The following is a 56,167-nucleotide window of genomic DNA, read 5'->3' as shown; positions in this document are numbered from 1 at the left end:
CCGCGTTCCTGAGCCGACCAGGAAGTCGATCAGCAACCGGTAGAGCCTCCTCATCACATACCTCCTCGGGTGGTTGGCGGGAGCCGATCCCAGTGGGGAGAGCTGAGATCGGCTCCCGATGCGAGTTCCACCCGGGCGTCCGACGGTCACCGAGCGGTCCTGCTGCTGCCACTCTCGGTGCCCCCACAACAGCCATGCAACGGTCTAAGCTGATGCATCCCTCGCTAGTCGTTCCTTTTCCACAATCCACCGGAAACAGTCCCAGAATCGATCGACTGATTGCTTCAAACTGAGACAGGAGGTCCGGCGATGACGGACGCGGGGTCGTCCATACCGCGCAGGCAACTCGGCCGAATTCTGAGGCAGGCTCGCGAACAGGCCGGGCTCTCCCTGGAGGCCGCCGGCACCGACCTCGAGTGGTCGCGCTCCACCATGTACCGGATCGAGGGCGGCCAGGCCGCCGTCAAGGCGCGGGACGTCGAGGCGATGTGCCGGCTCTACGGCACCTCGGGTGAGATGACCGAGGCGCTGAAGAAGCTCGCCACCGAGACCAAGGCGAAGGGGTGGTGGCACGCCTACGGTGACACCCTGCCGGCCTGGTTCGAGCTGTACGTCGGTCTGGAGGCGGCCGCCTCCCGCCTCCGCCACTGGCAGCCCGCCGCACTGCCCGGCCTGCTCCAGACCAGGGAGTACGCCGAGAACCTACTGCGGTCGCATCCCGACCTGCCGCCCCGCGAGGTCGGCCGGCTGGTCGAGGTCCGGATGGAGCGCCAGAAGATTCTGACGCGCAAGAAGCCGGAACCGCCACGTCTGGAGGTCATCGTGGACGAGGGGGTGCTGCGCCGGGAGGCCCCGGGCATGGCGCGCCAACTCCGTCACCTCCACGACCAGGCGACCACCGGGGTGGCGAGCGTCCGGGTCGTCCCGAGATCCGCCGCGCCGAGCTTCGCGCTGACCGGCGGGCAGTTCATCATCCTGGAGTTCCCCTCGCTCGGGATCAGGACTCCCGAGCCGACCACCGTCTACAGCGAGCTACTGACCGGCGCCCTCTACCTCGACAAGCCGGCGGAGGTTGCGACGTACGCTAAGGCATGGAGGGCGATCGAAGGAGTGGCGCTCGATCCGTCCCGGTCGGCCGACCTGATAGCGATGATCGGCAAGGAGATGAGCGATGACTGACCAGCCCGGCGCGAAGTGGCGCAAGTCCAGCCGGAGCAACGGCTCGGGCGGCGAGTGCGTCGAGGTCGCCGACAACCTCTCCGGCGTCGTACTCGTCCGGGACACCAAGGACCGCGAGGGCGGCACCTTGACGTTCACCCCCGCCCCCTGGCGAGCCTTCGTCGACTTCGCGAAGCAGACCCCGACCGGCTGATCCTGCCGGCCCACTCACCCGGGCCACTTCCCGGCCCGCCTCGCGGCACACCGGGCACGGCCTCGAAGGGATGACCGGCGTCCGACCGGGTACCAGACCGGGATGAAGGGTTCGACTCTCGCCAAGACCGGACTGGCCACCGCGCTGGCCGCCGCCGTCGGCTCGCTCGCCACCGACCCCGACTCCGCCTGGTACCGGTCGCTGGACAAGCCGGCCTGGCAGCCGCCCCCGGCGGCCTTCCCCGCCGTCTGGACCCCGCTCTACGCCTCGATCGCGTTCGCCGCCGCCCGCGCCCTCGACGCCAGCACCAGCGTCGCAGAGCGCAGCAGTTTCCGGCGGGCGTACGCGATCGATCTTGCCCTGAACGCCGGCTGGAACGCGCTCTTCTTCCGGGCCCGCCGGCCCCGGCTCGCCCTCGCCGAGTTGGTCCTGCTGAACGCGGCCAACGCCGTCCTGCTGCACCGGGCCTGGCGGGCGGACCGGGTGGCCGGGGCGGCACTCCTGCCCTACCTGGCCTGGACCGGCTTCGCCACCGCGCTGAACGCCACGATCGCCGCCCGCAACCCGGGCCGCTGACCCGGGCGGCTGCCCCGAGCCGACCAGCCCGCCCGGGGGCCGACCCAAGCCGCCGACCCAAGCCAACCAGCCCGAGCCGCCGACCCGAGCCGACCGGCCGGGGCGCCGCTGCGGGCGTACCAGCAAATGGGCGGCGGGGTCCGGTCGGGCCCGGCATCGGGTATGGTTCCCTGCGTGACGCGTTCGTATCGATGGTTTAGTCAGCCGGCTCCGGAGCCGGTGACTCAGCCATGACCTGACGTCACCAAGATCCAGCAGAGCCGGCTGAAGCAGGGACATCGTCCCTGCTTTTTCCATGTGATCAGCCGGCTCGGCTCCCGGGCGCCGGCCCCGGGGTGGCGGTCGGCAGAGAGGGAGCCTCGACGATGACCACCACCGGAATGGGTCGGGTCAGCGACCAGCGCATCGACCGGATCGTGCCGCTGACCACCCCGGCGCTGCTGCACCACGAACTGCCCCTGGACCAGGCGTTGGCCGACGCGGTGCTGGACGGCCGACGATCGGTCGCCCAGGTGCTCGACCGGGAGGACGACCGGCTGTTGGTCGTGGTCGGTCCTTGCTCGGTGCACGATCCGGCGGCGGCCCTGGACTACGCCCGACGGCTGCGGGTGGCGGCGGCCGAGCACGCCGAGGACCTGCTGGTGGTGATGCGGGTCTACTTCGAGAAGCCCCGCTCCACCGTCGGCTGGAAGGGCCTGATCAACGACCCGGGGCTGGACGGTTCCGGCGACGTGAACGCCGGGCTGCGGGCCGCCCGTGCGCTGCTGCTGGACGTACTCCGGCTGGGGCTGCCGGTCGGCTGCGAGTTCCTGGACCCGATCACCCCGCAGTACATCGCCGACACGGTCGCCTGGGGTGCCATCGGCGCCCGCACCGTCGAGAGCCAGGTGCACCGGCAGCTCTCCTCCGGCCTCTCCATGCCGATCGGGATGAAGAACCGCCCGGACGGCAGCGTCGGCACGGCGGTCGACGCGATCCGGGCCGCCGGGGTGCCGCACGTCTTCCCCGGCATCGACGTCTCCGGGGCTCCGGCGATCATGCACACCCGGGGTAACGCGGACTGCCACCTGGTGCTGCGCGGCGGCCGGGGCGAGCCCAACTACGACGCCGAGTCGGTGGCCGAGTCGCTGGCCCTGCTCCGGGCGGCCGGGCTCCCCGAGCGACTGGTGATCGACGCGAGCCACGACAACAGTGGCAAGGACCACCGTCGGCAGCCGGTGGTCGCCGCCGACGTGGCCCGGCAGATGGCCGACGGCCAGCGCGGCATCGTCGGGCTGATGCTGGAGTCGTTCCTGGTACCCGGCCGGCAGGACCTGGACCCGACCCGGCCGCTGGAGTACGGGCAGTCGATCACCGACGCCTGCCTCGGCTGGCCGGAGACCGAGGAGGTGCTGGCGGACCTGGCGGCGGCGGTCCGGGCCCGGCGGGTGGCGGCACCGACAGGTACCGCCGTGAACTGATCTGTCCGGGTCGGCGGCGGCCGGTCGGGCCGCCGCCGGGCTCGCGGGTGTGACGTAGCAGTCAGTTGGGAGATCCATCGGCACGCAACCGTGCGGTTCGGTGCGGCGTCTGGATCAATAGGGCGAAAGGCGCGCGTACGGTTGTGCTCGCGCCGGCCGCCCCGCCCGCGACCTGCCCGCCAGCACCCAGAGGTACACGCGAACATGCCGAAATTTCGCCGACGTAGCCTGATCAAGGCCGCCACGCTCTTCACCTGTGCCCTACTCGCCGGGGTGGTGGTCGCCGGGGCGGCGTTCCCGGCCGTGGCCATGTCCGGGCTGGCGGCGAAGGCCGGCGCCGACTCGTTCCAGGAGCTGCCCACCGAGCTGACCGTGCCGCAGGTGCCGGAGGCGACCCAGGTCTTCGCCGCCGACAACAAGACGCTGATGGCGACGTTCTACGACGAGAACCGCCAGGACGCCCCGCTGCCCCAGATCTCCCCGGCGATGCGGAACGCGATGGTCGCCGCCGAGGACCACTCGTTCTACCGGCACAACGGGATCGACGTGAAGGGCTTCATGCGGGCCCTGGTCTCGAACTTCACCGGCAACTCCCGGCAGGGCGCCTCGACGCTGACCATGCAGCTCGTCCGGATGTCGATCACCTACGGTGCGACCGACCCGAACGACGTGGTGGCGGCCAGCGAGGACACCAACGCCCGGAAGCTGCGCGAGATGCGCCTGGCGGTGGCGCTGGAGAACAAGCTGACCAAGGACCAGATCCTGGAGCGCTACCTCAACATGGCGCCGTTCGGCCACGGGACGTACGGGGTGGCCGCGGCGAGCCGGTTCTACTTCGGCAAGGAGCCGAAGAACCTGACCGTGCCGGAGGCCGCGATGATCGCCGGCCTGGTCAAGTCGCCGAGCTACTACGACGCGCTGGACAGCAAGGGGCCGGGCTACGGCCGCACGGTGGACCGCCGCAACTGGGTGATCGAACAGATGCGGGAGACCGGCGCGATCACCGAGCAGGAGAAGGCGGCAGCGCTCGCCACCCCGCTGAAGGTCAAGGGGCAGCGGCCGGCGAACGGCTGCACCAGCTCGGTACACAACGACTGGGGCTTCTTCTGCGACTTCTTCTACCGCTGGTGGATGGATCAGGAGGCGTTCGGCAGCACCACCTACGACCGGGAGCGGCGGCTCAAGGGCGGCGGGTACCGGATCGTCACCACGCTGGACCCGGCGGTGCAGAAGGCGGCGTACAAGAACGTGCAGCAGTACCTGCCCACCGGCCGGAAGGACGCCCTGATGGTGGCGGCCGTCGAGCCGGGCACCGGCCGGGTACGCGCGCTGGCCACCAACCGGACGTTCGGGCTGGACGACCCGACGAAGCCGAAGAACCCCGTCTCCAGCAACCCGAAGCAGGCGGACGCGGGGATGCGGGCGACCTATCCGCGTACCACGAACCCGCTGCTCACCGGTGGCGGTGGCACGAACGGCTACCAGGCCGGATCGACGTTCAAGATGTTCACCATGGTCGCCGCGCTGGAGCAGGGCTACCCGCTCAGCCACACCTACAACGCCCCGCAGCGCTATCCGTCGAAGTACTCGGCGGAGCGCGGCACCGACTCCGCCTGCACCGGCACCGAGCGGTGGTGCCCGGGTAACGACAACGCGAGCATGGCCGGGGTGCACGACATGTGGAGCGCGTTCGGCCGCTCCGTCAACACCTACTTCGTACCCCTGGAGGAACGGGTCGGGGCGGCGAAGGTCGTCGACGTGGCGCAGCGGCTCGGCATCCGCTTCCGGCAGCCGGGCGAGGCGGCGATCGCCAAGGACCCGGTCCAGGCCGACGGTTGGGGTTCGTTCACCCTCGGTGTCTCGGCGACCACCCCGCTGGACCTGGCCAACTCGTACGCCACGCTGGCCGCCGACGGGAAGCACTGCGCGCCGATCCCGGTGCAGGAGGTCAAGGACCACACCGGCAAGGTGCTCGACATCGCCACGCCGCACTGCCAAAAGGCGGTGGACCCCGAGGTGGCCCGGGCGGCGATCGACGCGGCCCGGTGCCCGGTCGGCGACCAGTCCGCCTACGGCAGGTGCCGCGGCGCGACCGAGGCCGACGCGCACCGGGTGGTGGGCCACCCGATCGCCGGGAAGACCGGTACCACGGACAGCGAGCGGACCGCGTCGCTGGTGACCATGACCACCACGCTCTCGGTCGCCGGCATCATGGCCAATCCGGACTGGCCGGAGACCACCACCGACATGGACCACGACATCGTCAACCCGGCCGTCTACGAGACGCTGGCCGACGCGATGAAGGGGAAGCCGAAGAAGGACTTTCCCAAGCCGGGCGAGAAGCTGGTCTACGGGGACCAGCGGTCGGTGCCCTCGGTCACCTGCCGTTCGGTCGACGACGCCAGCGCCGTGCTGCGCGACGCCGGGTTCAAGGTCGAGGTCGACCCGAGCCGGGTCGCCTCGAACTGCCCGGCCGGGGCGGTCGCCGGCACCGACCCGGACGGCCGGACCGTCTCCGGCGGCGTGGTGATGCTGCGGGTCAGCAACGGCCAAGCCTCGTCGAACGGTCCCGGCGGCGGGCGGCCCTCGACCGAGGGTGGCACCGGGGGTACGGTCGCCGACCGACCGGGACGACGCGGCTGACGCCGGCCCGCTCGCGCGGAGATGAGTACGCCGCCCATGGCTCTCGCCATGGGCGGCGCGGTGTCGGTGTGCAGGTCGCCTCTCGGCGAGTGGCACGACGCGGCTCCAGCCGGACGGTATTCCGCGAAGGCAATAGGGTGAGGCCCGGGGACACTGGACACACCGACAGTCCTAGTCAACCTCGGATCCGGGCCCGGTGTTCCGATCTTCGCCGTGACGCACGTCACCGGCTGCCGAAACCGGACGGCGGGCCAGCATCGGTACGGGTTTGGCCGATCCGGCACCGGGTAGCTGATCTCCGTGACCGACCAACCGGCCCCGGACCAGTCGACCAGTCCGGAACTCGACGCCCTGCTCGACGACCTCTATTCGGGTCAGGAGCGGCTCACCCAGGCGGAGATCCAGCGACGGGCGGTCGCCGCGGAGGTCTCCGCCGAGCTGCTGACCAGGATCACCGCGCTCCCCGAGGGTGAGTACGCGGTCGACGAGGTCGCCGACCTGCTCGGCGGTACGGCCGGCTGACCCCGGAGGGCGAGGAGAGAGAACCGATGACCGAAGACGACCGGCCGCAGCAGGCTCGTCTGGCTCCGCTCGGCCAGCCGCCCGGAGAGACGGATCCGCAGGGCGATCCGGACTTCACCGCCGAGCACGACAAGACGGCGGTGGACGAGGAGATCATCACCGACAGCGACACCGAAAGGGAGCCGGAGTCGCCCCGGGGCTGGTCCGGCATGCAGCGCTGAGTCTTCCGCCCGGGACCCGATCCCGCCCCGACCAAACCGGGCCGCCTCCCCTGTCGGGGAGGCGGCCCGGCGCACTTCTTGGGCAGCCCGCCGCTTCCTACCGGGAGGCGGCCCGCTGTGCGACGGCGTAGCCCATCTGGAGGAAGTCGGAGGCGGCCACCGCGGTGAAGGCGGTCGCCACCAGCCGGGTCAGCCGGGGGGCGAGCACCAGGCCGCCGGTCAGCCCGGTGGAGATCCAGACGGCCAGGCAGAACGGGCAGCTGAGCAGTTCGCCGACGGCGTGCCGGGCCGAACTCCCCTCGTCGCGTACCTGCTCCATCACCTCGCCGCTGCCGATCGGCCGGTCGTAGCGGGTGAACGGCGCCCGCAGCGGGCTGGTCACGGCGTCCTTGGAGAGCAGCCGGCTGAGCTTGTGGGTGGCCACCGAGAGCAGCACGACGTCGGAGACGCTCGGGCGCTCCGGGACCCGCCGCCCGGTCGTCTTCGCCGCGATGCCCAGCGCCAGCGCCACCCCGGCGTAGGTGCCCATCGTCGCCAGGTAGCCGCCGAGCGGCCGGTGCTCGTCGGGCGCGTACGCCTGCCGCAGTCGCGCCACCCTGTCTCGTACGTTCATCCCGCCTCGTTCCGCGTTCCGCCTGGTGCTCTGCTGCCGCCCGCCGTCCGCTCCGGGGCACGGCCCGTCCGTCAACCCCCGCGTGGGTGCGCTCACCCGGGGGTGAGGTTGTCGTCGACCTCCCGGGCGAGGCCGGCCAGCGACTCGTCGGCGATCTCGTGCAACCGCTGCTCGGAGGGCTCGCCCTCCAGTTCGAGTCGTACCGTCGCTCCCCCGGCGTCGACCGGTGAGACCTGCAACCGGGCCGACCAGTCCGGGGAGCCGGCACTGCGCCACCGGGCCCGCAGGTCGGCGGTGGAGAGTTCCGGCCCCGGCACGCCGTCGCCACGCAGCGGCGCGGGCAGCCAGGCCGAGACCCGGTCCGGGTCGGTGGCGGTACTGAACACCACCTCCGGCGGGGCGGACATGCCCCGCTCGGCGCGGCCCGTCACCACCCGCCGTCCCGCAGGCGGCTCGGGTCGACCTCCCGGCCCGGGTGCCGGGTCAGGTACTCGGTCTCCAGCTCGGCGGTACGCCGCAGGTGGTTGCCGAGCGCGGTGTCGGCCGCGTGCCGGAGCGTGTCGAGCCTGGTCCGGTGCAGGCTGTGCATCTCGCGGAACAGGTCCTCGTCGCTCAGCTCGACCGGGTCGACGCCGAGGGTCTCCTCCTCGGCGCTCACGAAGTCGCTGGCGGTGCCGCCGCGCCGGACCGGGTCGCCGTCCCACTGGCCGACCCGCTGTTCCGGGCTGGCGTCGATCGGCGCCCCGATGTCGGCCGGGGAGAACTCCTCGTGGCGTACTGATTCGGACATCGTCGCCCCCGATAACTCGTTTGGGTGGACGACTAGACGGTTGCCCAAACCGGGTACCGCCAAACCCCGGCCGGCGGGGCGACACTACGACGCCGTGTCGGAGACGGCACCGACCCGCCCGGTACGCTCGGGGGCATGAAACGGCTGTGCACACCGGCGTGGATCCTGCGTCACGTGTTCACCGTCGCGGTGGTCGTCGGCTTCCTGGCCCTCGGCTGGTGGCAGATCAGCCGGGCGCTGGCCGGCAACACCCTGAGTTGGGCGTACGCCTTCGAGTGGCCGATCTTCGCCGGGTTCGTCGTCTTCCTCTGGGTGCGGGAGGCCCGCTACACGCTGCGCGGTGGCCGGCCGCCGGAAGCCGAGTCGGCGGCTCCGCCGGCCCGGCCGAGCACCCCGGGGACACGCCGACCGGTGCGTACGGCCCGACCACGGCTGGCGGCAGCGGGCCCGGAGGACCCGGCGCTGACCGAATACAACCACTACCTCGCGTGGCTGAACGCCAATCCCGGCGCCCGGCCCGCCGACTATCCCGGCCTGGGCCGGCAGCAGGAAGGATGAACCGTGGGCGCAGCCCTGACCCGCTACCGTGTGGTCGCTTACGTCGTCGGCGTCGTGTTGATCGCGCTCGTCGTGGTGGGCATGCCGCTCAAGTATCTCGGTAACGATCCGGTGGTCGTCGAGACGGTCGGCCCGGCACACGGGTTCCTCTACATGGTGTATCTGGTGGCCACCTTCGACCTGGGTCGCCGGGCGCGCTGGCCGCTGGGCCGGATGGTGCTGGTCATGCTCGCCGGGACGATCCCGTTCGTCTCGTTCTTCGCCGAGCGGGCGGTCACCCGGCAGGTACGCGAGCCGGAGCCGGTTGCCGGCTGAACCGCCGCCCAGGGGCGGCCGCCGATCGCGAGCCGCCCCGCTCGTCCGTCGGGCCGTCTATTCATTTGAATGTCTCGCGATAGGCGAGGTCAAACCGCGTGGTCGGCGGCGCCGGTCAGACCGGAACGTGAATGAATCACGCCGCCGGGTCGGTTTTCACGCGTTGCGGAGCCCGTCGACGAATGCCCGCCAGGCCGCCGCGCCGAACAGCAGCGACGACTCCGGATCGACCGAGTCGCGGACGGCGGCACCGCCGGCGACCTGAGCCACCTCGACACAATGCTGCGATTCGCATCGAGTGCTCTTCCGCCAGACGAGCTCGGCGGAACCAGTCTGTGACATGCGCCCTCCCCGGCAACTAATACTGTTGCGGCAGATGCCGCGACAACGGACAGAGGCTACCCGCCGTCCCCCATTCCGCACAGCCCGGAATATCCGCGATTATGATGTCAGTGTCGATAATGGACACAAACGGTGATGGCGTGGTCGCGGCAAGCAGGGACGCTGGTGGAACGGGGCGGGCCCGTGTAGCCTGCACAAAAGTCTGGCAATCTGGCAGGTAGCCGGTAGCCAGGTGGCAGGTTGCCGGGATCAGAATGAGCCGGATCGACCCTTGCTCGGCCGCCGGTGCGCCGTTTGAAGGGAGCGTTCCCGATGACTACGGCGTACGGCCCGACCGTGGGGCGCCGCAAGCTCCGCTCGGCGATCCGGCGCGCCAGGGAAGCCGCCGGGTTCACCCAGGAGCAGGCGGCGCTCGCCATGGACTGGTCGCTGTCCAAGCTGATCCGGATAGAGGCGGGATACGTCTCGATATCCACCAACGACGTCAAGGCGTTGCTCAATTACTATCAGGTGCGCGATCCCGAACAGGTCGCCGAACTGGTGCAACTGGCCCGGGTTTCCCGACAACGCACCTGGTGGTCGCAATATCGTGACGCGCTGCCACCCGCCTATTATTCGTACATCGGCCTGGAGGCGGAGTCCTCCGAACTCTATTTCTACCAGTCCGTCGGCATGCCGGGACTGCTTCAAACCCAGGCGTACGCGCAGGCGGTCCTCAAGACGGCAATTCCCAAACTGGACGATCCCGACGAGGCACAGACCTCCGTCGCATTGCGGCTGCGCCGCCAGCAGGAAATGCTCGGCCGCGCAGATCCGCCGAACATCGTCGTGGTCTTCGACGAGGCGGCACTGCACCGGCAGACCGGCGGTCCGGCGGTGATCCGGGAACAGCTCCTGCATCTGGTCGGTCTCGCCGAATCCGGCCGGATCACCGTCCAGGTGCTGCCGTTCACCTCCACCGTCTACACCCCGCTCGGCCAGTTCGTGATCCTGCGCTTCCCCGGCGGGGAGGACGCGGACGTGGTCTATCTGGAGAGCACCGGGCTGGAGGACGTACTCGACGATCCCGACGCGGTGACCGCGCACCTGCGGACCTTCACCGGGCTCCGCGAGGCGGCACTGAGCCCGGCCGAGTCCCTGCGCCGGATCTCCGAGATCGCCGCCGACTTCGCCGACTGACCAGCACCGACCAGCGGCGCCGCCGCCGGACCCGTCGAGGGTCCGGCGGACCGCGCCTCCGGAGGTACCCGGCTAGGGCATCGGCTCGTACGGGGTGTCCGAGGCCGGCGGAAACGCCAGCCCACCCAGCCGGGCGGCTTCCCGGGCACGGATCAGTGCCCGGGTCACCTGACCGAACTGCCGCTCGTGGTCGGAGCTGAACAGCAGCACCGTCTCGCCCCGGTACTTTCCCCACAGCTCGTAGGCCGGCGGCCGCCACCGGTGGCCCACCAGGGCGAGGCCGACCGGTACGAAGGCGGCGAGCCCGAGCCCGGCGTACGTGGTGGCGGGGAGCCGGTAGAGGTCACCGGTGTAGCCCAGCGCGACGCCGATGCCGACCAGTACCGCGGCGGTGACCAGCACCGCGCGCAGCGTCAGTCGGTCGTGCGGCCCTCGGGCGGTCTGTAGGTGGGTGAGTTCGGAGATCGTGAACTTGCGGCCGGCGACGATGAACGCCTCGTTGGTGATCCGTACGCCGGGTTCCCGGTAGAGGTCGACGGGGCGGGGGCGGGCCAGTCCAGATACCTCGAATGACGCGTCTGGCAGGTGGACCTGGGGGCGAGTAGGCTCCATTCTTGCCTCCAACGGCTCCTGAGGCGGGCTGCGTGGATGGTTCGTAGAGATCGGCATCTGGTGGCAGCCGGGTGCCGATCGTCTTGCGGGCGGGCTGGGCGCACGTCGGCTGCCCCGGACTACGGCTGATTCATCGCACGCGACCTCGCCCCCTGCTGGCGACTACGCCGTGTACTGCTACGCCGGACCCCCGGGAAAGCCTGTCGACTCCCGCATTCATTGTGCGAAGGGCACACCAGCAAGTGGAAGGGACGCAGACAGCCACCTGGCAGATTTCCAGGCGGCAGCCGGGCTTCCCGCCGCCCTGTGCCCGGTTCCGTGGCGGTTTGCCCATACTCAGCCCGGGCCGCCATCCGCCAAGACCGACCTATCGGGCGAAGAGCCGGAGAGCGGCCGGAGAAGAGCCCCGCCGCCGCCGGACATCACGCGTCGGACGGGGTGTGGCACGGTCAGTGATCACGACATTCGGGTTATCGCTCGCCACTGCCGCATCTCACCCGCCCACCACTGTCGGTAATGCCGACCCCGGGCTACGTTGAACCGGCCGGCCCGGTCGTCAGTCATCCCCCCGGGTGGCGCCGGCCCGGTGTCGCCGCAGGCAGCAGCCGCGGTGACGCAAGGCCGCCATCCGCTCCGATCGCGGTGGCGCAAGGAAGAAGGGTTCTGCACACGTTGTCTTCGGTGCGGATCCTGCTGCGTACCCTCGTCGCGGCCGGCCTCTCGGCGGCACTACTCGCCCCGATGTCGGCGGCCCGGGCCGAGCCCTCGGTCGGCGAACTCACGCAGCGGATCAACAAGGCCTCAGCCGAACTGGAGAAGGTCGTCGAGTCCTACAACAAGCTCAACGAGGAAATCAAGGAGAGCAAGGCCGCGGCGGCGACGCTCAGCGCCCGGATCGGACCGCTGCAACAGCAGGCGGACCAGAGCCGGGCCGAGGTGGCCGAGCTCGCGAGCCGGGCGTACAAGCTCGGTGGCTTGAGCACGGCGAGCGCGCTGCTGAACCGGGGCGACGGCAACACCCTGGTGAACAGGCTCGGTGCACTGGAGCAGTTGGCCCGGGACCGGGACCGGCAGATCGCCGGGTTCGAGGCGACGCAGCGGCAGTACACCGACGAGAAGGCCCGGCTCGACGCCACGTTGGCCCGGCAGACCGCCCAGGCGAAGCAGTTGGCCGCCGGCAAGAAGCGGATCGAGGGCGAGCTGGCCAAGCTCTACGAGATGCGCCGCGAGGCGTACGGGTCGGCGACCTCCTCCGGCAGCAGGTACACCGGCAGCGTCCCGGCCGTCTCCGGCAAGGCCGGCGTCGCGGTCCGGTACGCCTACGGCGCGATCGGCAAGCCGTACGTCTGGGCGGCCGAGGGGCCGAACGGCTACGACTGCTCCGGTCTGACCCTGGCCGCCTGGCGGGCCGCCGGCAAGTCGCTGCCGCACAACGCCGCGATGCAGTGGGACAAGGTGGCACACATCGGCCGTGGCGAGCTGAAACCCGGTGATCTCGTTTTCTACAGTGGACTCGGCCACGTGGCGCTCTTCGTGGGCAGCGGCAAGGTGATCCACGCGCCCCGGGCCGGCGAGAGCGTCAAGCTGGCCGACGTGGACATGATGAGCCCGTACGGCTACGGACGCGTCCGCTCGCGCCGCGCAGGGTCGTACTCCGCGCTGGGGCGCGCGCGCGCCGGCGGGGGCACCTCCGGCGCGCGAGCGCGTTGTCGACCAGTACGTCGAGCAGCTCCGGATAGTCCATCCCGGCGACCTGCCAGATCCGCGGGTACTGCGACACCGGAGTGAAGCCGGGGAAGGTGTTGACCTCGTTCAGCACCGGGGTCACACCGTCGCGGAGGAAGAAGTCGATCCGGGCCAGTCCGGCGCAGCCGAGCGCCCGGAACGCCCGCACCGCGAGGTCGGAGAGTTCGGCCGCCACCGCACCGTCCAGCCGGGCCGGGACCTCGAAGACCGTGCCCGGATCGTCGTACTTGGCGTCGTAGTCGAAGAAGGACCGGTCCCCGGTGACCCGGATCTCCAGCGGCGGACCGACCTCCAGCCGGCCGTCGGGACGTTCGAGCACCGCCAGGTCGATCTCGCGGCCGGGCACCGCCGTCTCGACGAGCACCTTCGGGTCGCTCGACCGGGCCCACTCCAGCGCGGCCGGCAGTTCGGTCCAGTCGGTCACCCGGGTCACCCCGAGGCTGGAGCCGGCCCGGGCGGGCTTGACGAAGACCGGCAGGCCGAGCCGGCGCAGCTCCGCCCGCGGCGGCACACCCTCCGGACCGGTCGGCCGGGACACCACCGCGTCGGCGACCGGGATCCCCTCGGCGGCGAGCAGCTTCTTGGTGAACTCCTTGTCCATCGCGGCGGCGCTGGCCAGCACGCCGTTGCCGACGTACGGCACGCCGGTCAGTTCCAGCACCGCCTGGAGGGTGCCGTCCTCGCCGTACGGGCCGTGCAGGGTCGGAAAGATCACGTCGGCCGTACGCAGCCGCTCGACCGCCTCGAAGACGGTGACCGGCGTCCCGGTGCCGAAGACCCACTGCCCGGTACGCGTGATCAGAACCGGTTCCGGCCGGTAGCGCGCCCGGTCCAGGTTCGCCAGAACGCTCGCCGCCGACCGCCGGGAGACCCGGTGCTCGCCGCTGCGCCCGCCGGAGAGCACCGCGACCCTGATCGGTGACTCAGACACTGACCCGCTCCCGTCCGCTGCCCAGCCCGGCCCGTACCGGCAGGTAGCGCCGGCCGACCCGGGACCCGATGCCGGTGAAGATCTCGTGGGGGTTGGTACCGGCCCAGCCGGCCCAGTCGACGACCGTCGGCTCGCCCCGGTCACCGGGACCGAGGAGCAGCACCTCGTCGCCGGTACGCACCGGCAGGTCACCGACGTCGACGACGATCTGGTCCATGGTCACCCGGCCGGCGACCCGGCACCGGCGGCCCTGGATCCAGACCTCGGCCGCCCCGGCGGCGGTCCGGGGGATCCCGTCCGCGTAGCCGACCGGCACCAGCGCCAGGGTGGTCGGCACGGCCGTGACGTGGTCGTGCCCGTAGGAGATGCCGGTGCCCGCCGCGACCCGCTTGGTGAGGATGACCCGGGAGCGCAGGGTCAGTGCCGGGCGCAGTCCGGCGGGCAGTCCCGGCAGCGGCTCCACGCCGTAGACGGCGATGCCGGCCCGGACCAGGTCGAAGTGCGTCTCCGGCCGGCCGACCAGGGCGGCCGAGTTGGCCAGGTGCACCAGGTCGGGCGCGAGCCCGGCGGCCCGGGCCAGCGCCAGTGCCCGGCCGAACCGCCGAAGCTGCGCCGTGTCCCGGTCGTCGACCCGCGACTCCCCGTCGGACAGGTGGGACCAGACCCCGCGTACCCGGATCCGCCCGATGGCCTCGAAGCCGCGCGCCAGGCGTACCAGCTCGGGCCATTCGCCCTCGGTCGCACCGTTGCGGGAGAGCCCGGTGTCGACCTTGAGGTGTACCTCGGCCCGTACCCCGGCCCGGGCCGCACCGGCGGCGATCCCCCGCAGGTGCGCCACGGAGGGGACCGACAGGTCGATCCGGGCCGCGACGACCGGGGCGAAGTCCTCGTCCTCGGCGTGCAGCCAGCAGAGCACCGGCGCGTCGACGCGGCCGGCCCGCAGGGTCAGCGCCTCGGCCCGGGAGGTCACGCCCAGCCACCGCGCGCCGGCCGCCAGCACGGTCCGGGCCACCGGCAGCGCGCCGTGCCCGAACCCGTCCGCCTTGACCACGGCGAGCAGCTCCGCGCCGGTCCGGCCGGCCAGGGTACGGGTGTTGTGCGCGATCGCGTCGAGGTCGACCACCGCCTCCGCGAGTGGTGTCAGGCCACCTGCTCCGCCGAGTTTGATCACGTTGCGTGAGACTAGGAGGCGTCTGTGCGGTTTTCGTGAAGGCGAAGTGCGAGAACCGTTCGACGATGTGCCGGCCGGATTCGTCCGGCTCGACGCGGTGCCCGACCCGGCGCCGGGCACGGCCGGGCGCTAACCTGCCGGGATGACTCCGTCGGAGGCCGGCAAGCTCGCCGCTGTGGTGCTCGACCGCCTCGCCCCGCACCTGCCGGAGGCCGCCTCGGCCGGTGACGCCGGGCCGGCCGGGCGGCTCTACGAGCTGGTGGCGGAGCGCCTGCGCGCCCTCGACGAGGCCGAGGCGCTGGCCGACCTGGTCCGGGAACCCCGAAACAACTCGCTGGTCAAGCGCCTGTTGCGCACCGCCGTGACCGAGGATCCCGGGTACGCGGCCGAGCTGGCCGCCGCCGTCGGGGCCCTGCCGGCGGCGACCGGCACACCGGTCGCGGCGGAGCGGACGACCAGCTCGGCGGTGCCCCGGGAGCCGGTCGGGGCCGTACCCGGATCGGGCGGCGGTCGACGGCCGCGCCGCTACGGTCCCTGGGTCGCGCTCGGCGCGGTCGTGCTGCTGCTGGCGGTGGGCGGCCTGGTGGTCCGCGCGGTGCTCGGCGGGCTCAGCGAGGCCGGCGGGCTGACCGCCGACTCCAGCTGCGAGGAATACCAGCAGGCCCCGCCGGAGGAGCGGGTCGCGGCGATCCGGCAGATCGGGCTCGCCAAGGGCATCTCCGGGGTGGACAGTCCGCTGGTGATGACGGCCGTCGACCAGCTCTGCGACGCCCAGCCGACGGCACGGATCGGCGACCTCATCGCCCGCTTCGACGGCTGAGCCCGCCGACCCTCGCTGAGCCCGCCGACCCGCGCTGGCCGCCGAGCCCGCGCGACGGCCTCCGGCACCGCTCAGGTGACGTCCCGCCGCATGGGTACGGCGACCGCGAGCACCGCCGCCACCGCCGCGTAGCCCAGCAGCAGCAGCCCGCCGCCGAGCGGTGGGACGAGCTGGACCGGTGTGGTACCGAGCCCCTCGGCGGCCGCGTCGACGACGTAGCTGAACCCGGTGAGCGAGGCGGTCGCCCCGGCCGGCAGGTACGGATAGAGCCGGCTCACGCCGGGGATGATCGCGAGCAGGGGTTCGAGCAGGTAGAAGTAGCCGACCACCACGCCGAGGGCCGCCACCTGGTTGCCGACCAGCGCACCGATCCCGACGCCCAACAGGGTGTAGACCGCCATCGAGACGGCCAGTCGGGCGAACAGCTCCAGGATCGACCCGGTGCCCAGCCCCGGGGTGACGCCCCGGGCCGCCGCCCCGGCGAAGAAGACCGCCGCACCGGAGCCGGTGAGCACCAGGCCGTACGCCAGCCCGGCGACGCCGTACGCGACCAGCTTCGACACCAGCACCTGCCAGCGCCGGGGTGCGAAGAGGAAGGTGAAGTCGACGGTCCGGTGCCGGTACTCCGCGCTGACCGCGAGTGCCCCCAGCACCGCCGGGACGAACATGGTGTAGCCGACCATGCCGAGGACGGCGCGTACTCCCGTTTCGGTGTCGAGTCCCGGCATCGGCGGGTCGAAGTTCTCCGGCCCGAGCAGGGTCAGCAGACCGATCAGCCCGGCGCCGCAGAGTACGGCGATCGCGAGCGCCACCAGCCAGAGCCGGCTGGCCAGCAGCCGCCGGAACTCGGCCCGGATCAGGCGGTTCATCGGATTCCCCCGATCTGCCCGGCCCGGTCACCGGTACCCGCACCGGTGACGTCCGGCGTGGTCGCGGTGAGCCGGAGGAAGAGGTGTTCGAGGCTCCCCGACGCGCCGACGAGGTCGACGAGCCGGCCGGCCACCACCTGCCGGCCGGCCCGGATCACCACGACGTCGTCCACCATCTGCTGCACCTCGCTCAGTACGTGACTGGAGATCAGTACGGTCCGGCCCTGGCGGGCCAGCCCGCGCAGGAAGTCCCGCAGCCAGGCGATTCCCTCCGGGTCGAGCCCGTTGCCGGGCTCGTCCAGCAGCAGCACCGGCGGGTCGCCGAGCAGTGCGGTGGCGAGGTTCAGCCGTTGCCGCATGCCGGTCGAGAAGGTCCTCGTCCGGCGGTGTGCCGCGTCGGCCAGCCCGAGCAGCCGGAGCAGTTCCTCGACCCGGCTGTCCGGGTAGCCGCCCATCGCGGCGTACGTCCGGAGGTGGTCCCGGGCCGTGTGCCCGGGGTGGAAGGCCGAGGCGTCGAAGACGGCGCCCACCGTGCCGGAGGGCCGGTTCAGGTCCCGGTAGCGCCGCCCGCCGATCGTCGCGGTACCCGAACTCGGCCTGACCAGGTCGAGGATCATCCGCATCGTCGTGGTCTTGCCCGCGCCGTTGGGGCCGAGGAAGCCGGTGACCGCCCCGGGCCGGACGGTGAAACTGAGATCCTGTACTGCGGTGACGGCGCCGAACCGCTTGCTCAGCCCGGAGACCTCGACCGGGACGGCTGGCCGGCTCACGCCCGGTCCCCGGTGCCGGCGATGCCTCGCTGGACGGCGACGGCGAGTCGGGCCGCGTCCGGGGTGGCGAAGACCACCTCGTCGAAGGCTCCGGCCACCATGCTCCGGTCGAGCCGCAGGTGCAGGCCCGGCATGCCATGGCGGGCGTAGACCAACTGGCGGGGGCCGCCGAAGAGGCCCCACACCCCGATCTTCGCGATGCCGGTGACCACCAGGCCCCGGCGGGCGCCGGAGGCGAGCCGCAGCGGCCGCTCGACGTAGCCGACCTGCCGTACGGACCGCAGTGGCACGGTCAGGTTCCGCCGGCCGATCCAGAGTCGTTCCAGGCCCTCGAACTCGAAGGCCAGCGCGTCGCCGGAGATCCTCATGTTCGCCATCAGCTTCCACCCCGCGTTTCTCGTCGACCGTCTCCCGGCCCCGATGCCATCTGTTCTATTAGTTGTATAGCAGGTGTCAAAGCTAAAGGCGAGCGGCAGCCGGGCGCCCGGGGTGAGGGGACTCACCACGGCCGGGGCGCAGCGGGCTTGTCAGTCATGCCGAACTGTTCTATAACTTGTGGAACAGGAAGGGTGGCCGGCGTGATAATCGAGGTGGACCCGAACAGCGAGGTCCCGATCTACCAGCAGCTCCGCGACCGGGTGGTCGAGGCGATCGCCAGCGGTGCCCTCCGGGAGGGCAGCCCGCTCCCCTCCACCCGCGCCCTGGCCACCGACTTCGGCATCAACTTCCACACCGTCAACAAGGGCTACGACCTGCTGCGCCAGCAGCGCCTGCTGCGGATCAACCGGAAGTCGGGTGCGGTGGTGCTCCGGGACGCCCACTCCGGCCCACCGGCACCGGAATTCGTCGCCGACTGGACCGGCCGGGCCACCACGCTGCTGGCCGAGGCGACCGCGCACGGCCTGACCCGGGAAGAGGTGTTGGAGATCTGCCGCACGGTGCTGACCACCTTCGACGAGGGACAGGAGGAGTCGCGATGACGGTCGCCTGGATCAGCGTGGCGCTGTTCACGATCGCCGGTTCCGCCTGGATCATGCCCGCGGTCCAGCGACCGACCCTGCCGTTCGGCGTACGGGTGCCCGCCCAGCGGGCCGGTGACGCCGCCATCGCCGGTCAGATCCGCACCTTCCGGAGCAGGGTCGCCGTGGGTGGACTCCTCGGGCTGTCCGCCGGGATCGCGCTGATGCTGGCCGTGGACGGCGACGAGGAGACCGTGGCGCTGGTCGGCCTGGTGCCGATGGTGGCCCTGATGCTGCTGGTCGGACTCTTCTACCTGCGGGCCCGCCAGGCGATCCAGCGGGTGAAGGCCGAAGACGGCTGGTACAGCGGCGTCACCCAGCGGGTCGCGGTGGACACCTCGCTGCGTACCGGGCCCGAGCGGCTGCCCTGGCCGTGGGTGCTACCCGCGCTGCTCGTCCCGCTGGTCACGCTCGCGGTCGGGATCGCCAGCTATCCGGAGATGCCGGAGCGGGTGCCGATGCGCACCAACGGCTCCACGGTGGTCGCCTGGCAGGCGAAGTCGCCCTGGGTGGTCGGAGTACCGGTGGCGCTCGAACTGGCCACCACGGTCCTGCTGGTGGCCCTGCTCGCCTGGTCCTACCGGAGCCGGGCCGATCTGGACCCCTCCGCGCCGAAGCGCTCGGCCGCCCAGCACCGGCTCTTCCTCCGGCGCATCTCCCGGGCCCTGCTGGTGCTCGCCGCCTGCGGAAACCTCACCATTCTCTGCGCCTTCCTGCCGATGTGGCAGGGGCGGGCACCGGGTCCGCTGGCCACCGCCGCGATGGTGCTCTCCACGCTGCTCGGCACGGCCTACCTGCTGGTGGTGGCGCTGCGCGCCGGTCAGGGCGGCAGCCGCATCGCCACGGTCGAGGCCCCGGCGGCCGAACGCCCCGACACCGCACACGCCGACGACGACAGGTACTGGCGGCTCGCCGGCCTCTGCTACGTCAACCGCGACGACCCGGCGATCCTGGTGCAGAAGCGGATCGGCATCGGCTGGACCCTCAACTTCGGCAACCCCCGGAGCCTGCTGCTGCTGACCGCCGTCCTGGCGGCACTGCTGGCCGGCATCCTGGTGCCCGCGCTGGTCTGAGTCGGCCGCGGCGGGCGGTCCGGGGAGCGGGGCGGTTCGGGGGCGGGGCGGCTCGGTCGGGGAGCGGTCACCGGGTCAGCCGGGGACCCGGCCGTCCGGACCGAGAGCCGTGACAAACGCCACCCAGGCGGTCGGCACGAACCGGAGCACGGGGCCGTCCGTGTCTTTCGAGTCACGTACGGCGACGCCGACGGCGAGTTGGGCCACCTCGACGCAGTTGCCGCCCTCGCCACCAGATCGGCTGCTCTTTTGCCAGGTCAGCGTGCTTTCGTTCGGCCGCATCCCGTCCAGCCCTCCCTCACGTCCAGAAGGCCGCCGTCTCCCTGAGCAGCCGCGCCGATTCTTTCCGCGACAACGCTGCCGCAACCAGGTGGTCGAAGGCAAGCGCGAAGGAGGCGATCTGGGCCGGCTCGTCGATATAGAGCGCGCCGGTCCGGTGTTCGGTGTAGACGAGGCCCGGATCGGTGGGCTCGGGGAAGCCGAGAATCGCGAACGGCCGGCCGAACGCCGTGTACGCCGGGCTGTTGAACCGGACCACCCGCAACTCGACGTGGGACCGCTCGGCGAGCACCGCCAGGTGACCGAGCTGGTCGCGCATCACCGCCTCGTCGCCGACCCGGCACCGCAGTACCGCCTCGCCGAGTACCACCCGCAGCCGCATCGGGTCGTGTTCGTGCAGCCGCCGCTGTCGGGCCAGCCGGAGTTCGACCTGCCGGGTCAGTTCCTCGGCCGGTGCCAACGGTTGGGTGGCCCGGATCAGCGCGGTGGCGTACGCCTCGGTCTGCAACAGGCCGGGCACCAGGTGCGTCTCCACGGTACGGATCTCGGTCGCCTCGGACTCCAGCCCGACGTACACCTCGAACCAGTCCGGGATCGCGCCGCCGTAGGTGACCCACCAGCCGCGCTGGGTCGACTGCTTGGCCAGGGTCGCCAGCACCTCGCGGGTACGTTCGTCGGCCACCCGGTAGATGTCGAGCAGCGCGAGGACGTCGCGGGTCCGGGTGGAGTGCTTCCCCGCCTCGATCCGGGAGATCTTGGCATCGGAGCACTTCATCCGCTGCGCCACCTGGAGCAGGGTGAGCTGCTCCCGTTCACGCAGGCGGCGCAGCTCGATGCCGAGCCGGCGACGCCGGGCGGTCGGACTGATCGGCACGGAGTCCTCCCCGATTGCTCCGTCGGTGGTGGCGCGCCGACCGTCGGGCGACGGCACCCCTTCCGACGCGAGCGGAACTCACTGTCGTGGTGCCGGTCACCCTAATGGTTGATGTTGGTGTCGCGCTCCGCAGGCACCCGGCGTCGGCCCCCGCAGGTACGACGACGAGCGGCCGGCGTCCCACTGGACGCCGGCCGCTCACCGCTTTGTCGAAGTGACGCTGATCCTCCGGCGCTGCGCCGGGATCGCCAGCCCTGGTCGTTCAGGCCGCCTGTAGCCCCTCGGCCCGGGCCAGTTCGCGCAGCCGGCCCAATGCCTGGATCTCCAGTTGCCGGATCCGCTCCCGGGAGAGCGAGAACCGGGACGCGACCTCGGTCAGCGAGTGCTCGCGGCCGTCCTCCAGGCCGTACCGGGCCCGCATGATCCCGGCCGACCGGTCGTCGAGGTGGTTCAACAGACCCTCGATGCGCTGCCGCTCCAGGCCGGTGAGCACGATCTCCTCCGGCGACGGGGCGTCGCTGTCCGCGACGAGGTCACCGAGGTTGGTGTCGCCGTCGTCGCCGACCGGGGTGTCCAGCGAGACGGTGTCCTGCGACCAGCGGACCAGCTCGTGCACCCGCTCCACCGGTACGCCCAGGGCCGCCGCGATCTGCTCCGGCTCCGGGTCGCTGCCCAGTTCACGGGTGAGCTGGCGGGCCACGTTGCGCATCCGGTTGACGTCCTCGACCAGGTGCACGGGCAGCCGTACGGTGCGCTCCTGCTGGGCGATGGCCCGGCTGATCGCCTGCCGAATCCACCAGGTCGCGTACGTCGAGAACTTGTATCCCCGCTCGTAGTCGAACTTCTCGACCGCCCGGACCAGACCGGTGTTGCCCTCCTGGATCAAATCCAGCATCGGCATCCCGGAGCGGACGTACCGGCGGGCGATGGAGACGACCAGCCGGAGGTTGGCCCGGATGAAGAGGTCCTTCGCCCGCTCTCCCTCGACCACCAGCCGCTCCAGCTCCGCCTGGCTGACGCCGACCGGAAGCTTCTCGGAGTCGATCAGGTGCTCAGCGTAGAGCCCAGCCTCGATGGCCTTGGAGAGGTCGACCTCGGCGGCGGCGTCGAGCAGCGGTGTGCGGGAGATCTCGTGCAGGTACACGCCGACCAGGTCGCGCTCCTCGGCGACCTCGTCGGTCCGCATCACGATCTTCTTCTCCACGTTCCCCACGGTCCCCTCGTCGTTCCTCCCGGTGGCCCGGGTTCCTGCCCCTGCCATCCCCACGTTCATCAGCCCTCCCCGTAACTTCCGCTGTGCCCCGCGGTGCTGACACCTACACAACAGTTGAGACGCGTTGGGGATTCCATCTGGTGAGTCGAAAGTGTCACGAATGCCTGAGTAGTTGCTGAAAGCACGATCGACGTTTGCTGTCAGTCGTCCCGATCGGGGCATGTCGGAGCCGGTGATAGCGCAGCTGAGGGGCCGTGCGACGGCTCTGCACCCGATATCGCATCATCGCCACGCAACGACACACAGCGATCAACGTCACCCGATTGCTGCGATGCTCGTCACGCTTCGATACACGCGCGGCGCGGCCGGTCGGTTCATCCGCCGCCCCAGGGTTACCCCTCCGCCTGCGCAACAATCCGGGGCCCGGGGATAGTCCCGCCGTCCGTGGCCCCGGTCCCCCGGGCGTTCCGGCCCGCGCTCCGGGACCCCGCGCAGGAGCGCCCGGAGGTCAGCCGGCGAGCAGGGCGATCGCGCCGCGTACCTGGTTCGCCGAGCGGTCCAGCGCGGCGCGGGCGTCGGCGACGGCCGCACCGGACAACAGCGACACCAGGGCCGCCTTCAGGTCGCCGTCGGCCTCGGTCAGCGCGTGCTGCGCGACCTCCTCGGGGCAATCCGTCGCCTCCACGAGGATCGAGATCATCCGTCCCCGCAGTTTCGCGTTGGTGGCGACCATGTCGATCATCAGGTTTGAGTAGACCCGCCCCAGCCGCACCATCACGGCGGTGGAAAAGCCGTTCAGCACCAGTTTCTGGGCGGTCGCGGCCTTCATCCGCGTCGAACCGGTAACCACCTCGGGACCGGTCTCGACCCCGATGAACACCGTCACCGAGCGGGCCGCCACGGCGTCCGGGTCGGCACAGATCAGCACGGTGTCCGCACCGAGCCCGGTCGCCGCGCCCAGTGCTCCGAGCACGTACGGGGTACGGCCACTGGCGGCCAGGCCGACCACGAGGTCACCGGGGTGTACGCAGCCACGCGCCTCCTCGGCACCGCCGGGCTCGTCGTCCTCGGCGTCCTCGACGGCCCGCCACATCGCGTCCGGCCCGCCCGCGAGGTGTGCGCAGAACCAGCGGTCCGGGGCGTTGAAGGTGGGCGCCAGCTCGGCGGCGTCGAGCACACCGAGCCGGCCGGAGGTCCCCGCGCCGAAGTAGTGCACCCGGCGGCCGGCCCGCAGCGCCGTCACGGCCAGCTCGACGGCGACGGCGATCTCGTCCAGCACCTTCGTCACCGCGGCCGGCACCCGCCGGTCGTCCTCGTTGATCACCTTGAGGACGTCCCGGACGGACATCAGGTCGAGGTCGATGCTGCGTGGGTTGCGCAGTTCGGTCGGGGAACTCACCCGGACCACCGCGCGCGGTTCCCGCGCTCGCCCCTCGGCCGCACCCGCCGCCGCGCCGCCGTCGGGCGCGCCCGTGCCGTCTGCCGGGTAGCCCGGCTCGGCCGGCGGGTAAGAGGACCCCGCGTCGGAATCCGGACGCGGGGTGGTGGCGGGTAGCGCACCGGGCTCGACCCGTCCGGCCGTCATGTCCGCCCCCCAGCATCCCGGCCACCGCCGAGCCCGTCGCTCATATCGCCGCCGCCTCGCCGTACGCGGCGACGCCCCGCGGCACCGTCACGCCGGCCCGTCCACCGCTCATGCCCGCCTCCCCTTGACCCGGTGCGGCTGCACCGCTTCGGCGGTGACCTCCAGGGCCTTCTTGGCTCTGGCCCGGTTGCGCGCGGCGACCCCGACGAAGAGGCAGTCGACCACCGTCAACTGGGCGAGCCGGCTGGCCATCGCACCGGACCGGTACGTCGTCTCCCGCGCCGCCGTGGTGAGCACGTGGTCCGCGACGTCGGTGATCGGCGACCGGGGGAAGTTGGTCAGCGCGACCGTGGTCGCCCCGCGGGCCCGCGCCTGCTCCAGCACCTCGACCGCGTCCAGGGTGGTGCCGGTGTGCGAGATGCCGATCGCCACGTCGCCCTTGCCGAGCAGGGCCGCCGAGGTGAGCGCGGTGTGCACGTCCGGGAAGTAGAAGGCGGTCCGGCCGATCCGGTGCAGTTTCTGCTGGAAGTCGGAGGCGACGAAGCCGCTCGCCCCGGCACCGTAGATGTCGATCCGGCCGGCACCGTTGATCGCCTCGACCACCTGCTCGCAGACCGCCGCGTCGAGCTGCTCGGCGGTCTCCTCGACCGCCCGGGCGTCGCTGAAGGCGATGGTCGCGATGATCTGCGCCAGGTCGGCGCCGGGTGGGATGTCGCCGCCGACGACCCGGGCGTCCGGTGGCTCCACCCGGCGGGCCGCCTCGGCCGCGAGCCGGATCCGCAGTTGCGGGTAGCCGTCCATGCCGACCGACCGGCAGAACCGGATGACGGTGGCCTCGGAGGTCTCGGCGGCGGTCGCGAGGTCTGTGATGGTCCGGCGAGCGGCGTCCGCGGGATCCGCCACGACGAGTCTGGCGACCCGTTGTTCGGCGGGCGACAGCGACGGGAGCAGGCCGCTGATATGGACGATCAGCCCGCCTGTCTCGTGACTCGCAGAAACCTTCGCAGTCTTCACCACGGATGAAACTTACTTTCAGGGAGGCGTGAGCGTCAACCATGACGCGCTACACCTGCGAAAGTACGCCCAACGGGTGGGAAATTACGCCCGGTCAGCCCAGCCGAGCGTGCCATTCCCACCACACCTTCGGCTCGGTGGGGTAACCGAGCCCGCAACGCCGGACGGCATCCGGGTGAATAGTCATCGATCGATAGGCTACCGGAGCGACCCACCGGCGGGCCGGAGAACACCGCCCTCGACCGTCCAGATCGGACCAGTCCGGCCGCCGGACGGTGCCGGGGGCGGCTGGGGCGGTGTGCCGACGGCAGGACCGGCGCTGCCGATAGCGTGGCAGGCATGGCAGATCGCACTGTACTGGTCAGCGGCGGAGCGGGCGGGCTCGGCGGGGCGGTCACCGCCGCCTTCGTCGCGTCCGGCTGGCGGGTGGTGGTACCCGTACGCCCGGACGGCGGGGCGGCCCCGGCCGGCGTACCAGGCGAGCCGGGTGGCGAGGTACTACGGGTCGCGGCGGACCTCACCGACCCGGAACAGGTCGCCCGGGCGGTCGAGGTGGCCGGCGGGGACGCCGGGGCACCGTTGCGGGCGGTGGTGAACCTGGCCGGCGGGTACGCGGCCGGCGGCCTGGTGCACGAGACCCCGGTCGCCGACTTCGAAGAGATGATCGCCCGCAACCTGCGCCCGACCTACCTGGTCACCCGGAGCGCGCTGCCGTACCTGCTGGAGGCCGGCGGCGGGTCGCTGGAGGCCGGCGGCGGGTCGGTGGTCTGCGTCTCCTCCCGAGCCGCACTCGCACCCTTCCCCGGTGCCGCCGGCTACGTCACCGGGAAGGCGGCGGTACTCGCCTTCGCCTCGGCGGTCGCCGTCGAATACCGGCAGGCGGGGGTGCGCTGCAACACGGTGGTGCCGAGCGTCATCGACACGCCGGCCAACCGGGCGGCGCAGCCCAGCGCGGACCACTCCCGCTGGGTGGCCCCGGCGGAGATCGCCGGGGTGATCCACTTCCTGGCCAGTGACGAGTCGGCGCCGACGAGCGGCGCGACGATACCGGTGTACGGCCGGGCCTGACCGACCCGGCCGTGGCCGGCTCTGCCTCGTCCGGCTCGTCCATCTCGTCCGGCCCGGACGACCGGCTGGCCAGGTCCGGCGTACCCGGTGGGTCCGCCGCACCGCGCGGGTCGAGCGGGCCGGCCGGGGCGGCGTCGAACCCGGGCAGCGGGCGGTCGGCCGGCAGCCACGCCCGCACACCGGCCTGGATCGCCCGGGTCACCTCGGCCGGGGAGCGGTTGGCGTCCACCACCACGAACGTGGCGGACTCCGGCAACGAGCGGTACGCCGCGGCCCCGGCGGCCAGGTAGGTGATGTTCTCGTGGTCGGTGCCCCGGGCCTCGATCCGCCGGTACGCCTCACCCGGGTCCACCGCGAGCAGGAAGGTGATGTCGGGCGGCGGGAAGATCCGGTACAGCAACCGGGCGAGGCTCTCCCAGCGTCGTCCGCCACCGTGCGCCCGGATGCTGGCGTACTGGCAGACCGAGTAGCGGTCCATCACGGCGACCCGGGAGCGGAGTCGGGACCGGAGCAGTGCCCGGCCGATCGCCAGCCAGCGCAGCACCGACTCGGCCAGCAGCATCCCGTTGCGGCCCAGGAGACGCTGGGCGTCCCGCCGGCCAAGTTTGCGGGCCAGCCGGCCGAACCACCGCCGACCGCCCGCGTTCTGCCAGTACGTCGCCGGAACGCCGCTCACGGTCAGCGCGTCCGCCAGCCGGTGTGCCTGGGTGGTCTTGCCCGAGCCGTCGATTCCGACCAGGGCCACGGCCCGCAGCCGTCCCCCGTGCCGCCGCTGGAGCAGAGTTCGGGCCACGTTCAGCAACGGTACCCGGCGCGCGCAGCCCCCCGGCCCGACAAAGCCGCCGGGGTCCCTCCTGCCGCCCGACGAGCCGTACCGGCCGGCCCGTCCCGGCGGGACCGGCACGCCGGTCCGTGCCGTTACGTCCGGTTCCGGCTCGGGCAGCGCCGCCGGATCCCGGCCCAGGTGTGTCCCGGCCCAGGTGTGAAGGAACGAAGTGCCGGGTACCGGTAAATCTCCACCCCATTGACCAGATGCCCATGGCCATTGACCCGGGAGACCCGATGGATCACAACGGCGACGAGACCCTCCTTGCCACCCTCAAGCGGGTCGCCGCCGTCCTGAAGCAGTCCGAGATCCCCTTCGCGCTGGGCGGCAGCTTCGCGGTGTACGCGCACGGCGGCCACTCCAGCGACCACGACGTCGACTTTCTCATCCGCGAGCAGGACGTCGAGCGCGCCCTGGAGGCGCTCGTCGAGGTCGGCTTCACCGCAGAGCGCCCCCCGGAGGACTGGCTGGTGAAGGTCTGGGACAACGACCGGATGGTGGACCTGATCCACCGCCCGATCGAGACCCCGGTCACCGACGAGACCTTCCGGGACACCGTGGTGCGCCCGGTCGACGCCATCCACATGCCGGTGCTGTCGGCCACCCACCTGATGGTGCACAAGCTGCTGAGCTTTTCTCAGCACTACTGCGACTTCGCCCGCGGCCTGCCGCTCGCCCGCTCGCTGCGGGAGCAGATCGACTGGGACCGGGTACGCAAGGAGACGGCGCACTCCCCGTACGCCGAGGCGTTCCTGGTGCTGCTGGACCGGTTGGACGTCGTGCCCTACTCGCCGACCGGCGGGGAGAAGCGTTATTCGCAGGCCGGCGTGGAGAAGGGGTTGACCGGCATGGACGAGCGGAGCGAGGTGGCGACATGAACCAGCGCGGCACGGCGGGTACCGAGCCGCCGGACGACTATCTGGAGGCGGCGATCCAGCGCCTGCTCACCGAACGCACCGAGATCGCCGAGCAGGGCATCACGGTGAGCCGCCGGGACCACTCCGTGGTGCTCTGCGGCGAGGTGGAGAGCGCGCAGCGCCGCGAGGAGATCCTCCGCATGGTGCTGGAGCACTTTCCCGAGGTGCCGGTGACCGTCGACATCGGACTGATCCGCACCCAGGCCCCGACCGAGGTGGAGGAGCTGCGGTGAGGGAGGCGACGACATGGTGATCCGGATCGCGGCGGTCGGCGACGTGCACATGGACCAGGACGTGGTCGGGCGGTTCCGGCCGGCCCTGGAACGGTTGCCGGACAGCGCCGACGTCCTGCTGCTCGCCGGGGACCTGACCAGGCACGGCACCGAGTCCGAGGCCCGCTGCGTGGCGACCGAGTTCGGCAACCTCGGCGTACCGGTGGTCGCGGTGCTCGGCAACCACGACCACCACTGCAACGAGGTGCCGGCGGTGATCCGGGTACTGGAGGACGCCGGCATCCTGGTGCTGGAGGGCACCAACGTGGTGCTGGAGTGTTCCGGGACGCGGCTCGGCATCGCGGGTGCGAAGGGCTTCGGCGGTGGCTTCGCCGGCCGCTGCGCCAGCGAGTTCGGCGAACCGGAGATGAAGGCGTTCGTCCGGACCACCAGCGACATCGCCGAGCAGCTCGGCGAGGCGCTGCGCGAGATGGACTGCGACGTACGGGTGGCGCTGACCCACTACGCCCCGGTGCCCGACACCCTGGCCGGGGAGCCGCTGGAGATCTATCCGTTCCTCGGCTCGTACCTGCTCGGTCAGGCCATCGACTCCGCGCCGACCGAGCTGGCGCTGCACGGGCACGCGCACGCCGGCAGCGAGCGGGGCACCACCCCCGGCGGGGTACGGGTCCGCAACGTCGCGCACCCGGTGATCAAGCAGGCGTACAGCGTGTTCCACCTGCACCCGCCCTTCGCGGGGGCCACCGCGGGCAAGGTTTCCGCGATCAGCGCCGGGGGTATTTCCTGAGCCATGGAATTCTTGCTCTGGATCCTCGCGGTTGTACTGGTGGTCGCTGGCGTGCTCGCACTGTTCCGGCGGCAGATCCTCTGGGGTGTCGTGCTCATCGTCGTCGGGCTGCTCGTCGGTCCGTTCGGCGTCAGCATCTTCAGCAGTTGATCCCAGGCCGTCGTAGGCGCAGCGCCGGCCTCGGATCTCGAAGACTCCCCGTAACAGAAGAAGAAAGGCCCCTACGAGCACGCCGGGGTCGCCGCGACCGGGTCTCCCTCTCCCCCTGGACGACCCGGTCCCGGCGGCCCCGGCGATCCGTGTCTCCGCCCCGTCCGGGGGGTGGTCGGGCACTGCTTCGGGTTCGTACGTCGACCGAGGACGCCCTGCTCGACCAGGGGACCGTCGGCAGGCTGTCGCGGGCCGCCAGGTCCGGAGCCCAGTTCCGTTTCCCCCGTGTCCTCATCGCGCGATCATGGCCTCGCCCGAATCGACGAGCGCGTAGGCCCGCACCGGGAAGGTGCCCATTCCCGCCACCGCCACCGGCGCGGCGTGGAACCGGAAGCCCCGCTCCGGCAGGTCGCCCAGCTTCGTCATGTGCTCGACGATCGGGATGCCGGCGTCGAGCAGGGTGGTGTGCGCCGGGCGGCTGCCGTCGGCCATGTCGTCGATGTTGACCGAGTCGATGCCGACGACGGCAGGTTGCTGGTCGGCGAGCCATCGTGCGCCGGCACCGGTGAGGAACGGATGTCCCGGCTCGCCGTAGCCGTCCGTACCCCACCGCACGTCCCATCCGGTGTGGATGAGCACCGCCCGGCCCGTCACCGGCACCGCCGCGAACTGCTCCGGGCCGATACCGGGGCCGTTCGCCGTCGCGTCGACACGTACGCCCGGCACGTCGACCAGCCGGGTCAGGTCCAGCCCGGCGATGTCGGTGCCACCGGCGAACCGGTGGAACGGTGCGTCCAGATAGGTTCCGGTGTTGGCCACCAGCGTGATGCGTCCGATCTGGAACTCGGTGCCGGGCGCGTACCGGTCCCGCGACGCTTCCCGGGTGAGGTGGTCGCTGATTTCGGGTCCGGGCAGGCCCGGATACGTCACCGTGCCGTGCCGTACGACATGGCTCAGCTCGACCAGGGTCCGTCCGCTGGAGTCACCGGGCTTCATCCGCGCGCTCCCGATCCCTCGCTATGTGGTGACGATTCCGTAATCCCAGCGTCGCGAGGCTCAGCCAGGGGCCGTACGAGTACTCACGCATCCAGTCGTGGTACGCCTGCCCCATCCGGGCGTAGTGGAGGCCGTACTCGGTATGGGTCTCCAGTACGGTCACCGAGCCCCGGTACAGGCGCAGCCGCACCGTACCGGTGACCGGGGCATCCAGGTCAGCGAGGCACCGCGCCAGACACTGGCCCAGGTGACCGAACCACCCGCCCCCGACCACCACGTTGGTCCACTCCGTCGCCAGGCCGGACCGGACCGCGTGCTCCCTTGAGTCGAGCACCGCGTTCAGCAGGCAGCGGTGGGCCGTGCTGATCACCGTGGCCGCCGGTGACTCACGGACCTCGTGGTTCTTGACGCCGAACGGGGTGTCCTCCAGACCGGAGAACCGACCGACGCCGTGCCTCCCGGCCAGGGCGTTGAGCCGACCGACGATGCCCGCCAGGTCCGACTCGGTGCCGTCCACCGCGGTGGGTAGACCGGCACGGAAGGTCAGATCCAGTTCGGCGGGCTGCGCCGGGGTGTCCGCGATGTCCCGGGTCAAGGTGAATACCGACTCGTCGAGGCGGTTCTCCGGGCGCTCCAACGAGCCGCATTCGATCACCCGGGACCACGGATTCGCATCGACGCTGTGGATCCCGGTGGGGAAGTAGATCCCCGACTCGGCCAACCGGGCCAGCTTCTGCTCGCGCGGCAGGTCCGAGCCGAGGAACGGGGCGACGACCGTCAGGTCCGGCGCCAGCGCCACGACCGACGCCGTGATCCGCATGGCGCTGTTCTGCATGTACGTCGCCGTGTGGCCGATCGCGTCACAGCCCAGTTCCCGGGCCACGGCCACCGCGGCTCGCGCCATCAGAGGACGGGTCAGGGTCGACCCGACAGGAAACGATCCCTGGAAGAACGCGTCGGCGTGGATAGCCGGCGGGAGGAACTCGGTGAAGAATTCGTCCGTGGCGTCCACCCGCCGGCACTCCACCCCCAGCCGCGAGGCGATACCGGCGGGCTCTCCGGCGGTGCCGGCCTCGTCGGGGCCCAGGTCGCCGGCGCCGATCAGGACCTGGAGCGCGGTGACCCGAATGTCCCGGTCGCTGAGCACCTTGAGCAGGAACGAACCGTCCACCCCGCCGGAGTACAGCAACAGCAGATGACGCGGCGGCCGGTCCGCCAACTCCGGCAGCGAGGTGACGAACTGGCTCATAAGGCGCCCGCTCCGGCAGCGGGTCGACCCTCGCGTGCCATGTCGGCGGTGATGGTTGTCAACGGTGCACACACCCGTGAACCCGCCGTCCGGTACGCCCGCGAGCGACGCAGGTCCACCACCGCGAAACAGCGGCGCAGCCACCTGTCGTGCCCGTCGTGGCGGGCCCGGAACCCACTGCGACCGTGCACCGAGATCCGGTTGTCCACGACGAGCATCTCGCCCGCCGCGAGCACCGCGCCGATCACCACCTGGGGTACCACCGCCGCGAACTCGTCCAGGGCCCGGCGGGCCGGCTCCGTCAACGGCTCCATGGCATGGAAGTCCGCCACCAGGTCGGGATCGGTGCTGGGCCCGGACAACACCGCCAGCGGCTGCGAATGCCCGACGGTGCCCCCGGCGGCGAACGAACTGGCGATCCGGATACGGAACTGCGGCTGACGCAGCACCTCAAGGCTGTCGGCGGACAGCTTCGACACTATGCGCCGGGCCGACCCAGTCACCGTACGGGCGTCGCCGTCGTGATCCGAGCGCAGGCACAGGAGGGTCACGAAATCAGGCTTGAACGGGTGGAAACCATCCTCCGTGTGCAGCTCCATGAAGCTCGTTCCGGTGTTCTCCTGACGATCCGCGGCACCGCGTACCGGAATGACGTCCTGCACCAGCCGGCCCTCCTTCTCGTCCGCGAAGGAGATCACGTCGCCCAGGCGGGACGCGACGATGAGCTGGGCCATCGTGGCGACCGGCACGTCCGTCCAGGCCCGCGCGTTGCCGCTCGGTGGCGTGGGGCCGAGGTTCTCGTCGACCGGCATCCCCCGGATCAGCAGCGAACCGTGGGAATTGCCCTGCTGACGAAATGCCGCCAGCGCGCGGATCAGCCGGGGCGGAATCTCGCACCCGGCGACCTCCGCCTCGACCAGTACCTGTGGGTCGTCCAAGGAGTGTCGGGCGAGCCGCGCCGCGATATCAGCGCATCGCGCGTACATCTGCCGGCGCTCCTGCGAGTTGAGGACAACCGTCACATCTGTCATCGGACCGATGTCTGACCGCGCAATCATCATCGTCCTTCTCCGTTATGGCTGCGGCGCCTCGCTGGCCCGGGCGCAAAACGCCCGCACCAGCCTCCCCCACAAGGGCCACGGGCCCCATCCCCACCGGATCGCCGTACTGACCTAGCCAGTTGTCTATGCCCAGGAATAGGCGGTGATTTCCCCGCCGGGCGGTCCAGGATGAACTCATCAGAATCCGACGGAGGTACCGACGTGACCAGATCGAGCGCGAGGCTGATCAAGCCCCTCAGCCAGGGCCAGACCGACGAGTATCGCCGGGAGGGCTTCCTGATGCTGTCGCCGGATCACCTGTCCGACACCCTGCTGGCCGACGTCCAGGCCGCTGTGCCGGAGATCCTCGGACAGGACGGTCCGCATCGGATCCTCGAACGCGACGGGATCACCATCCGTTCTGTGTACGGGCCGCACCGGTCGTCGGCCGCGGTCGCTGCGCTGGCCCGCTGGCCCGGGATCATCGGAGCGGCGGCCCAGATCCTCGACGACGACGTCTACGTGCATCAGTCCAAGTTGAACGTCAAGGCCGCGTTCGCGGGAGATCGCTGGGAATGGCACCAGGACTACATCAACTGGCTGGAAAGGGACGGCATCCAGTCCGACAATCTGATCAACGTGGCCCTCTTCCTGGACGATGTCTCCGAGTTCAACGGGCCCTTGACGTTCATTCCAGGCTCCCACAGCAACGGTCTGCTCGACGGCAGCGACATCGACGGTATGCCGGCCGGGTACGAGGAGGCGGCGGGCTGGGTGAGCACGCTGACCGCCACGGAGAGATTCCAGATCGACCGCGAGATCATAGCCAGGCTGGCACGGGAGCGGGGGATGGTCGCCCCGAAGGGGCCGGCCGGGTCAGTGCTGCTGTTCCACTCGAATGTCCTGCACGCCTCCATGCCGAATCTCTCCCCGTTCAGCCGGAAGGTCCTCCTGCTCGTCTACAACGCGGTGAGCAACCCGCCGACGAACACGACCGATCCCCGGCCGGACTTCCTCGCCGCGCACGACCCGGTCGCGCTCGAGCCGGCTTCCTGATCATTTCGCCGTCGGTGGCGCGGCCATCCTCGGCGTTCCCTTCGCTGACCCAATCCCCGGAAACTTGGAAGCGACCTTGGTCATACTTCACAAAGCGCATGAGAAATGGAGTACCGCCGACGCGAGTGCGATAGCGCGCATGCCCCCTCGCCCGCAGCCACGTGTCGTGGACCGCGTACTCCATGCGTCCTACAGCAGTAGCCACCATCGTCAGTGAAATTGAGATACGGTGCCGCACGTCGATCGTCGAGATTGGCACGGGCGCGTCCACGATCTTCTTCGCGGCGGTGGCCACGAATGGCGGTCAGCTCGTCGCCATCGAACGAAAGCGTTGAGGTGTCGCCGGGTCTCGACGACGGTCAACGCAATGCTCAGGACGGCCAGAGCGGGCATGGCCAGGGTGAGAACCGGTGCCAGCCGGTCCAGCCACGGACCTGGTAGTGGTCCAGGCCGACCGCGACGGACCGCGTCGGACGACGCCGCGCGTCACCGTCATCACCTGACGCCGACTCGGCTCGATGGCCTCGCCACTTGACGTGATATTGACAGAGATGATTACCGCAAGTAAGGTAGGCGATAGATCGCCTCGATGCGCGGGGCGAAGCACGAGTGTTCGACGGGGGCAGGATCAAGCATGTTCCGATCTTGGCTGTACTCAATTACCCACGCTGCGGTTCCGCGAGATCAATGACCTGTCGCACTGCCACCATCGCGGATGGCGCCGTCTTCGTTACCGGGCCGTACGCGCGATCGGATATCTCAGGCCGTCGATCGGCGAAATTCCCCGACGCCGCAGGCGACACCGACCGAGACCCCGTAATCGCTCGATTCGCCGGGGCGAAGACGGAGTCTGTCGTCGGCCGGGCCGGCCGCCAGACACCTACCTCTGCCCTGTCGGATGACTGGAAGGGTTCCCGGACGTCCAATGAGCGAGATTGCAGCAAAGGGTCGATCCCACGATCTCAACATTGCGCTGATTGTCGGAAACAATGTGGTCTCCGCAGGTATGGAGAGCGTACTGCAGCGAGTCGACAGGGTCCGCTCCGTCAGTTTCTGGGATGCGCGGTCACCGCAGACGTGGCCCCGGTCCGGTAAGTACGACGTACTGATCGTCGCCTTGGAGGAATGGCATCTCCTCCGGGACAGCCCGGCGTTGGAGATAGAAACCCCGCCACTGGTGCTCGTGCTCGGCGACCACATCCACGAAAACCACACCGAAGACCTGGCCAGCCTGCCGACCGACGGCTTCCTCTCCCTGACGGACATGTCCGTCGACACCCTCGACGACGCGCTCTGCCGCGTGTCCATGGGTGCCGTACCCCTACCTACCCCGCTGGCCCGTCGGCTGCTGGCCGGCAGGCACGGACCTGCCTACCTCCAACCTCGCCGGCCGGTGCGGTTGACCTCCCGGGAACGGGAGACACTCGCCCTGCTCGTCGTCGGCATGAGCAACAAGCAGATCGCCCGGCAGCTCAGGATCTCGACCCACGGGGCGAAGCGGCTGGTGGGATCCATCCTCCTGAAGACCGGATCGCCGAACCGCACGGCGGCGGTGGTCACCGCGATGCGAACGGGTCTCGTGTAACGCTATGGCGAAACCGTGACTCCCGGGAGTCTGGTGGATCTGGTCCGCCGTCAGGCCGTGATGGTCTGGCTCGCGGTCCCCCGCCGGACGCCGGCGCCGATCCGTCGCGTGTCCAGCGCGGTCGGCACCGGCGCCACCGGCGGCGCCCGGCGCTCAGCAGCGCGGTACGCCGGGGATGAACCCGTCGTAACCGGTCAGGACGTACGCGTCGGAGATGAACCGGCCGGTCCCGATCCGGTCCCAGATGTTGCTGGTGCCGTAGGTGCCGGTCACCGTCGTACCGGTGGTCTGGCAGCCGATGGTGACCCTGGCCCCGTCGGCGACCGTGCCGACCGAGGAGTAGCCCGTGCCGGGGCCGGACCGCACGGTCAGCGGGCTGCCCGCGGTGTTGACCGTGCCGGATCCGGTGCCGCCGCCGGAGCAGGCGTTGTCGCTGGTGTAGGTGCGGGTGCCCCAGTAGAGCGCCAGCGTGCCGTTGAACCGCACCTGGATGGCGGAGCCGTTCAGGCGCTGCTCGTAGTGCAGGTGCGGGCCGGTGGATCCGCCGGTGGTGCCGACGTACCCGATCACGGTGCCGTAGCCGACGCTCCGTCCGACGGCGGTGTTGAAGCTGTTCAGGTGGGCGTAGTAGGTGGTGTATCCGCCGCCGTGGTTGATCCGGACGTACTTGCCGTAGCTGGTGTTGCCGAGGTCGGTGACGACGTCGACGGTGCCGGCGGCGCTGGCCACCACCGGGTCGCCCTGGTCGTCGGTGCGGTTGAAGTCGATGGCGTTGGCCGGGCTGTGGTTGGTCCGGGTCTGCCCGGACCAGGACTGGCCGCAGGGGAACGGCACCTTGAAGGTGGGCGCGGCGGCGGCCGGCGAGGCCGGGACCAGCACCGCGGCGGCCAGCAGCAGGCCGGCACCGACGGAAGCGAACAGGCGGAAGCGCACGACGACCTCCTATGGCGAAAGTTTTCTATGTACGAATGGATCGTGGCAGATAACTTCACTCAGCGGAAGACCGGAGTCGGGCGCGGGGGCGGCCCGGCGGTGGGGGCGATCCGGTATACCTGGACGACATGGCCTCGCCGACGTACCTGAGGAGCATGCCGCTGCACGCCGTGACCGAGGTCTACGGCGAGGCCGGCCTGCGGGACCGGTTCGCACTGGAGACGGAGCGCTTCGCCCCGGCCGACCGGGCCCGGCTGGCGGCGGCGCTGGACCTCGCCGGCACGCTGCACCGCGACGACCACCGGGTACGCGAGCCCTACCTCAACCACCTGCTCCGGGTGGCTATCCGGATCATCTGCTACTACTCGGTGACCGACGTCGACGTGATCGCGGCGGCGCTGCTGCACGACGCGGTGGAGGACCACCCGGCGGAACTCGCCGGCCTGCCCGCCGGGACGACCGGCCCGGCGGCCACCGAGGCGGCGCTGGCCGAGGTGGCCCGGCGGTTCAACCCCCGGGTCGCCCGGCTGATCGCGGCGGTAACCAACCCGGAGTACGACCCCGAGCGGGACCGGGACGAGCAGTACCGCGCGCACCTGGCGGAGAGCCTGGACCGGGAGCCCTGGGCCCGGGTGATCAAGGTTTCCGACTTCACCGACAACGGCGTGGGGGTCATCCACACCACCGGAGACCGGGTGCACCGCTCGGCCCGCAAGTACCGCCCCCTGGTGCCGCTCTTCCGTGACCTGGTCACCCGGCCGGACACCCCGCTGGACACCGAGGCGCGGACGCACATCCTCGGCCAGCTCGACCTCGCCGAGCAGCGCTTCGCCGCGATCCTCGACGAGCCCGAGGCCGCCCCGGCGCTCCCGGCCGCCGAGTAGCCGCGACGCCGCCGGCCGGCCCGGCGGCGACCGCCGGGTTTCCGAATCGTTACGGCCTCGTGGCTCACCGGGTCTGGACGCCCCTGGCTGCAAGCGCTTACATGTGGTGACGCCCACAGGCCGGCTCGGAAGCCACAGGCAACCGGCACGCCGGCACGAAAGGAGGACGGCATGGCGGTCCAGTCCAGACCACGCCAGGCCTTCGCGATCGCCGGTGTGTTGGCTTTGGCACTCGGCGCCACCGCCTGTTCCGGCGACAGTGAGAGCGGGCTCGACCCCGACTCCGCGGAGTGCGCACCGTACTCCGCCTACCAGGGTCACGACGGCGAGAACGTTTCCATCTACGCGTCGATCCGGGACGCCGAGGCCGACCTGCTCCGGCAGTCGTGGAAGCAGTTCGAGGACTGCACCGGCATCGAGATCGACTACGACGGCAGCGGCGAGTTCGAGGCCCAGCTCCAGGTCCAGGTGGACGGCGGCAACCCGCCCGACCTGGCCTTCATCCCGCAGCCCGGGCTGCTCGCCCGGTTCGCCCAGGCCAACAAGCTCAAGCCGATGACGGCGGAGCAGAAGAGCCTGGCCGAGGCGAACTACCCGGCCGACTGGCTCAAGTACGCCACCGCCGGTGGGCAGCTCTACGGCACGCCGCTCGGCGCGAACGTGAAGTCCTTCGTCTGGTATTCGCCGAAGGCGTTCGCCGACAAGGGCTACCAGGTGCCGACCACCTGGCAGCAGTTGATGGAGCTGAGCGACAAGATCGCGGCGACGAACCAGAAGCCGTGGTGCGTCGGGCTGGAGTCGGGCGAGGCCACCGGGTGGCCGGCGACCGACTGGATCGAGGACCTGATGCTGCGTACGCAGACTCCTGAGGTCTACGACCAGTGGACGACCCACGCCATCCCGTTCAACGACCCCCGGGTGCTCCAGGCGGTCGACCAGGCCGGTCAGGTCCTGAAGAACCCCAAGTACGTCAACGGCGGCTACGGTGACGTCAAGAGCCTGACCACCACCCCGTTCCAGGAGGGCGGCCTGCCGATCCTCCAGGGCCAGTGCTCGATGCACCGGCAGGCGAACTTCTACGCCAACTACCTGCCCGAGGGCACCAAGATCGGCCCGGACGGCGACATCTACGCCTTCTACTTCCCCGCGGTCGACCCGGCCAAGGGCAAGCCGGTGCTCGGCGGCGGCGAGTTCACCGTCGCCTTCACCGACGGCCCGGCGGTGCAGGCGGTCCGGCAGTACCTGATGACCGGCGAGTACGCCAACTCGCGGGCGGCGCTGGGCAACTGGATCACGCCGAACAACAAGCTCGACGTCAGCAAGGTCGAGCAGGCGGTCGACAAGCTCTCCATGGAGGTGCTGCTCGACAAGAGCGCCGTCTTCCGGTTCGACGGCTCCGACCTGATGCCGGCCGCCGTCGGCTCCGGCACCCTCTGGAAGGGCATGGTCGACTGGGTCAACGGCAAGGACACCAAGAGCACCCTCGACTTCGTCGAAGGCTCCTGGCCGAAGTGACACCCCTGACGGTCCGGCCCGCTCCGCTGCGGGCCGGACCGTCGGCTTCCCGAACGTTGTGGCGTTGGAGGCGCTGATGGACTTCGCCGACGAGGCACCGAAGCTGCTCATGCTGCTCTACGGCCTGGCCGCCTTCGCGGTCGTGGTCGGCGGACTGCTCGTGCTGCTCGACGTCGTACCCAACTGGTTCGCCCGGCGCCGCGAGGCGGCGCTGGTGGCGGCCTCGGCCGAGGGACCGGCGGCCGTCGCCGGTCCCCGGCCCCGCCGCCGCTCGGTGGCGAACCGCCCGGAGGGCGCGCTCGCGCTCTTCTTCCTGCTGCCCACCCTGGCGCTGCTCGCGATCGGCCTGGTCGTGCCCGCCGTCCGGACCACCGTGCTGTCCTTCATGGACGGTGGCAGCGAGAACTGGGTCGGGCTGGTCAACTACCGGTGGATGTTCGCCCAGGACGAGATCTTCGGCATCCTCACCAACACCCTGATCTGGGTGGTCCTGGTGCCGGTGGTGGCCACCACGATCGGACTGGTCTACGCCGTGCTGGTCGACCGGGCCCGGTTCGAGTCGGCGGCGAAGGCACTGATCTTCATGCCGATGGCGATCTCGTTCGTCGGCGCCAGCATCATCTGGAAGTTCGTCTACGCCTACCGCTCCGGCGAGTACGACCAGATCGGCCTGCTCAACCAGGTCTGGGTGATGGTCGGCGGCGAGCCCCGGCAGTGGCTCAACGACCCGCCGCTGAACACCCTGCTGCTGATCGTGATCATGATCTGGATCCAGGCCGGCTTCGCGATGGTGGTCCTCTCGGCCGCGATCAAGGCGATCCCGGGCGACGTCGTCGAGGCGGCCCGGCTGGACGGGGTGAACCCCTGGCAGATGTTCTGGCAGATCACCCTGCCGAGCATCCGGCCGGCCCTGATCGTCGTGGTGGTCACGGTCTCGATCGCCACGCTCAAGGTCTTCGACATCGTCCGGACCACCACCAACGGCAACTTCGACACCGGTGTGATCGCCAACGAGATGTACAACCAGGCGTTCCGGTTCGGCCAGACCGGCCAGGGGTCGGCACTGGCCGTCTTCCTCTTCGTCCTGGTGATCCCGATCGTGATCTACCAGGTCCGCAACCTGCGCAAGCAGCGGGAGGTATGAGATGACCACCACGACGCCTCCCGCGCTGACCGGTACCCAGTCCGTGGCCACCCCGCCGGTCACCCGGGCCGGCCGGGTGCGCCGCCGGCTCAACAACCCGTACGCCACCGCCGCGTCGATCCTGATCGCGGTGCTCTGGACGGTCCCCACCTTCGGCCTCTTCGTCTCCTCGTTCCGCCCCGAGGACGAGATCAAGACGACCGGCTGGTGGACCGCGTTCACCAACCCGCAGTTCACCCTGGACAACTACCAGGAGGTGCTCTTCGGCCGCTCGGCCTCCTCCGGTCAGCTCGCCGGCTACTTCGTCAACTCCCTGGTGATCACGATCCCGTCGGTGCTCTTCCCGCTGGCCTTCGCCGCGCTGGCCGCGTACGCCCTGGCGTGGATCAACTTCCGGGGACGGGACTGGATCTACATCGGCATCTTCGCGTTGCAGATCGTGCCGTTGCAGATGGCGCTGGTACCACTGCTCAGCTTCTTCTCCGAGGGGGTCAACCTGGGCGGCATCGAGCTGATGCCGGCCTGGAACCTCGACGACGAGGAAAAGTTCGTCCAGGTCTGGTTCGCACACACCTGCTTCGCGCTGCCGGTCGCCGTCTTCCTGCTGCACAACTTCATCTCGCAGCTGCCGAAGGACCTGATGGAGGCGGCCCGGGTGGACGGCGCCACCCACCCGAAGATCTTCCGCTCGATCGTGCTGCCGCTGATCGTGCCGGCGCTGGCCGCGTTCGGCATCTTCCAGTTCCTCTGGGTCTGGAACGACCTGCTGGTGGCGCTGATCTTCGCCGGGGGCGGCAGCGAGACCGCACCGCTGACCGTACGCCTGGCGGAGCTGGCCGGTACCCGGGCCAACGAGTGGCAGCGGCTCACCTCCGGCGCGTTCATCTCGATCGTCGTACCGCTGATCGTGTTCCTGTCCCTCCAGCGCTACTTCGTGCGTGGCCTGCTCGCCGGCGGCGTCAAGGGCTGACCGGCCGTCGCGGGCGACGGCCGCCGGGCGGGAAGCTCCGCCCGGCGGCCGGGACCCGGGCCGGGCAGCCGTGGCCGGCGGCACGGCCGGATCAGGATGGCACTGTGACCACAATCGACGACGTGGCCCGGTTGGCGGGGGTCTCCACCGCCACCGTCTCCCGCGCGCTGCGCGGGTTGCCGACGGTCTCCGAGACGACCCGGATCCGGGTACTGCTCGCCGCCGAACAACTCGACTACACCGTCTCGCCCAGCGCCTCCCGGCTGGCCGGCGGCAAGACCGGCACCGTCGCCGCGATCGTCCCCCGGATCACCCCCTGGTTCGTCGGTGCCGTGGTGGAGGCCGCCGAGGAGGTCCTGCATGCCGCCGGTTACGACCTGCTGCTCTACAACGTCGGCGGCCGGGAGCACGCCCGGACGCGCCTGCTGCACAAGTCCAACCTGCCCAAGCGGGTCGACGGGGTGATGCTGGTGGCCACCCCGATGCGCGCCGACGACCTGGCCACGATCGCCAGCCTGGCGCTGCCGGGCGTCACGGTCAGCTCCGGCACGGTGGTACCGGGCTGGCCGAGCATCCGGATCGACGACGTGGCGGCCGGCCGGACCGCCACCGAACACCTGCTGAGCCTCGGGCACCGGCGGATCGCCTGCGTGCGGGGCGACCCGGCCGACGAGTTCGCGCACCCCGCCCACCTGGAGCGGTACCGCGGCTACCGGGAGGCGCTCGACGCCGCCGGCACCAGCCCCGACCCTGGGCTCGGGGTGCAGGCCCGGGCGGACGCCGAGGGGGGCCGGGCGGCCACCGAACGGCTGATCGCCCGGGGCGAGCTGCCCACGGCGATCGTCGCCAGCTGTGACGAGCTGGCGATGGGGGTGCTGAACGCGCTGCGGATGGCCGGGGTACGGGTGCCGCAGCAGGTCAGCGTCGTCGGAATCGACGACCACGACCTGGCCGGCGCGTTCGGCCTGACCACCGTGGCCCAGCCGGCGGCCGAACAGGGCCGGCGCGCCGCCGGTACGCTGCTGGGCCCGCTGGCCGGCCAGGCCCGGACCGGGGAGGAACCCGCCCCGGTGATCCTGCCCACCCGGCTTGTCGTACGGGATTCGACCGGCCCGCCCCGGGCAAACTGAACCTCGACCCTCGCCCGGAGCCCACGCCGGGTCCGCCCGCGAGCCGCGACCGATGGGAGAGCACCCTGAACAGCACCGAGACGATGACCTCCGGCACCGGACCCGTCGCCGCGCAGCGCGCCACCGGCACCGGACCCGCCGAGGCCGGGCCCTGGTGGCGGCACGCGGTCATCTACCAGATCTATCCGCGGTCGTTCGCCGACTCCGACGGCGACGGGATCGGCGACCTGCCTGGGATCACCGCCCGGCTGGACCACCTGGTCGAGTTGGGCGTGGACGCGGTGTGGCTGTCGCCGTTCTATCCGTCCCCGCAGGCCGACGCCGGCTACGACGTGGCCGACTACCGTGGGGTGGACCCGCTCTTCGGCACCCTGGCCGACCTCGACCGGCTGATCGCCGAGACCCACGCCCGTGGCCTGCGGTTCATCGTCGACCTGGTGCCCAACCACACCTCCTCGGCACATCCGTGGTTCGCCGCCGCCCTGGCGGCCGGGCCGGGCAGCCCGCAGCGGCGGCGCTACGTCTTCCGGGACGGCCGCGGCCCCGGCGGCAGCGAACCGCCGAACGACTGGCAGAGCGTCTTCGGCGGCCCGGCCTGGACCCGGGTGACCGAACCGGACGGCAGCACCGGGCAGTGGTACCTGCACCTCTTCGACCGTGGCCAGCCCGACCTCAACTGGGACCTCGCCGAGGTGCGCGCCGAGTTCCACGACATCCTCCGGTACTGGCTGGACCGGGGCGTGGACGGTTTCCGGGTGGACGTGGCGCACGGGCTGGTCAAGCAGCTCGACCTGGCCGACGCGCACCCGCCGGTGGAGCCGGTCACCGGCGAGGGCACCGAGGGCCCCCGCCCGCCGATGTGGGACCAGGACGGCGTACACGCGATCTACCAGGAGTGGCGCCGGGTGCTGGACGAGTACCCGGGCGAACGGATCCTGGTGGCCGAGGCGTGGGTACAGCCCGCCGAGCGGCTGGCCCGGTACGTCCGGCCGGACGAGATGCACCAGGCGTTCAACTTCGAATACCTGGAGGCGGCCTGGACCGCCCCGGTCCAGTACGCGGTGATCACCCGTTCGCTGACCGCCAGCGCGGCGGTCGGCGCACCCACCACCTGGGTGCTCTCCAACCACGACGTGCTGCGGCACGCCAGCCGGCTCGGGTTGCCGGTCGGCACGCCCCGGCCCCGGGGCATCGGCGTCGACGACCCGCAGCCGGACGCGGTCGTCGGGCTGCGCCGCGCCCGGGCGGCCACCCTGCTGATGCTCTCGCTGCCCGGCTCCGCCTACCTCTACCAGGGCGAGGAGTTGGGACTGCCGGAGCACACCACGCTGCCGGACGAGTCCCGGCAGGACCCGACCTGGCAGCGGAGCGGTCACACCGAGCGGGGTCGGGACGGCTGCCGGGTGCCGATCCCGTGGGAGGCGGACGCCCCGTCGTACGGCTTCGGGCCCGGGGACGCGAGCTGGCTGCCGCAGCCGCCGCTCTGGGCCGAGTACGCCCTGGACCGGCAGCGCGGGGTGGCCGGCTCCACGTACGAGCTGTACCGGACCGGCCTGCGGCTGCGCCGGGAACTGCGGCTCGGCTCCGGCACGGTGTACTGGCTGACCAGCCCGGACGACGTGCTCCACTTCCGCAACGGCGAACTGCGGGTGTTGACCAACTTCGGCGCCGAACCGGTGGAGCTGCCGGCGGGCGCCGAGCTGGTGCACGCGAGCGGCCCGCTCGACGCCGACGGGCGGGTGCCGACCGACGTCACGGTCTGGATCCGGTGAAAGGAAGGGCCCCCTCTTATCGCTTTCTGTTGTATAGGGGGCCCTTCCTAACCGTCGGGTACGGATTGACGACCCGGCCGGCAGTCACCGACCCCACCTGTCCCGCAGCGGCGGGAACGCCGGGAACGGGGCGTGCGGCTCGCGCTGGTACCAGACGGCCAGCGAGGCGATGTCGTCGGTGAGCGGCTGGTACGTCTTGTCCGGATACCAGCCGAGCGCCTGCACCGTGACCCGGAGGTCGGCGTCGAAGCCGATCGGATCGAGCAGGTGCCAGCGGTAGAGGCTGAACCGCCGGGGTGACTCGGGGCCGCCGTTGCTGGCCAGCGGCAGGCCGAGGAAGGGTGCCGAGTACGCCTGCTCGGTCCGGTCGTGTTCGATGTCGCGGTAGAAGCACCACGCCCCGCCGAAGTAGTCCTCGGTGCCGGTGTCGCAGATGGTCGGGAATTCGTCGTCGCCGTCCAGGTAGAACTTGACCTCGCCCTCGCCCCACCAGCCGCCGGAGAGTCCGGTCCAGGCCAGTGCGGTGCCGACGTAGTGTCCCCGACCGCGTACGCCGTCCAGGATGGTGTGCTCCGGGTGCTCCCGTGTCGTCATCGAGCGGCGCCACTGGGCGTGCAGGTAGGCCGCGTCGTCGGGGACGTCGTGCCGGTGATAGATGATCTTGTAGGTCACCACCTCGGCGTCGATCTCGCCGTCGTTGCTCAGGGTCAACCTGGCGTGCCGGCGGAACGGCATCCGCCACCAGCAGTTCAGGCCGCGCCTCGGCGCGACGACCACGGGCAGGGACGACACCTCGTGCACCGCCTCGTCGTGCCCCATCCCGAAGAAGTCGCCCAGCGGCGTCTCAATCGACGGCTCCGGCTCGTCGTCCCAGTACGCGCGCAGCACCAGCCGGCGGTACTCGCGGATGTCCGAGGTGATCCAGAAGTACGAGATGGCACCGGGACCGTCGAGGTCGGCGAGGGTGACGGTGGCGCCGGCCGGCAGGGTGATGAACGGCCGGACCTTCCAGCCCCGGCCCAGCGGTACGGCGGCCGCCGAGTGCGGCAGGTCGGGGTCGGCCGGGTCCGGAACCCGGGTGGCGCCGGCACCCTTGGCACCGGTCGGATTCTCCGGCGACACCATCCGGGTCTCGACTCGTCCCAGGTATGGCAGGCCGTCGAGCAGTCCACCGGTGCCGAAAGCGGATCTGTGCACGGGGTTCCTCCACACGCCGACGGACGAAGTCACTGAGCCGTAGCGAAACATGGAGATGTCTGACTGCTGACCTCCTGTCACGGATACGACAGCGCCGCAGGTCGTGGAGCATCCGCCGGGTACCCGAAGCGGCCGACCCGGCGGACCGTGGCACGGCGCCGGCCGTCGCTAGCCGGAGGGCGGGTGGGGTGAACCGATCCGCCGCCCGTCCGGGGTGACCTCCTCGGCCCGTACGGTGAGCAGCTCGTGCACCCGGTCGATGTCCTCGGGCGCGCTGCGCGACGCGAGCCAGTACATGATCCCGGTGGGGATGAAGAAGAGCTGGAAGGCGGCGAGCCCGACCGCGAAGTTCAGCGGTGGCGGGAAAGCCACCCGCAGCGCCGAGGCGGCCACCCCGATCAGCCCGTTGCCGGCCGCCCGGCCCACCCCGTTGACCAGGTTGCCGAGGCTGTAGACCGTACCCCGGTGTTCCGGCGGGTTGACGTCGGCGATCAGCGCGAACCAGTTCGGCGAGTTGGCCGAGGTGAGGCCGAGCGCGAGCAGGGCGGTGAGCAGGCTGAACCCGACCGTCGGCTCGGTGAGGACGCTGCCGAGCACCGCCGCGGCCACCGCGCCGGCACCGGCGCCGTCGGGCACGTCGATCCGGATCGGCACGAAGAAGAGCACCAGGTAGAACGGTACGGCCGCCAGCACCCCGATCGCCGCGACCATCGCCCGGCCCCGAGGGGTACGCCGTTGTGCGGCGTCGCCGATGAGTCCCCCGACGATGGAGAGCACCCCGCCGAGCTGGAAGAGTACGGCGAAGATGCTGCCCACGACCGTGGCGGTGGCCGACGAGTAGCCCTGCGCCTCGGCCCGCTCCCGGAACAGTGCCGGCAGCCAGACCAGCGAGCCGAAGGCCACCTGTGCGGTGAGCCCCTGCAACACCAGCCAGCGGTTCGTCCGGCGGCCCAGGATGCCGGGCAGGTCGGCCCGACTGATCCGGTAGTCGTAGTCCCCGCCGACCGCCAGCGCGTCGGTCAGCTCCGGCTCGCTCTGGCCGCGCCGGATGTCGTAGGTGAGCAGGTATGCCACGGTCGCCACCAGACCGGCGACGCTGAGCAGCAGGAACGGGCGGCGCCAGTCCTGCGCGCCGAGCACCCCGCCGACCAGGGTGCCGGCCAGGGTGCCGACGCCCTGGGAGAGTCCCCAGAAGCTGAGTACCAGGCCCCGGCGGCGCGGGCTGACCAGGTCGGTGACCACGGAGAAGCCGACCGAACCCACCGCGCCGAGGCCGATCGCGGCCAGCAGTTGCGTGCCGAAGAACGCCAGGTAGCTGGGGGCGAGCGCGCTGCCCGCCGTCCCGGCCGCCCAGAGCAGCGTGCCGACCATGAGCAGCGGCTTGCGGTTGGTCCGGTCTCCGACGTACGCCCAGCCGACCGCGGCCACCGCGCTGACCAGGAAGCTCGTCGCGGTGACCGCGCCGACCGCACCGACACCGACGTCGAGTGCGGGCGCGATGGAGCCGTAGAGCGGCGGCACCAGTCCGATCGCCACGTTGTCCAGCGAGGCGAGCACCACGAAGACCGCGACGCTGTAGAACCGGTGGACCGGTCCCCCGCCTCGGGCGACTCGCTGGGCACCGATCGTCATGTCCGGCACTCAATCAGGATCAGGTAACGGCGGGATGACGGTACCGCCGGGTGGGCTACCCGGAATTCTGCCGGTTGGTACGCCATTTCGGTGGGGCCGTCGGTGCGGGATCGTAGTGTGCACGCGACTGTCCGTGATGGCGCGACGCCCGGACGGGATCGTCGAGAGTGGTTCGGATTCCTGGAGGTGCTGGTGGAGCCGACGAGGACGAACGTACGCCAGCGGGTGGCCGACCGGGCGGCGGAAGATCGCGCGGACGCCGGCCGCGCGGACGGGCCGGACGATCCGGCGGCGCTGCCGGAGCTGGCCGACGCCGGCTGGATGCACCACGGCGCCGCCTTTGCCGAGACGAGTTTCTGGGCGGTGGCCCGGCGACTGCCGGCGATCATCCGGGAGGCGGTACTGCTGGCCTGGCGGGTCAGCCGGGCCGACACGCTGGCCGCGATCGGCCTCAACATCGTCGCCGGCATCATGATCACGTTCGGTCTGCTGGCCACCAGCACCGTACTGCGGGAACTCTTCGCCTCCGGGCCGACCCCGGACCGGGTCCGGTCGGCCGCGCCCGGCCTGACGGTGGCGGCGCTGGCGGTGATGGCCAAGGGCGGCCTGACGATCGCGGCCGGCTGGGCCCAGGCCCGGCTCGCGCCGCAGATCAACTACCGGGTCGAGCTGCGGCTCTTCGAGGCGACCACCGCGGTCGACCTGGCCGCCTTCGACGACGCCGGCTTCGCCGAGGAGATGGACCGGGCCCGGGACCGGGGCATGACCGAGGCGGCGTCGATCGTCGACGACACCGTCAACCTGATCACCGGCCTGGTCGGGGTGGTCGCCACCGCCGCCGCCGTCACGGTCATCCAACCGCTGCTGCTGCCCTGCCTGCTGGTCGCGGCGGTGCCGTCGGCGGTGACCGCGGTCCGGATCGCCCGCCGGGAGTACATCGCGCTGCTGGCCAGGATCACCCGGCGACGCCGGCTCTGGATGCTCGCCACCCTGATGGCGAACCGGCACACCGCGGTCGAGGTGCGGACGTACCAGATGCGGGGATTCCTGCTCGGCGAGTACCGCCGGGTGATGACCATGGAGACCCGGGCCCAGCTCCGGCTGGTCCGGTCGCAGACCTCGACCCGGGTGGGCGGCGGCTCGGTCGCCGGGCTCGCCACCTTCGCGATCTACGCCGTACTCGGCTGGCTGCTGCTCGCCGGCGTGGTGCCGCTGGCCGCCGCCGCGACCGCGCTGCTGGCGCTCCAGGCCGCCCGGACCAGCCTGGGCAACACCGTGCACGCCACCAACCGGCTGTACGAGGACGCGCTCTACTACCGGGACTTCCTGACCTTCCTGGAGCGGGCCGACGGGCGTACCCGGGGCGGGGGCGGCGCGGCCGTCGCCGGCTTCGAGGAGATCGAGGTCGACGAGGTCAGCCTGCACTACCCGGACACCGAGCGGCCGGCGGTGGACCGGGTCAGCCTGACCGTACGCCGGGGCGAGGTGATCGCCCTGGTCGGCGAGAACGGTTCGGGCAAGACGACCCTGGCCAAGCTGCTCGCCGGGCTCTACCAGCCGACCGGCGGGACGATCCGCTGGGACGGGGTGGACATCGGCACCCTCGACCCCGGCGCCGTCGGCGCGCAGGTGGCGGTGCTGAGCCAGGACTGGTGGAAGTTTCCGTTCACCGCCCGGCAGAACATCACGATCGGCCGGTACGACCGGCCCGAGGAGGCCGGGCCTACCGTGGTGGCGGCGGCGACGGCCGCGTCGGCGCACGAGATGGTCAGCGGGTTGCCGCGCGGCTACGACACGCTGCTCGACCGCAGCTTCCGGGACGGCCACGACCTCTCCGGCGGCCAGTGGCAGCGGCTGGTGGCGGCCCGGGGACTCTATCGGGAGGGCCGGCTGCTGATCTGCGACGAGCCGTCCGCCGCGCTCGACGCCCGGGCCGAGCACGCGCTCTTCCAGCAGCTCCGCCGGCACCCGGACCGGACGATCGTGCTGATCACCCACCGGCTGGCCAACGTGCGGCACGCCGACCGGATCTACGTGATGCGGGACGGTCGGCTGGTCGAGCAGGGCGACCACGACCAGCTCGTCGAGGCCGGCGGGCTCTACCGGGAACTCTTCGACCTCCAGGCCAGCGGCTACACAGAGTGAAAGTGAGTCAACTTATGGCGAGGATGTGACGCGGAACCGGACGGCGGCGCTATTCCAGGTGCCGGCTGGGGCGTGGCGTGCGCCCGGTGCCCCCCAGCCACCGAGCCACACCCCAGCCGGCCCCGACCGACCCTGACGGGGACGTACGTCACCGATTCGTTCCCCTCGCCCGCCCGGACTACCGGGGCGGCAGCACGTCGCGCCGCTCCTCCACCCGCCGGTACTCGGTCGGCTCGGTCGTGGTGACCTGGCGGTACTCGGTCGGCTCGGTGGTGGTCACCACCGCCCGGCGCCGGTTGCTCCAGATCACAGTGGTCATGATCAGGCCCAGTACGCCGGCCGCCATCAGGATCCAGCCGACCACGTCCAGGTCCAGGCCACCGACGCTGACGTTCAGGGCGAAGGTCAGGATCGCACCGAGCGCGATCAGGAAGATGCTGGTGCCGATACCCATGACACGCCTCCTCTTGGGGGATGCTTGGCTGTCATGGCTCCTGCTACCCAGTCGCCGAGCCGACGAATCGTCGTACCGGGGCCGGGCTGCCGCGACACCGCCCTCGGCGGCTGCCGGCTACGGCGCGCAGCTCGGTTCGCGGGCGCCGAAGTCGGCACACCGGAACAGCGACGGGTTGACCTGTGACGGCGGGCGCCACCTGGCCGACGCCTGCTCGTAGTCGTACGCCAGGGCGAGCAGGCGGGCCTCGGTGTAGGCGGTACCCAGGAAGGAGATCCCGACCGGGCGACCGTTCGCCGGGTCGTACCCGATCGGGACCGCGACCGACGGGTACTGGGCCCGGGCGCCGATCCCGGCCGACCCGCTGCCGACGAAGGCGATCGCGTCCAGGTTCTCGGCGGCGATTACCGAGTCGATCCGCTCCCGCGCCCCGGCGATCCCGGCGTCCCGGTTGGTCTCGTACTCCGACCTCGCCACCGGATCGGTCAGGTCGATCTCGTTCGAGGCGACCAGCTGGGTCTGGCCGAACTTGATCGCGCCCTCCTCGGCGTGCGCCAGGTTCCACCGCACCACGTCGTCGAGGGTGTCCATCGGCGCCTGCCGGGGCAGCCGGGCCAGGTAGGCGTTCAGGTCCCGCTTGAACTCGTAGTTCAGGATGCTCGGCGGCAGGCCGCCGGTGTCGACGGTGACCGGCACGACCGTGGCGCCCCGGGCCCGCAGCACGTCCAGCGCCTCGGCGAACAGCACCCCCTGGTTGCCGGTCGGGCTGCTGGCGACACCGATCCGGCTGCCCCGCAGCGCGGTCGTCGAGAGCGCCCTGGTGTAGTCGGTGCCGACCACGCCCGAGCTGGTTTCGGTGACCGGGTCCTCCGGGTCGATCCCGGTCAGCGCGCTGAGCAGGGCGGCGGCGTCGTAGACGGTCCGGGTCATCGGGCCGGCGGTGTCCTGGCTGGCGGCGATCGGCACCACCCCGGTCCGGCTGACCAGGCCGACGGTCGGCTTCACCCCGACCAGCGAGTTAGCCACCGACGGGCTGAGGATCGAACCGGAGGTCTCGGTACCGATCGTGACGGTGGCCAGCGCCGCCGCCGCGGCCGAGCCGGAACCCGAGCTGGAGCCGCTGGGGGTCTGGCTGACGTCGTACGGGTTGAGCACCTGGCCGCCGAGCCCGCTGTAGCCGGACGGCATCCCGCTGGTGGTGAAGTTGGCGAACTCGGTCAGGTTGGTCTTGCCGAGGATGATCGCCCCGGCCGCTTTCAACCGGGTGACCAGGAAGGCGTCCCGCGCCGGGTACGAGTGCTCCAGCGCCATCGCCCCGGCGGTGGTGGGCAGCCCCGACAGGTCGATGTTGTCCTTGATCAGCACCGGGATGCCGTGCATCGGCCCCTTCGCCCGGCCCTGCCGGCGCTCCTGGTCGGCCCGCTTCGCCTGGGCGACCGCGTCCCGGGTGACCGCCCGGACGGCGTTCAGGCCCGGGCCGTTGGTGTTCAGCGCCCGGATCCGTTCCAGGTAGGCCTGGACGAGTTCCTCCGAGCTGATCCGCCGGGCGTCCAGCGCCGCGCGGATCTGCGGGATGCCGGCCCGTTCCAGGTCGAGCGGGAACGGCCGGTGCCGCCCGGTCGCCTCGGACGGGCCGCCGAGCGAGGTGGCGACCAGCGCGGCGATGCTGACCAGGACGGTGGCGAGTACGCCGAGCCGAGCCGCGGATCGCGGCCGGGTCGGCACAACGGATTGATACACCTGCACGCCCTTCCATGAGGCCACGCCCGGGCGGCCCACGGACACCCGGACCTGAGGGGGATCTCGGAAGCACACGGTTGGAATGTGATCGCTACGATACGGATCGATTCGGGTCCGGTAAACGATCTTCCTCCGGCCGGCGTACCGGCCGCGCCACGGTTCCGCCCACCAACACCCGGCTCAGCGGTCGAGCGTACGGGTCAGCCCGGCGACCACCGCCGTGGTGAGCACCCAACCGGCCAGCACCAGCAGCGCGGCGACGTACTCGGTGCCGCCGACCGGCTTCCAGGCGTTGTCGTGCCCCAGGTTGACGATCGGCAGCAGCAGGTCGAGCGCCTGGAGCGCGGCGTTCCGCTCCGGCGCCTCGGCCGGGTTCCGGGCCACCGACGGATCCAGGGCGAAGCTGAGCGTCCCCAGTGCCCAGAAGGCGACCAGCCAGATCGCGGCCAGCCAGGTGCGGTAGCCGTAGCCGACCAGGCCGTCGACCAGGGCGCCGAAGAGCCGCCCCGGAGCCCGCAGGGTGGCCCGCCGTCGCCGCTGCCGCTCCAGCAGTACCCGGCGGGCCTCCGCCTCCTGGCCACTTCGCCGGTACACCTCGGCGAGCTGCTCGTACGGCTGCGGGGTGTAGCCCTCGGGACTGCGCCGCAGCCAGTCGAGCCGTTGCCGGACGCTGACCGGCACCGGCGGCGACGGCTCGTCCGGCGGGGACGGCGCCCGGGCGATCAACAGCCGGTAGGTGCAGCCGATCAGGTCCAGCTCCGCCGGCCAGGTCCGCGGGTCGTCGAAGATGGAGTCGGCCTGGAGACCGGAGAGCCGGACCCGCCCGGTCGGCCGCTCGGCGAAGGTCAGCCAGACGCTGCCGGCCCGGGCACCCCCGAGATGCAGGGCGAACGTCCCCGCCCCCCGGAGTGCGCCGTGGTGGAAGTTGAGCTGGTTGCCGATCTGGGCGTGGATCAGCAGTACGGCGCCCTCGGCGGTGAAGCCGTACCGGGCGGTGAGGCTGCCGGCCACCGTCAACCGGTCCGCGCTCAGCGCCGCCCCGGTCGGATGCCGCAGGGTGGCGCCGTCGAGATCGAGGTTGCCACCCACCTGGGCACCGCCGAGCCAGACCTGACCCTCGGCGACGAACCCCTGCCGGGCGTGCAGGTTGCCGGTCACGGTCAGCCGGCCCGCCGCCAGCGCCGTACCGGGGTCGATCGGCGGGAAGACCTCGGCGGTCGACCCGGCCCGGTCGGCCAGCCGGGAGCCGTTCAGGGTGACCGTGCCGCCGACCCGGGCGTCCCGCAGGTCGACCGGGCCGGTGACGACGCAGCGCAGCAGCGCCAGGTCTCCGCGCAGTTCGAGCAGCCGGGCCCGCAGGCCCGGCAGGGTGCAGTCGGCGAGGACGAGGTTGACCGCCCGGGCCTCGGTCAGCTCGGGTACGTCGGTGAAGGTGCAGCCACTGATCGAGACCGGGACGGTGATCTCGGCGTGCCGCAGGTCCAGCCGGCCAACGATCCGGGCCGACCGCACCCGCAGCCCGGCCCGGGAGCCGGCCCGGTTGGCGTCGCCGGTGAGCAGCTCGACCAGCAACTCCGCCCGGACCGGGTACGCCGTGCCGCGCAGGTCGACCTCGGCTCCCTCGCCGAACGCCGACCGCACCCGCCGCTCCGCCGGATTCCACCGCCACGATCCGCTCCGCACGACAGCGAGAATTCCAGACGGTGCCCCGGCTCGGGTACCCCGCTCGGCTGCCGGGGCGCGGTCAGTCCGGGTCGTGCACCGTCGCCCAGTCGGTCGGGATGAAGTGGTCGGGCGCGTGCAACACGTTGAGCAGGCGCTGCCGGATGCTCTCGTGCATCACCGCTCCCCACGGGAAACGGGTGGGGTACTGCACCATGTTGCGGAAGCTGTTCGCCGGCCCGTTGTTCCGCTCCAGATACTGGATGGCGGCCTGGGTGCAGACGTAGTCGGCGTACGCGAGCGCCTGGTGCGCGGCGGTGTAGAGCGCCTCGGTGCCGGGCTGGTGCCGCAGGTAGGGCTCGAACCACGGCAGGTCGACCCCGGCCATCGGGGTGGGCTGGAACTGGAGGTCGTTCGCGAGCGCCACCGGCAGCGGCTCGTCCTCGATGCCGTTGGCCTGGGCGAGCATCTGGGCGCCGGCCAGCACCCCGGCCGGCTCGGCCAGGTCGAGCAGCTTCTGCCGGCCGATCACCGCGTGGTGGTTCCGCTGCATGTAGCGGTCCAGCCCCAGTGGATCGTCCGGAAAGTCGAACGCGATCTCGGCCAGCGCCTCCACCCGGTCGTGCCGGCCCCGGTTGTTGTAATACGTGATCATCCAGCTCATCGCCTTCGGGGCGTACTGCGGGTCGCTGGTGGCCCGCGCCTTCGCCATCGCGTCCCGGGCCCGGTCCGGCTCGCCGGCCCGCTCGTGGTTGAGGGCGATGTGGAACCACGCCACCGCGCTGTACCCGAGCCGGTACGGCCCGGCGAGCTGGTTCCAGAACCGGTTCGCCAGCTCGTAGTCCTCGACCCGGGTGGCGTGCCCGGCGAGCAGCAGTTTGGCCGCCGGGGTGTAGATCGGATGGTCCCCCTCGGCGGCGATCCGCAGCGCGTCCGCGCCGCCGGCCAACTGCCGGTGCGTGTACGGCACCGCCTTCGCCAGGGCGAGGAGGAACGCCGCCTCGGTCCGGTACGGGGCGCCGGGTGCCGCCTCCGTGAGCCCCTTGAGCTGCGCGGCGGCCGGCTCCGGCTGCCCGGTCAGCAACAGCTCGAATGCGTCCCGGCACACCGCCGCGCGCCGGATGCGTTCGGTCTCCTCCATCAGCGGCCTCCTCGGACAGTTTCACCGGCCCGTAAGGAAGCTACACACCTCGCGGCGATCCGACTACCCACAGTGTCCGCGCCGACCTCTCGGGCGCGTCGACCTCTCGGGCGCGTCGACCGGCCCGACCGCCACCGCCCCGACCGCCGCCGGCCGACCACAGGCAGCCGGATCGGCGCTACCAGTGCCAGTTCCGCGGCGACCAGACCCACCGGCCGGCCCGGAGTGCCGTACCCGCCTGCCGGGCGAGCCGGCCGAGCACCGGCGCCACCAGCCAGAGCAGCACCACGGCGTGGCCGGCGAGCGCGACCCGCTGCAACCCGGTCAGGGCCGGCTGCTCCACCAGCGGATACCACAGTGGGCTGAACTCCGGGGTGAAGTGGCAGAGCGACTCCAGGTAGTAGTTGTTGTCGTAGCAGGTCCACGGCCAGAGCTGCCCGTAGACCAGGCTGTTGACGGCACCCCAGACCGAGAGCAGTACGGCGGCGAGGGTGGCCAGGTTCGCCCAGGGTCCCGCCTCGGCCGCCCCCAGCCGTACGGCCAGGGCCAGGCTGGCCGGCAGGATGGCGAGCAGGAAGAACCTCGGCCCCCAGTACAGGCCGCCGTACCAGGCCCACCAGGAGGCGTAGACCAGCACCAGCCCGGCCACGAAGAGCAGCCACAGCAGCCAGACCCCGGCCACGCCCCGACCGGCCCGCTCCGGCAGCCACCGCCGCACCGGCAGGAACAGTCCCGGGATGAACCAGAGCAGCCCCTTGCCGAACGAGAAGAGGATCGCCAGCACCCCGAGCAGCAGCGGGTAGGAGAAACCCGGCTCGCCCGAGTACGGCATCACGGTCTGCCCGCCGCCGTTGTTCGCGTACGCCCGGTGCAGCGGGTCACCGAAGCGCAGCCACGCCTCACCGGCGACCAGCAGCCCGGCCGCCAGCAGCACCAGCAGGTAGCGCAGCCGCCGCTCCCGCAGGCAGAGCAGTCCGACGACGAGACCGAGCGCCACCACCGACGCGGGGGTGTTGGCGACCCCGAGCACCACCCCGACCCAACCGGCCAGCCGGGTCGGCCGGCCCGTCCCGGGCAGCGTCGCGGCGAGCAGTCCCACCCCGACGGTCGTCGCCGTGAACATCTCGCCATAGAAGTCCTGTACGTGCACGGCGGCCATGCTCCCGGCGACCAGCAGCAGGAGGAACCGCCGCAGCAGCCCGCGATCCATCCGGTCGCGCAGCAACAGGTGTACCGCCAGCAGCGCGAACCCGAAGAGCAGCAGGTTGTACTGCGCCAGCACCGGCTGCGGGTCGCCGTACCAGCGGCCGACCGCCCACAGCGGAGTCGCGAAGAGCGGCCCGATCAACGAGTACGCCATCTCCGGCATCTGCCGCTGCTCCAGCAACTGGAGCAGCGCCTGATAGCGGACCAGCCCGTCCCCCATCATCGGCGGCCGGGGATAGACCGCCAGCAGCAGCATTCCGGCACCGAGCAGCAGCCACTCCAGCAGCGCGGCGATCCCCGCCCGGGACCGCACCGGCAGCACCGTCGGCTCCGCCGTCCCCGGGGGCGACTCCGACTCGTCCGACGGCTCCCCGGACTCCCCCCGCGCTCCGGACCTCTCCCGCACCTCGCCGACCGCCGGCGCCTCCATCGACAGTCCCTCCACCCTCACCACCCGATCGGGCCGAAACTCCGGCCACAGGCAGTGTGCCAAACATCGACCCACGGTCCTATAGGCAATCTTGGATGCCTACCGGACCGTGGGTCGACCGGGGTGGGAGACGTGCGGCGGGAGCCACCGCCGGGGCGGTGGCTCCGCTAGCCCGCCGGGCGGTCCAGGATCAGGTCACGGGCGCGGGCGTACTGCTCACGGATCCGGGAGACGCCGGGCGCGACGTACTCCTGGGACTCGCCGGTCGACCAGGCGGGCGGCTCCGCTCCACCCTGGACGATCCAGGCGGCCTGCCGGGCCGCTCCGTCGGCGACGTACTCGCCCGGCTCCGGCACCAGCACCGGACACCCGAAGACCTCCGGCGCGATCCGGCGTACCGCCTCGGAGCGGGCCCCGCCACCGACCAGGATGATCCGGTTCGCCGTCGCGCCCTCGGCGAGCAGCGCGTCCAACCCGTCCGCCAGCGCGCAGAGCATGCCCTCGACGGCGGCCCGGGCCAGATGCCCCGGCGTCGAGGTGCGCAGGGTCAGCCCGTGCACCGCCCCGGTCGCCAGCGGCCGGTTCGGCGTCCGCTCGCCCTCCAGGTAGGGGACCATCACCAGCCCGTCCGCGCCGGCCGGCGTGCTCAACGCCAGCTTGGCCAGCTCGTCGAGTCCGACCCCCAGCATCGCCGCCGCCGCGTCCAGCACCCGGGCCGCGTTCAGGGTGCAGACCAGCGGCAGGAAGCGTCCGGTCGCGTCCGCGAACCCGGCCACCGTGCCGGACGAGTCCGCCGCCGGGGTGTCCGCGACGCTGAACACCGTCCCCGAGGTACCGATCGAGACGACCACGTCCCCGGCGACCGCACCGACGCCCAGGGCGGCGGCCGCGTTGTCCCCGGTCCCCGGCCCCAGGAGAGCGCCGTTCGGCAACCGCCCGGCCACCTCCGCCGGCCCCAGCACGGTCGGCACCGCCACCGTCCGCCCGAGCGCCCGCTCCAGCAGGTCGATCCGGTAGTCACCGGTCGCCGGTGACCAGTACCCGGTCCCGCTCGCGTCCCCCCGGTCGGTACGCAGCGCGTCCAGCCCGGCCGCACCGCCCAGCCGCCAGGTCAGCCAGTCGTGCGGCAGGCAGACCGCGGCGACCCGCGCCGCGTTCTCCGGCTCGTTCCGGGCCAGCCAGCGCAGCTTGGTGGCGGTGAAACTCGCCACCGGCACGCTGCCGACCGCCTCCGCCCAGGCCCGCCGCCCGGCCTCGCCACCGCCGAGCTCCTCGACCAGTTCCTCCGCCGCCCCCGCCGACCGGGTGTCGTTCCAGAGCAGCGCGGGCCGGACCACCTCACCCGCCTCGTCGAGGCAGACCATCCCGTGCTGCTGACCGGCGACGGCCACCGCCGCCACGTCGTCCAGCCCACCGGCCTCGGCGATCGCCGAGGCCAACGCGTCCCACCAGGCCCGGGGGTCGACCTCGGTCCCGTCCGGATGCGCCGCCCGGCCGCTGCGGACCAGCGCCCCGGTCTCGGCGTCCCGGATCACCACCTTGCACGACTGGGTCGACGAGTCGACCCCGGCAACGAGCGCCATCTCCACGCCCTCCTTCTGGGCTCACGGACGGTTGTCGCAGTCAACACAACGGTCGTCGGGGGGGGGGCCCCGGGGGGGCCCCCCCCCCCCCCCCCCCCCCCCCCCGGGGCCCCAACAAAAAACCCACCCCCCCCACCAACTCCCACCCCCCCACG

The 56,167-nt window shown here is 71.5% G+C and carries 53 protein-coding genes and 3 pseudogenes; 28 read left to right on the top strand and 28 right to left on the bottom strand.

Going from position 1 to position 56,167, the window contains the following annotated elements:
• The first annotated feature begins 309 nt into the window (after positions 1-309).
• The 7 genes from V1634_RS05125 (at position 310) to V1634_RS05095 (ending at position 6,794) form a co-directional block, all read left to right on the top strand.
• Positions 310-1,179, top strand: coding sequence for a helix-turn-helix domain-containing protein (locus V1634_RS05125; protein WP_331206573.1), 870 nt, complete (start codon positions 310-312; stop codon positions 1,177-1,179).
• A complete protein-coding gene (locus V1634_RS05120; protein ID WP_331206572.1) occupies positions 1,172-1,372 on the top strand; it encodes a DUF397 domain-containing protein in 201 nt (66 codons plus the stop codon). The genes V1634_RS05125 and V1634_RS05120 overlap by 8 nt, the downstream gene beginning before the upstream one ends.
• Before the next feature lie 102 nt (positions 1,373-1,474).
• Positions 1,475-1,948 (top strand): TspO/MBR family protein, encoded by a 474-nt coding sequence (locus V1634_RS05115; RefSeq protein WP_331206571.1) that lies wholly within the window; start codon positions 1,475-1,477, stop codon positions 1,946-1,948.
• Positions 1,949-2,313: 365 nt separating this feature from the next.
• Entirely contained in the window at positions 2,314-3,408 is a 1,095-nt protein-coding gene (locus V1634_RS05110) for a 3-deoxy-7-phosphoheptulonate synthase (protein WP_331206570.1), read from the top strand.
• A gap of 204 nt (positions 3,409-3,612) precedes the next feature.
• Positions 3,613-6,051 (top strand): penicillin-binding protein, encoded by a 2,439-nt coding sequence (locus tag V1634_RS05105; RefSeq protein ID WP_331206569.1) that lies wholly within the window; start codon positions 3,613-3,615, stop codon positions 6,049-6,051.
• 291 nt (positions 6,052-6,342) lie between these two features.
• Positions 6,343-6,573, top strand: a complete 231-nt coding sequence (locus tag V1634_RS05100) for a hypothetical protein (protein ID WP_331206758.1) — start codon at positions 6,343-6,345, stop codon at positions 6,571-6,573.
• A gap of 26 nt (positions 6,574-6,599) precedes the next feature.
• The gene (locus V1634_RS05095) at positions 6,600-6,794 is read left to right on the top strand and encodes a hypothetical protein (protein ID WP_331206568.1); all 195 of its coding nucleotides are present in this window, start codon (positions 6,600-6,602) and stop codon (positions 6,792-6,794) included.
• Positions 6,795-6,891: 97 nt separating this feature from the next.
• Here V1634_RS05095 and V1634_RS05090 read toward each other — a convergent pair whose 3' ends face one another.
• From V1634_RS05090 to V1634_RS05080, 3 genes are all read right to left on the bottom strand, one after another.
• Complete coding sequence (locus V1634_RS05090) at positions 6,892-7,407, bottom strand: DUF1360 domain-containing protein (protein WP_331206567.1); 516 nt, start codon at positions 7,405-7,407, stop codon at positions 6,892-6,894.
• A 92-nt stretch (positions 7,408-7,499) separates the two neighbouring features.
• Positions 7,500-7,814, bottom strand: coding sequence for a hypothetical protein (locus tag V1634_RS05085; protein ID WP_331206757.1), 315 nt, complete (start codon positions 7,812-7,814; stop codon positions 7,500-7,502).
• Between the two features lie 20 nt (positions 7,815-7,834).
• Positions 7,835-8,197: a DUF6158 family protein gene (locus V1634_RS05080; protein ID WP_331206566.1), complete on the bottom strand. Its 363-nt coding sequence runs from the start codon at positions 8,195-8,197 to the stop codon at positions 7,835-7,837.
• Positions 8,198-8,332: 135 nt separating this feature from the next.
• On the opposite strand from V1634_RS05080, the gene V1634_RS05075 reads away from it, so the two are divergent.
• Together V1634_RS05075 and V1634_RS05070 are read left to right on the top strand one after the other, a co-directional pair.
• The gene (locus V1634_RS05075) at positions 8,333-8,755 is read left to right on the top strand and encodes a hypothetical protein (protein ID WP_331206565.1); all 423 of its coding nucleotides are present in this window, start codon (positions 8,333-8,335) and stop codon (positions 8,753-8,755) included.
• A gap of 3 nt (positions 8,756-8,758) precedes the next feature.
• Positions 8,759-9,070 (top strand): DUF3817 domain-containing protein, encoded by a 312-nt coding sequence (locus tag V1634_RS05070; protein WP_331206564.1) that lies wholly within the window; start codon positions 8,759-8,761, stop codon positions 9,068-9,070.
• Positions 9,071-9,226: 156 nt separating this feature from the next.
• Here the strand turns inward: V1634_RS05070 and V1634_RS05065 are convergent, their stop codons facing one another.
• The gene (locus V1634_RS05065; RefSeq protein ID WP_331206563.1) at positions 9,227-9,412 is read right to left on the bottom strand and encodes a DUF397 domain-containing protein; all 186 of its coding nucleotides are present in this window, start codon (positions 9,410-9,412) and stop codon (positions 9,227-9,229) included.
• A gap of 312 nt (positions 9,413-9,724) precedes the next feature.
• Here V1634_RS05065 and V1634_RS05060 point away from each other — a divergent pair, with 312 nt between their 5' ends.
• A complete protein-coding gene (locus tag V1634_RS05060) occupies positions 9,725-10,591 on the top strand; it encodes a helix-turn-helix domain-containing protein (RefSeq protein WP_331206562.1) in 867 nt (288 codons plus the stop codon).
• Positions 10,592-10,663: 72 nt separating this feature from the next.
• Here V1634_RS05060 and V1634_RS05055 read toward each other — a convergent pair whose 3' ends face one another.
• Positions 10,664-11,203: a DUF6232 family protein gene (locus tag V1634_RS05055; protein ID WP_331206561.1), complete on the bottom strand. Its 540-nt coding sequence runs from the start codon at positions 11,201-11,203 to the stop codon at positions 10,664-10,666.
• 672 nt (positions 11,204-11,875) lie between these two features.
• On the opposite strand from V1634_RS05055, the pseudogene V1634_RS05050 reads away from it, so the two are divergent.
• Positions 11,876-12,835: pseudogene (locus V1634_RS05050) on the top strand (NlpC/P60 family protein); the annotation flags it as partial.
• Here the strand turns inward: V1634_RS05050 and V1634_RS05045 are convergent.
• Both V1634_RS05045 and alr read right to left on the bottom strand, forming a co-directional pair.
• Positions 12,783-13,880 carry a D-alanine--D-alanine ligase family protein gene (locus tag V1634_RS05045; protein ID WP_331206560.1) on the bottom strand — a complete coding sequence of 366 codons (1,098 nt, stop codon included), beginning with the start codon at positions 13,878-13,880 and terminating at the stop codon, positions 12,783-12,785. The pseudogene V1634_RS05050 and the gene V1634_RS05045 sit on opposite strands and share 53 nt — an antisense overlap.
• A complete protein-coding gene (gene alr / locus V1634_RS05040) occupies positions 13,873-15,051 on the bottom strand; it encodes an alanine racemase (RefSeq protein ID WP_331206559.1) in 1,179 nt (392 codons plus the stop codon). The genes V1634_RS05045 and alr overlap by 8 nt, the downstream gene beginning before the upstream one ends.
• A 142-nt stretch (positions 15,052-15,193) precedes the next feature.
• Here alr and V1634_RS05035 point away from each other — a divergent pair, with 142 nt between their 5' ends.
• On the top strand, positions 15,194-15,871 hold the full coding sequence (locus tag V1634_RS05035) for a hypothetical protein (protein ID WP_331206558.1): 678 nt from the start codon (positions 15,194-15,196) through the stop codon (positions 15,869-15,871).
• A 71-nt stretch (positions 15,872-15,942) separates the two neighbouring features.
• Here the strand turns inward: V1634_RS05035 and V1634_RS05030 are convergent, their stop codons facing one another.
• From V1634_RS05030 to V1634_RS05020, 3 genes are read right to left on the bottom strand one after another with little or no spacing between them, the layout of a single operon-like run.
• A complete protein-coding gene (locus tag V1634_RS05030; RefSeq protein ID WP_331206557.1) occupies positions 15,943-16,740 on the bottom strand; it encodes an ABC transporter permease in 798 nt (265 codons plus the stop codon).
• Positions 16,737-17,510: an ABC transporter ATP-binding protein gene (locus V1634_RS05025; RefSeq protein WP_331206556.1), complete on the bottom strand. Its 774-nt coding sequence runs from the start codon at positions 17,508-17,510 to the stop codon at positions 16,737-16,739. Before V1634_RS05025 ends, V1634_RS05030 begins: the two co-directional genes overlap by 4 nt.
• Complete coding sequence (locus V1634_RS05020) at positions 17,507-17,887, bottom strand: hypothetical protein (RefSeq protein ID WP_331206555.1); 381 nt, start codon at positions 17,885-17,887, stop codon at positions 17,507-17,509. The genes V1634_RS05025 and V1634_RS05020 overlap by 4 nt, the downstream gene beginning before the upstream one ends.
• Before the next feature lie 192 nt (positions 17,888-18,079).
• Between V1634_RS05020 and V1634_RS05015 the strand changes: the two genes are divergently transcribed.
• Both V1634_RS05015 and V1634_RS05010 read left to right on the top strand, forming a co-directional pair.
• The gene (locus tag V1634_RS05015; RefSeq protein ID WP_234358927.1) at positions 18,080-18,490 is read left to right on the top strand and encodes a GntR family transcriptional regulator; all 411 of its coding nucleotides are present in this window, start codon (positions 18,080-18,082) and stop codon (positions 18,488-18,490) included.
• On the top strand, positions 18,487-19,602 hold the full coding sequence (locus V1634_RS05010; RefSeq protein WP_331206554.1) for a DUF1648 domain-containing protein: 1,116 nt from the start codon (positions 18,487-18,489) through the stop codon (positions 19,600-19,602). Before V1634_RS05015 ends, V1634_RS05010 begins: the two co-directional genes overlap by 4 nt.
• A gap of 75 nt (positions 19,603-19,677) precedes the next feature.
• Here the strand turns inward: V1634_RS05010 and V1634_RS05005 are convergent, their stop codons facing one another.
• From V1634_RS05005 to V1634_RS04985, 5 genes are all read right to left on the bottom strand, one after another.
• Positions 19,678-19,884, bottom strand: a complete 207-nt coding sequence (locus V1634_RS05005; protein WP_331206553.1) for a DUF397 domain-containing protein — start codon at positions 19,882-19,884, stop codon at positions 19,678-19,680.
• 16 nt (positions 19,885-19,900) lie between these two features.
• Entirely contained in the window at positions 19,901-20,755 is an 855-nt protein-coding gene (locus tag V1634_RS05000) for a helix-turn-helix domain-containing protein (RefSeq protein WP_331206552.1), read from the bottom strand.
• Between the two features lie 262 nt (positions 20,756-21,017).
• Positions 21,018-22,016 (bottom strand): sigma-70 family RNA polymerase sigma factor, encoded by a 999-nt coding sequence (locus tag V1634_RS04995; RefSeq protein WP_407951721.1) that lies wholly within the window; start codon positions 22,014-22,016, stop codon positions 21,018-21,020.
• 460 nt (positions 22,017-22,476) lie between these two features.
• Positions 22,477-23,376 carry an N-acetylmuramic acid 6-phosphate etherase gene (locus V1634_RS04990; RefSeq protein WP_331206550.1) on the bottom strand — a complete coding sequence of 300 codons (900 nt, stop codon included), beginning with the start codon at positions 23,374-23,376 and terminating at the stop codon, positions 22,477-22,479.
• A 285-nt stretch (positions 23,377-23,661) separates the two neighbouring features.
• Positions 23,662-24,570 (bottom strand): MurR/RpiR family transcriptional regulator, encoded by a 909-nt coding sequence (locus tag V1634_RS04985; RefSeq protein WP_331206549.1) that lies wholly within the window; start codon positions 24,568-24,570, stop codon positions 23,662-23,664.
• Positions 24,571-24,906: 336 nt separating this feature from the next.
• On the opposite strand from V1634_RS04985, the gene V1634_RS04980 reads away from it, so the two are divergent.
• Positions 24,907-25,635: an SDR family NAD(P)-dependent oxidoreductase gene (locus tag V1634_RS04980; RefSeq protein ID WP_331206548.1), complete on the top strand. Its 729-nt coding sequence runs from the start codon at positions 24,907-24,909 to the stop codon at positions 25,633-25,635.
• A 142-nt stretch (positions 25,636-25,777) separates the two neighbouring features.
• Here V1634_RS04980 and V1634_RS04975 read toward each other — a convergent pair.
• A pseudogene (locus V1634_RS04975) lies at positions 25,778-26,428 on the bottom strand (dTMP kinase); the annotation flags it as partial.
• A gap of 269 nt (positions 26,429-26,697) precedes the next feature.
• Between V1634_RS04975 and V1634_RS04970 the strand changes: the two are divergent.
• From V1634_RS04970 to V1634_RS04955, 4 genes and pseudogenes are all read left to right on the top strand, one after another.
• Positions 26,698-27,258, top strand: a pseudogene (locus tag V1634_RS04970) (nucleotidyltransferase); the annotation flags it as partial.
• A gap of 77 nt (positions 27,259-27,335) precedes the next feature.
• Complete coding sequence (locus V1634_RS04965; protein WP_331206547.1) at positions 27,336-27,611, top strand: hypothetical protein; 276 nt, start codon at positions 27,336-27,338, stop codon at positions 27,609-27,611.
• Positions 27,612-27,624: 13 nt separating this feature from the next.
• Positions 27,625-28,398: a metallophosphoesterase family protein gene (locus V1634_RS04960; RefSeq protein ID WP_331206546.1), complete on the top strand. Its 774-nt coding sequence runs from the start codon at positions 27,625-27,627 to the stop codon at positions 28,396-28,398.
• 3 nt (positions 28,399-28,401) lie between these two features.
• Positions 28,402-28,548: a GPGG-motif small membrane protein gene (locus V1634_RS04955; protein ID WP_331206545.1), complete on the top strand. Its 147-nt coding sequence runs from the start codon at positions 28,402-28,404 to the stop codon at positions 28,546-28,548.
• A gap of 291 nt (positions 28,549-28,839) precedes the next feature.
• Here V1634_RS04955 and V1634_RS04950 read toward each other — a convergent pair whose 3' ends face one another.
• From V1634_RS04950 to V1634_RS04940, 3 genes are read right to left on the bottom strand one after another with little or no spacing between them, the layout of a single operon-like run.
• Complete coding sequence (locus V1634_RS04950) at positions 28,840-29,544, bottom strand: cyclase family protein (protein WP_331206544.1); 705 nt, start codon at positions 29,542-29,544, stop codon at positions 28,840-28,842.
• Positions 29,531-30,793, bottom strand: a complete 1,263-nt coding sequence (locus V1634_RS04945; protein WP_331206543.1) for an argininosuccinate synthase domain-containing protein — start codon at positions 30,791-30,793, stop codon at positions 29,531-29,533. The genes V1634_RS04950 and V1634_RS04945 overlap by 14 nt, the downstream gene beginning before the upstream one ends.
• Entirely contained in the window at positions 30,790-31,824 is a 1,035-nt protein-coding gene (locus V1634_RS04940) for a TauD/TfdA family dioxygenase (RefSeq protein ID WP_331206542.1), read from the bottom strand. The genes V1634_RS04945 and V1634_RS04940 overlap by 4 nt, the downstream gene beginning before the upstream one ends.
• A gap of 231 nt (positions 31,825-32,055) precedes the next feature.
• On the opposite strand from V1634_RS04940, the gene V1634_RS04935 reads away from it, so the two are divergent.
• A complete protein-coding gene (locus V1634_RS04935; RefSeq protein ID WP_331206541.1) occupies positions 32,056-32,889 on the top strand; it encodes a phytanoyl-CoA dioxygenase family protein in 834 nt (277 codons plus the stop codon).
• Between the two features lie 925 nt (positions 32,890-33,814).
• Positions 33,815-34,474 carry a LuxR C-terminal-related transcriptional regulator gene (locus tag V1634_RS04930; protein ID WP_331206540.1) on the top strand — a complete coding sequence of 220 codons (660 nt, stop codon included), beginning with the start codon at positions 33,815-33,817 and terminating at the stop codon, positions 34,472-34,474.
• Positions 34,475-34,627: 153 nt separating this feature from the next.
• On the opposite strand, the gene V1634_RS04925 is transcribed toward V1634_RS04930, so the two are convergent.
• The gene (locus V1634_RS04925) at positions 34,628-35,407 is read right to left on the bottom strand and encodes a peptidoglycan DD-metalloendopeptidase family protein (protein ID WP_331206539.1); all 780 of its coding nucleotides are present in this window, start codon (positions 35,405-35,407) and stop codon (positions 34,628-34,630) included.
• A gap of 128 nt (positions 35,408-35,535) precedes the next feature.
• Between V1634_RS04925 and V1634_RS04920 the strand changes: the two genes are divergently transcribed.
• The 6 genes from V1634_RS04920 (at position 35,536) to V1634_RS04895 (ending at position 42,822) form a co-directional block, all read left to right on the top strand.
• Entirely contained in the window at positions 35,536-36,291 is a 756-nt protein-coding gene (locus V1634_RS04920; RefSeq protein WP_331206538.1) for an HD domain-containing protein, read from the top strand.
• Between the two features lie 171 nt (positions 36,292-36,462).
• Complete coding sequence (locus tag V1634_RS04915) at positions 36,463-37,806, top strand: ABC transporter substrate-binding protein (RefSeq protein WP_331206537.1); 1,344 nt, start codon at positions 36,463-36,465, stop codon at positions 37,804-37,806.
• A 76-nt stretch (positions 37,807-37,882) separates the two neighbouring features.
• A complete protein-coding gene (locus V1634_RS04910; RefSeq protein ID WP_331206756.1) occupies positions 37,883-38,950 on the top strand; it encodes a carbohydrate ABC transporter permease in 1,068 nt (355 codons plus the stop codon).
• 1 nt (position 38,951) lies between these two features.
• Positions 38,952-39,920 carry a carbohydrate ABC transporter permease gene (locus V1634_RS04905; protein ID WP_331206536.1) on the top strand — a complete coding sequence of 323 codons (969 nt, stop codon included), beginning with the start codon at positions 38,952-38,954 and terminating at the stop codon, positions 39,918-39,920.
• Between the two features lie 104 nt (positions 39,921-40,024).
• Positions 40,025-41,050: a LacI family DNA-binding transcriptional regulator gene (locus V1634_RS04900; RefSeq protein WP_331206535.1), complete on the top strand. Its 1,026-nt coding sequence runs from the start codon at positions 40,025-40,027 to the stop codon at positions 41,048-41,050.
• 83 nt (positions 41,051-41,133) lie between these two features.
• On the top strand, positions 41,134-42,822 hold the full coding sequence (locus V1634_RS04895; RefSeq protein WP_331206534.1) for a glycoside hydrolase family 13 protein: 1,689 nt from the start codon (positions 41,134-41,136) through the stop codon (positions 42,820-42,822).
• 84 nt (positions 42,823-42,906) lie between these two features.
• Here the strand turns inward: V1634_RS04895 and V1634_RS04890 are convergent, their stop codons facing one another.
• Positions 42,907-44,019 (bottom strand): glycoside hydrolase family 172 protein, encoded by a 1,113-nt coding sequence (locus tag V1634_RS04890; protein ID WP_331206533.1) that lies wholly within the window; start codon positions 44,017-44,019, stop codon positions 42,907-42,909.
• Between the two features lie 168 nt (positions 44,020-44,187).
• Positions 44,188-45,651: an MFS transporter gene (locus V1634_RS04885; protein ID WP_331206532.1), complete on the bottom strand. Its 1,464-nt coding sequence runs from the start codon at positions 45,649-45,651 to the stop codon at positions 44,188-44,190.
• 192 nt (positions 45,652-45,843) lie between these two features.
• Here V1634_RS04885 and V1634_RS04880 point away from each other — a divergent pair, with 192 nt between their 5' ends.
• The gene (locus V1634_RS04880) at positions 45,844-47,796 is read left to right on the top strand and encodes an ABC transporter ATP-binding protein (RefSeq protein ID WP_331206531.1); all 1,953 of its coding nucleotides are present in this window, start codon (positions 45,844-45,846) and stop codon (positions 47,794-47,796) included.
• Positions 47,797-47,974: 178 nt separating this feature from the next.
• Here the strand turns inward: V1634_RS04880 and V1634_RS04875 are convergent, their stop codons facing one another.
• The 6 genes from V1634_RS04875 to xylB form a co-directional block, all read right to left on the bottom strand.
• Entirely contained in the window at positions 47,975-48,250 is a 276-nt protein-coding gene (locus V1634_RS04875) for a DUF6458 family protein (protein WP_331206530.1), read from the bottom strand.
• Positions 48,251-48,367: 117 nt separating this feature from the next.
• Positions 48,368-49,990 (bottom strand): amidase family protein, encoded by a 1,623-nt coding sequence (locus V1634_RS04870; protein ID WP_331206529.1) that lies wholly within the window; start codon positions 49,988-49,990, stop codon positions 48,368-48,370.
• Between the two features lie 180 nt (positions 49,991-50,170).
• Positions 50,171-51,673: a hypothetical protein gene (locus tag V1634_RS04865; protein ID WP_331206528.1), complete on the bottom strand. Its 1,503-nt coding sequence runs from the start codon at positions 51,671-51,673 to the stop codon at positions 50,171-50,173.
• 61 nt (positions 51,674-51,734) lie between these two features.
• Positions 51,735-52,793 carry a hypothetical protein gene (locus V1634_RS04860; protein ID WP_331206527.1) on the bottom strand — a complete coding sequence of 353 codons (1,059 nt, stop codon included), beginning with the start codon at positions 52,791-52,793 and terminating at the stop codon, positions 51,735-51,737.
• A 178-nt stretch (positions 52,794-52,971) separates the two neighbouring features.
• The gene (locus V1634_RS04855) at positions 52,972-54,444 is read right to left on the bottom strand and encodes a hypothetical protein (RefSeq protein WP_331206526.1); all 1,473 of its coding nucleotides are present in this window, start codon (positions 54,442-54,444) and stop codon (positions 52,972-52,974) included.
• Between the two features lie 152 nt (positions 54,445-54,596).
• Positions 54,597-56,012 carry a xylulokinase gene (gene xylB, locus V1634_RS04850; protein ID WP_331206525.1) on the bottom strand — a complete coding sequence of 472 codons (1,416 nt, stop codon included), beginning with the start codon at positions 56,010-56,012 and terminating at the stop codon, positions 54,597-54,599.
• Between the last annotated feature and the right edge of the window lie 155 nt (positions 56,013-56,167).

Source organism: Plantactinospora veratri (assembly GCF_036421995.1).
Taxonomy (GTDB): domain Bacteria; phylum Actinomycetota; class Actinomycetes; order Mycobacteriales; family Micromonosporaceae; genus Plantactinospora; species Plantactinospora veratri.
The sequence above is the reverse complement of the archived record's forward strand: the minus strand, read 5'-3'. Positions and strand labels throughout refer to the sequence as shown.

Bases quoted from the DNA above. Each gene is read 5' to 3' on its own strand.
- V1634_RS04950 (WP_331206544.1), bottom strand. From the start codon at position 29,544: ATGAAGCCCGGTGACTCCAGCGGACGGACCCTGGTCGAGCTGAGCCAT.
- V1634_RS05030 (WP_331206557.1), bottom strand. From the start codon at position 16,740: ATGAACCGCCTGATCCGGGCCGAGTTCCGGCGGCTGCTGGCCAGCCGG.
- V1634_RS05115 (WP_331206571.1), top strand. From the start codon at position 1,475: ATGAAGGGTTCGACTCTCGCCAAGACCGGACTGGCCACCGCGCTGGCC.
- V1634_RS04905 (WP_331206536.1), top strand. From the start codon at position 38,952: ATGACCACCACGACGCCTCCCGCGCTGACCGGTACCCAGTCCGTGGCC.
- V1634_RS05090 (WP_331206567.1), bottom strand. From the start codon at position 7,407: ATGAACGTACGAGACAGGGTGGCGCGACTGCGGCAGGCGTACGCGCCC.
- V1634_RS04980 (WP_331206548.1), top strand. From the start codon at position 24,907: ATGGCAGATCGCACTGTACTGGTCAGCGGCGGAGCGGGCGGGCTCGGC.
- V1634_RS05085 (WP_331206757.1), bottom strand. From the start codon at position 7,814: ATGTCCGCCCCGCCGGAGGTGGTGTTCAGTACCGCCACCGACCCGGAC.
- V1634_RS04895 (WP_331206534.1), top strand. From the start codon at position 41,134: ATGACCTCCGGCACCGGACCCGTCGCCGCGCAGCGCGCCACCGGCACC.
- V1634_RS05005 (WP_331206553.1), bottom strand. From the start codon at position 19,884: ATGCGGCCGAACGAAAGCACGCTGACCTGGCAAAAGAGCAGCCGATCT.
- V1634_RS05080 (WP_331206566.1), bottom strand. From the start codon at position 8,197: ATGTCCGAATCAGTACGCCACGAGGAGTTCTCCCCGGCCGACATCGGG.
- V1634_RS04860 (WP_331206527.1), bottom strand. From the start codon at position 52,793: ATGGAGGAGACCGAACGCATCCGGCGCGCGGCGGTGTGCCGGGACGCA.
- V1634_RS05055 (WP_331206561.1), bottom strand. From the start codon at position 11,203: ATGGAGCCTACTCGCCCCCAGGTCCACCTGCCAGACGCGTCATTCGAG.
- V1634_RS05120 (WP_331206572.1), top strand. From the start codon at position 1,172: ATGACTGACCAGCCCGGCGCGAAGTGGCGCAAGTCCAGCCGGAGCAAC.
- V1634_RS05020 (WP_331206555.1), bottom strand. From the start codon at position 17,887: ATGGCGAACATGAGGATCTCCGGCGACGCGCTGGCCTTCGAGTTCGAG.
- V1634_RS05105 (WP_331206569.1), top strand. From the start codon at position 3,613: ATGCCGAAATTTCGCCGACGTAGCCTGATCAAGGCCGCCACGCTCTTC.
- V1634_RS04930 (WP_331206540.1), top strand. From the start codon at position 33,815: ATGAGCGAGATTGCAGCAAAGGGTCGATCCCACGATCTCAACATTGCG.
- V1634_RS04885 (WP_331206532.1), bottom strand. From the start codon at position 45,651: ATGACGATCGGTGCCCAGCGAGTCGCCCGAGGCGGGGGACCGGTCCAC.
- V1634_RS04955 (WP_331206545.1), top strand. From the start codon at position 28,402: ATGGAATTCTTGCTCTGGATCCTCGCGGTTGTACTGGTGGTCGCTGGC.
- V1634_RS05110 (WP_331206570.1), top strand. From the start codon at position 2,314: ATGACCACCACCGGAATGGGTCGGGTCAGCGACCAGCGCATCGACCGG.
- V1634_RS04945 (WP_331206543.1), bottom strand. From the start codon at position 30,793: ATGAGCCAGTTCGTCACCTCGCTGCCGGAGTTGGCGGACCGGCCGCCG.
- V1634_RS05035 (WP_331206558.1), top strand. From the start codon at position 15,194: ATGACTCCGTCGGAGGCCGGCAAGCTCGCCGCTGTGGTGCTCGACCGC.
- V1634_RS05065 (WP_331206563.1), bottom strand. From the start codon at position 9,412: ATGTCACAGACTGGTTCCGCCGAGCTCGTCTGGCGGAAGAGCACTCGA.
- V1634_RS04915 (WP_331206537.1), top strand. From the start codon at position 36,463: ATGGCGGTCCAGTCCAGACCACGCCAGGCCTTCGCGATCGCCGGTGTG.
- V1634_RS04995 (WP_407951721.1), bottom strand. From the start codon at position 22,016: ATGGCAGGGGCAGGAACCCGGGCCACCGGGAGGAACGACGAGGGGACC.
- V1634_RS05010 (WP_331206554.1), top strand. From the start codon at position 18,487: ATGACGGTCGCCTGGATCAGCGTGGCGCTGTTCACGATCGCCGGTTCC.
- xylB (WP_331206525.1), bottom strand. From the start codon at position 56,012: ATGGCGCTCGTTGCCGGGGTCGACTCGTCGACCCAGTCGTGCAAGGTG.
- V1634_RS04960 (WP_331206546.1), top strand. From the start codon at position 27,625: ATGGTGATCCGGATCGCGGCGGTCGGCGACGTGCACATGGACCAGGAC.
- V1634_RS04920 (WP_331206538.1), top strand. From the start codon at position 35,536: ATGGCCTCGCCGACGTACCTGAGGAGCATGCCGCTGCACGCCGTGACC.
- V1634_RS05125 (WP_331206573.1), top strand. From the start codon at position 310: ATGACGGACGCGGGGTCGTCCATACCGCGCAGGCAACTCGGCCGAATT.
- V1634_RS04940 (WP_331206542.1), bottom strand. From the start codon at position 31,824: ATGACAGATGTGACGGTTGTCCTCAACTCGCAGGAGCGCCGGCAGATG.
- V1634_RS05095 (WP_331206568.1), top strand. From the start codon at position 6,600: ATGACCGAAGACGACCGGCCGCAGCAGGCTCGTCTGGCTCCGCTCGGC.
- V1634_RS04965 (WP_331206547.1), top strand. From the start codon at position 27,336: ATGAACCAGCGCGGCACGGCGGGTACCGAGCCGCCGGACGACTATCTG.
- V1634_RS04875 (WP_331206530.1), bottom strand. From the start codon at position 48,250: ATGGGTATCGGCACCAGCATCTTCCTGATCGCGCTCGGTGCGATCCTG.
- V1634_RS05075 (WP_331206565.1), top strand. From the start codon at position 8,333: ATGAAACGGCTGTGCACACCGGCGTGGATCCTGCGTCACGTGTTCACC.
- V1634_RS04910 (WP_331206756.1), top strand. From the start codon at position 37,883: ATGGACTTCGCCGACGAGGCACCGAAGCTGCTCATGCTGCTCTACGGC.
- V1634_RS05060 (WP_331206562.1), top strand. From the start codon at position 9,725: ATGACTACGGCGTACGGCCCGACCGTGGGGCGCCGCAAGCTCCGCTCG.